At 65.7% G+C, this 53,566-nt stretch carries 46 protein-coding genes; 23 read left to right on the top strand and 23 right to left on the bottom strand.

Going from position 1 to position 53,566, the window contains the following annotated elements:
* Positions 1 to 96 precede the first annotated feature (96 nt).
* Complete coding sequence (ppk2, locus tag IAE34_RS22760) at positions 97 to 969, top strand: polyphosphate kinase 2 (RefSeq protein WP_200141214.1); 873 nt, start codon at positions 97 to 99, stop codon at positions 967 to 969.
* Positions 970 to 1,403: 434 nt separating this feature from the next.
* Here the strand turns inward: ppk2 and aguA are convergent, their stop codons facing one another.
* A complete protein-coding gene (gene aguA, locus IAE34_RS22755) occupies positions 1,404 to 2,510 on the bottom strand; it encodes an agmatine deiminase (RefSeq protein WP_200141212.1) in 1,107 nt (368 codons plus the stop codon).
* Positions 2,511 to 2,629: 119 nt separating this feature from the next.
* A complete protein-coding gene (locus IAE34_RS22750; RefSeq protein WP_200141211.1) occupies positions 2,630 to 5,554 on the bottom strand; it encodes an aminotransferase in 2,925 nt (974 codons plus the stop codon).
* Positions 5,555 to 5,743: 189 nt separating this feature from the next.
* Here IAE34_RS22750 and rfbB point away from each other — a divergent pair, with 189 nt between their 5' ends.
* From rfbB to IAE34_RS22715, 7 genes are read left to right on the top strand one after another with little or no spacing between them, the layout of a single operon-like run.
* Entirely contained in the window at positions 5,744 to 6,826 is a 1,083-nt protein-coding gene (gene rfbB / locus IAE34_RS22745; protein WP_200141210.1) for a dTDP-glucose 4,6-dehydratase, read from the top strand.
* Positions 6,823 to 7,698, top strand: a complete 876-nt coding sequence (gene rfbA, locus IAE34_RS22740; RefSeq protein WP_200141209.1) for a glucose-1-phosphate thymidylyltransferase RfbA — start codon at positions 6,823 to 6,825, stop codon at positions 7,696 to 7,698. Before rfbB ends, rfbA begins: the two co-directional genes overlap by 4 nt.
* Positions 7,695 to 8,240 carry a dTDP-4-dehydrorhamnose 3,5-epimerase gene (gene rfbC / locus IAE34_RS22735; RefSeq protein WP_200141208.1) on the top strand — a complete coding sequence of 182 codons (546 nt, stop codon included), beginning with the start codon at positions 7,695 to 7,697 and terminating at the stop codon, positions 8,238 to 8,240. The genes rfbA and rfbC overlap by 4 nt, the downstream gene beginning before the upstream one ends.
* Positions 8,237 to 9,097: a dTDP-4-dehydrorhamnose reductase gene (gene rfbD, locus IAE34_RS22730; RefSeq protein ID WP_200141207.1), complete on the top strand. Its 861-nt coding sequence runs from the start codon at positions 8,237 to 8,239 to the stop codon at positions 9,095 to 9,097. Before rfbC ends, rfbD begins: the two co-directional genes overlap by 4 nt.
* 37 nt (positions 9,098 to 9,134) lie before the next feature.
* Positions 9,135 to 10,949: a sensor histidine kinase gene (locus IAE34_RS22725; protein ID WP_200141206.1), complete on the top strand. Its 1,815-nt coding sequence runs from the start codon at positions 9,135 to 9,137 to the stop codon at positions 10,947 to 10,949.
* Positions 10,946 to 12,352, top strand: a complete 1,407-nt coding sequence (locus tag IAE34_RS22720) for a sigma-54-dependent transcriptional regulator (protein WP_200141205.1) — start codon at positions 10,946 to 10,948, stop codon at positions 12,350 to 12,352. Before IAE34_RS22725 ends, IAE34_RS22720 begins: the two co-directional genes overlap by 4 nt.
* The gene (locus tag IAE34_RS22715; RefSeq protein WP_200141204.1) at positions 12,349 to 12,804 is read left to right on the top strand and encodes a YiiD C-terminal domain-containing protein; all 456 of its coding nucleotides are present in this window, start codon (positions 12,349 to 12,351) and stop codon (positions 12,802 to 12,804) included. Before IAE34_RS22720 ends, IAE34_RS22715 begins: the two co-directional genes overlap by 4 nt.
* Positions 12,805 to 12,870: 66 nt before the next feature.
* On the opposite strand, the gene cysQ is transcribed toward IAE34_RS22715, so the two are convergent.
* Both cysQ and nudE read right to left on the bottom strand, forming a co-directional pair.
* Positions 12,871 to 13,713, bottom strand: coding sequence for a 3'(2'),5'-bisphosphate nucleotidase CysQ (gene cysQ, locus IAE34_RS22710; RefSeq protein WP_200141203.1), 843 nt, complete (start codon positions 13,711 to 13,713; stop codon positions 12,871 to 12,873).
* A complete protein-coding gene (nudE, locus tag IAE34_RS22705) occupies positions 13,710 to 14,276 on the bottom strand; it encodes an ADP compounds hydrolase NudE (protein ID WP_200141202.1) in 567 nt (188 codons plus the stop codon). Before nudE ends, cysQ begins: the two co-directional genes overlap by 4 nt.
* Positions 14,277 to 14,341: 65 nt before the next feature.
* Between nudE and yrfG the strand changes: the two genes are divergently transcribed.
* Positions 14,342 to 15,016, top strand: a complete 675-nt coding sequence (gene yrfG / locus IAE34_RS22700) for a GMP/IMP nucleotidase (RefSeq protein ID WP_200141201.1) — start codon at positions 14,342 to 14,344, stop codon at positions 15,014 to 15,016.
* A gap of 42 nt (positions 15,017 to 15,058) precedes the next feature.
* On the opposite strand, the gene lysM is transcribed toward yrfG, so the two are convergent.
* Entirely contained in the window at positions 15,059 to 15,499 is a 441-nt protein-coding gene (gene lysM / locus IAE34_RS22695; RefSeq protein ID WP_200141200.1) for a peptidoglycan-binding protein LysM, read from the bottom strand.
* Positions 15,500 to 15,673: 174 nt separating this feature from the next.
* Here lysM and fdhD point away from each other — a divergent pair, with 174 nt between their 5' ends.
* Positions 15,674 to 16,504: a formate dehydrogenase accessory sulfurtransferase FdhD gene (gene fdhD, locus IAE34_RS22690; protein WP_200141199.1), complete on the top strand. Its 831-nt coding sequence runs from the start codon at positions 15,674 to 15,676 to the stop codon at positions 16,502 to 16,504.
* Between the two features lie 4 nt (positions 16,505 to 16,508).
* Entirely contained in the window at positions 16,509 to 18,863 is a 2,355-nt protein-coding gene (locus IAE34_RS22685) for an FdhF/YdeP family oxidoreductase (protein WP_200141198.1), read from the top strand.
* Positions 18,864 to 18,926: 63 nt separating this feature from the next.
* Here IAE34_RS22685 and IAE34_RS22680 read toward each other — a convergent pair whose 3' ends face one another.
* Genes IAE34_RS22680 through IAE34_RS22660 form a run of 5 tightly spaced genes read right to left on the bottom strand, consistent with a single transcriptional unit; the run spans position 18,927 to position 25,373 of the window.
* A complete protein-coding gene (locus IAE34_RS22680) occupies positions 18,927 to 20,174 on the bottom strand; it encodes an NAD(P)/FAD-dependent oxidoreductase (RefSeq protein WP_200141197.1) in 1,248 nt (415 codons plus the stop codon).
* Position 20,175: 1 nt separating this feature from the next.
* The gene (locus IAE34_RS22675; RefSeq protein WP_200141196.1) at positions 20,176 to 21,753 is read right to left on the bottom strand and encodes an aldehyde dehydrogenase (NADP(+)); all 1,578 of its coding nucleotides are present in this window, start codon (positions 21,751 to 21,753) and stop codon (positions 20,176 to 20,178) included.
* A gap of 60 nt (positions 21,754 to 21,813) precedes the next feature.
* Entirely contained in the window at positions 21,814 to 22,761 is a 948-nt protein-coding gene (locus tag IAE34_RS22670; protein WP_200141195.1) for a dihydrodipicolinate synthase family protein, read from the bottom strand.
* A gap of 41 nt (positions 22,762 to 22,802) precedes the next feature.
* Positions 22,803 to 23,729 carry a 4-hydroxyproline epimerase gene (locus IAE34_RS22665; protein WP_200141194.1) on the bottom strand — a complete coding sequence of 309 codons (927 nt, stop codon included), beginning with the start codon at positions 23,727 to 23,729 and terminating at the stop codon, positions 22,803 to 22,805.
* 24 nt (positions 23,730 to 23,753) lie between these two features.
* Entirely contained in the window at positions 23,754 to 25,373 is a 1,620-nt protein-coding gene (locus tag IAE34_RS22660) for an APC family permease (protein ID WP_200141193.1), read from the bottom strand.
* 272 nt (positions 25,374 to 25,645) lie between these two features.
* Here IAE34_RS22660 and IAE34_RS22655 point away from each other — a divergent pair, with 272 nt between their 5' ends.
* From IAE34_RS22655 to IAE34_RS22640, 4 genes are all read left to right on the top strand, one after another.
* On the top strand, positions 25,646 to 26,440 hold the full coding sequence (locus IAE34_RS22655) for an AraC family transcriptional regulator (RefSeq protein ID WP_200141192.1): 795 nt from the start codon (positions 25,646 to 25,648) through the stop codon (positions 26,438 to 26,440).
* 176 nt (positions 26,441 to 26,616) lie between these two features.
* On the top strand, positions 26,617 to 27,102 hold the full coding sequence (locus IAE34_RS22650; RefSeq protein WP_200141191.1) for a YMGG-like glycine zipper-containing protein: 486 nt from the start codon (positions 26,617 to 26,619) through the stop codon (positions 27,100 to 27,102).
* A gap of 224 nt (positions 27,103 to 27,326) precedes the next feature.
* Positions 27,327 to 28,130, top strand: a complete 804-nt coding sequence (locus IAE34_RS22645) for a CheR family methyltransferase (RefSeq protein ID WP_200141190.1) — start codon at positions 27,327 to 27,329, stop codon at positions 28,128 to 28,130.
* 118 nt (positions 28,131 to 28,248) lie between these two features.
* On the top strand, positions 28,249 to 28,905 hold the full coding sequence (locus IAE34_RS22640; RefSeq protein ID WP_200141189.1) for a response regulator: 657 nt from the start codon (positions 28,249 to 28,251) through the stop codon (positions 28,903 to 28,905).
* On the opposite strand, the gene IAE34_RS22635 is transcribed toward IAE34_RS22640, so the two are convergent.
* The 3 genes from IAE34_RS22635 to hslO form a co-directional block, all read right to left on the bottom strand.
* On the bottom strand, positions 28,895 to 29,329 hold the full coding sequence (locus IAE34_RS22635; RefSeq protein WP_200141188.1) for an acyl-CoA thioesterase: 435 nt from the start codon (positions 29,327 to 29,329) through the stop codon (positions 28,895 to 28,897). The genes IAE34_RS22640 and IAE34_RS22635 overlap by 11 nt on opposite strands.
* 170 nt (positions 29,330 to 29,499) lie before the next feature.
* Positions 29,500 to 31,047, bottom strand: coding sequence for a phosphoenolpyruvate carboxykinase (locus IAE34_RS22630; RefSeq protein ID WP_200141187.1), 1,548 nt, complete (start codon positions 31,045 to 31,047; stop codon positions 29,500 to 29,502).
* 179 nt (positions 31,048 to 31,226) lie between these two features.
* Positions 31,227 to 32,126, bottom strand: a complete 900-nt coding sequence (gene hslO / locus IAE34_RS22625; RefSeq protein WP_200141186.1) for an Hsp33 family molecular chaperone HslO — start codon at positions 32,124 to 32,126, stop codon at positions 31,227 to 31,229.
* Between the two features lie 116 nt (positions 32,127 to 32,242).
* Here hslO and IAE34_RS22620 point away from each other — a divergent pair, with 116 nt between their 5' ends.
* Positions 32,243 to 33,043, top strand: a complete 801-nt coding sequence (locus tag IAE34_RS22620; protein ID WP_200141185.1) for a phosphatase PAP2 family protein — start codon at positions 32,243 to 32,245, stop codon at positions 33,041 to 33,043.
* A gap of 28 nt (positions 33,044 to 33,071) precedes the next feature.
* On the opposite strand, the gene IAE34_RS22615 is transcribed toward IAE34_RS22620, so the two are convergent.
* Positions 33,072 to 33,476: an RNA-binding S4 domain-containing protein gene (locus IAE34_RS22615; RefSeq protein WP_200141184.1), complete on the bottom strand. Its 405-nt coding sequence runs from the start codon at positions 33,474 to 33,476 to the stop codon at positions 33,072 to 33,074.
* Between the two features lie 109 nt (positions 33,477 to 33,585).
* Here IAE34_RS22615 and rimB point away from each other — a divergent pair, with 109 nt between their 5' ends.
* Positions 33,586 to 34,068, top strand: coding sequence for a retropepsin-like aspartic endopeptidase RimB (gene rimB, locus IAE34_RS22610; protein ID WP_442793243.1), 483 nt, complete (start codon positions 33,586 to 33,588; stop codon positions 34,066 to 34,068).
* The gene (gene rimK / locus IAE34_RS22605; protein ID WP_200141183.1) at positions 34,065 to 34,970 is read left to right on the top strand and encodes a 30S ribosomal protein S6--L-glutamate ligase; all 906 of its coding nucleotides are present in this window, start codon (positions 34,065 to 34,067) and stop codon (positions 34,968 to 34,970) included. Before rimB ends, rimK begins: the two co-directional genes overlap by 4 nt.
* A 16-nt stretch (positions 34,971 to 34,986) precedes the next feature.
* On the opposite strand, the gene IAE34_RS22600 is transcribed toward rimK, so the two are convergent.
* Positions 34,987 to 36,300, bottom strand: a complete 1,314-nt coding sequence (locus IAE34_RS22600; RefSeq protein ID WP_200141182.1) for an ATP-binding protein — start codon at positions 36,298 to 36,300, stop codon at positions 34,987 to 34,989.
* A 97-nt stretch (positions 36,301 to 36,397) separates the two neighbouring features.
* On the bottom strand, positions 36,398 to 37,138 hold the full coding sequence (gene ompR, locus IAE34_RS22595) for an osmolarity response regulator transcription factor OmpR (RefSeq protein WP_200141181.1): 741 nt from the start codon (positions 37,136 to 37,138) through the stop codon (positions 36,398 to 36,400).
* A 227-nt stretch (positions 37,139 to 37,365) separates the two neighbouring features.
* On the opposite strand from ompR, the gene IAE34_RS22590 reads away from it, so the two are divergent.
* The 5 genes from IAE34_RS22590 (at position 37,366) to IAE34_RS22570 (ending at position 47,761) form a co-directional block, all read left to right on the top strand.
* Positions 37,366 to 39,690 (top strand): Tex family protein, encoded by a 2,325-nt coding sequence (locus IAE34_RS22590; protein ID WP_200141180.1) that lies wholly within the window; start codon positions 37,366 to 37,368, stop codon positions 39,688 to 39,690.
* The gene (locus tag IAE34_RS22585; protein WP_200141179.1) at positions 39,690 to 40,073 is read left to right on the top strand and encodes a PaaI family thioesterase; all 384 of its coding nucleotides are present in this window, start codon (positions 39,690 to 39,692) and stop codon (positions 40,071 to 40,073) included. The genes IAE34_RS22590 and IAE34_RS22585 overlap by 1 nt, the downstream gene beginning before the upstream one ends.
* Before the next feature lie 247 nt (positions 40,074 to 40,320).
* The gene (gene gshA, locus IAE34_RS22580) at positions 40,321 to 41,898 is read left to right on the top strand and encodes a glutamate--cysteine ligase (protein WP_233631317.1); all 1,578 of its coding nucleotides are present in this window, start codon (positions 40,321 to 40,323) and stop codon (positions 41,896 to 41,898) included.
* The gene (locus IAE34_RS22575) at positions 41,898 to 42,548 is read left to right on the top strand and encodes a TetR/AcrR family transcriptional regulator (protein WP_200141177.1); all 651 of its coding nucleotides are present in this window, start codon (positions 41,898 to 41,900) and stop codon (positions 42,546 to 42,548) included. Before gshA ends, IAE34_RS22575 begins: the two co-directional genes overlap by 1 nt.
* A gap of 68 nt (positions 42,549 to 42,616) precedes the next feature.
* A complete protein-coding gene (locus tag IAE34_RS22570) occupies positions 42,617 to 47,761 on the top strand; it encodes a hypothetical protein (RefSeq protein WP_200141176.1) in 5,145 nt (1,714 codons plus the stop codon).
* A gap of 58 nt (positions 47,762 to 47,819) precedes the next feature.
* Here IAE34_RS22570 and IAE34_RS22565 read toward each other — a convergent pair whose 3' ends face one another.
* From IAE34_RS22565 to IAE34_RS22535, 7 genes are all read right to left on the bottom strand, one after another.
* A complete protein-coding gene (locus tag IAE34_RS22565) occupies positions 47,820 to 48,035 on the bottom strand; it encodes a TOBE domain-containing protein (RefSeq protein WP_008095172.1) in 216 nt (71 codons plus the stop codon).
* A 31-nt stretch (positions 48,036 to 48,066) separates the two neighbouring features.
* Positions 48,067 to 48,879 (bottom strand): aliphatic sulfonates ABC transporter ATP-binding protein, encoded by an 813-nt coding sequence (ssuB, locus tag IAE34_RS22560; RefSeq protein WP_200141175.1) that lies wholly within the window; start codon positions 48,877 to 48,879, stop codon positions 48,067 to 48,069.
* The gene (ssuC, locus tag IAE34_RS22555; RefSeq protein ID WP_200141174.1) at positions 48,876 to 49,676 is read right to left on the bottom strand and encodes an aliphatic sulfonate ABC transporter permease SsuC; all 801 of its coding nucleotides are present in this window, start codon (positions 49,674 to 49,676) and stop codon (positions 48,876 to 48,878) included. Before ssuC ends, ssuB begins: the two co-directional genes overlap by 4 nt.
* 10 nt (positions 49,677 to 49,686) lie before the next feature.
* Entirely contained in the window at positions 49,687 to 50,835 is a 1,149-nt protein-coding gene (ssuD, locus tag IAE34_RS22550; protein WP_200141173.1) for an FMNH2-dependent alkanesulfonate monooxygenase, read from the bottom strand.
* Between the two features lie 57 nt (positions 50,836 to 50,892).
* A complete protein-coding gene (locus IAE34_RS22545) occupies positions 50,893 to 51,858 on the bottom strand; it encodes a sulfonate ABC transporter substrate-binding protein (RefSeq protein ID WP_200141172.1) in 966 nt (321 codons plus the stop codon).
* 85 nt (positions 51,859 to 51,943) lie between these two features.
* Positions 51,944 to 52,537: an NADPH-dependent FMN reductase gene (ssuE, locus tag IAE34_RS22540; RefSeq protein ID WP_200141171.1), complete on the bottom strand. Its 594-nt coding sequence runs from the start codon at positions 52,535 to 52,537 to the stop codon at positions 51,944 to 51,946.
* A 202-nt stretch (positions 52,538 to 52,739) separates the two neighbouring features.
* Positions 52,740 to 53,378 (bottom strand): peroxiredoxin, encoded by a 639-nt coding sequence (locus IAE34_RS22535; protein WP_200141170.1) that lies wholly within the window; start codon positions 53,376 to 53,378, stop codon positions 52,740 to 52,742.
* Positions 53,379 to 53,566 lie beyond the last annotated feature (188 nt).

Genomic DNA, 53,566 nt, shown 5'->3' with positions numbered 1-53,566 from the left:
CCCCTCCCCCTTCCCGCACCCAGCACCACCGCCCGCACCGTCAAGCGCAGCGCTCGTCCGCGTAACCCGCGCAAGGCCGAAGCCTCCATCACCCGCATCAGCCAGCAGCCTGCCGCCCTGGAAGTGGCCAGCGCGCGCAAGGGCAGCAACGAGGACAGCACCAGCGCACGCCTGCCGGCCAGCTACCCCTACGCCACGCGCCTGCGGCGCCAGGAATACGAGAAAGCCAAGCACGCCCTGCAGATCGAACTGCTCAAGGTGCAGAGCTGGGCCAAGGACACAGGCCAGCGCATCGTGGTGCTGTTCGAAGGGCGTGACGCGGCCGGCAAGGGCGGCACCATCAAGCGTTTCATGGAGCATTTGAACCCGCGCGGCGCACGCATCGTCGCGCTGGAGAAGCCCTCGGAGCAGGAGCAGGGCCAGTGGTATTTCCAGCGTTACATCCAGCACCTGCCCACGGCCGGTGAGATGGTCTTCTTCGACCGCTCCTGGTACAACCGGGCCGGGGTGGAGCGGGTCATGGAGTTCTGCTCGCCGCTGCAGTACCTGGAATTCATGCGCCAGGCGCCGGACCTCGAGCGCATGCTGTGCAACAGCGGCATCCTGCTGTTCAAGTACTGGTTCTCGGTGAACCGCGAGGAGCAGCTGCGGCGCTTCATTTCACGGCGCGACGACCCGCTCAAGCACTGGAAGCTGTCGCCGATCGACATCAAGTCGCTGGACAAGTGGGACGACTACACAGCCGCCAAGGAAGCGATGTTCTTCCACACCGACACCGCCGACGCGCCATGGACGGTGATCAAGTCCGACGACAAGAAGCGCGCACGGCTCAACTGCATCCGGCATTTCCTGCATGCCCTGGACTACCCGGACAAGGACCTGTCCGTGGCCCATGCGCCCGACCCTCTGCTGGTGGGCCGGGCCGTGCGCGGTTTCGAAGAAGAGGAAGCCGGCGAACTGGCGCGCTGAAATGAAAACGCCACCGTCTCGGACGGTGGCGTTCTGCAGTGCGATCCTTGCTGCCGGTCAGTGCCAGACACCGGCCAGCGCGTCGAGCTCCGCGTCGCTGAGCAATCCCTGCGGGTACCGCGTATCCAGAAGGCGGCGTGGATCGGTCTTCCTGACCCGGAGGTTTCCATGGTCCTTCAACCACTGCGCCAACACCCTGAGCGATTCGTGATCGATCGCTACCGGGGATATTGCCGACTCACTCGCTGCATTCATTCGACACGTACTCCCTGGAAACGTGAGCGGCCAAATTACCGGGTGAATGTTACAGAACGGGGCGAGCCCTCGGGTCTGAAGCATCCGGCTGAATGCGATACAAGAGCTGTGCCAGCGGACCGATCGATCGTCACCCAGAGCGATCGGCCAGCCTGGCACGGGTCATTGCCCAGACAGGCTCAGCGCTTGACCGGCGCCGGCTGCTGCTGGGTCAGGCAGTGGATGTTGCCGCCACCGAGCAGCAGTTCGCGACCGGGGATCATCACCACTTCGTGGTCCGGGAACAGCTCGGCGAGCAGGGTCCTGGCGCGATCGTCGGCCGGATCGTCGAAGCTGGGGGCGATGATCCCGCCATTGACGATGAGGAAGTTCACGTAGGAGCCGGCCAGGCGCACCGAGGGGTCGCGGGGTTGGCTACCGGCCACCTGGTCGACGCCTGCGCATTCCTCTTCGGTAGCGTACAGCGGCCCGGGAATGGGCATCTTGTGCACCACGATGTGGCGTCCCTGGGCGTCGCGGGTGTTTTTCAACACCTCGTAGGCCGCGTGGCAACGGGCATGGTTGGGGTCGTTGGAATCATCGGTCCAGGCCAGTAACACTTCCCCGGGACGCACGTAACAGCAGAAGTTGTCGACGTGACCATCGGTTTCATCGTTGTACAAGCCCTCGGGCAGCCAGATGATGGTCTGCACCGACAAATGTTCGCGCAGCACCGCCTCGATCTGTTCGCGGGTCAGGTGCGGGTTGCGGTTGTGGTTGAGCAGGCATTCCTCGGTGGTGATCAGCGTACCCTCGCCGTCGACATGGATGGAGCCGCCTTCGAGCACGAACCCTTCGGTGCGGTAACGCTGGCAGCGCTCCATCTCCAGCACCTTGGCGCCCAGCTCCTCGTCGCGGTTCCACGGAGCGTACAGCCCGCCCTCGAAGCCGCCCCAGGCATTGAAGCCCCAGTTCACGCCACGGACCTCGCCGTGGTCGTCGATGACGAAGGTGGGGCCGGTATCGCGTACCCAGGCATCGTCACTGCTGATTTCCACCACGCGGATGTTGGGCAGGTCCAGCTGGCGGCGGGCGTTGCCGTACTGTGCAGCGGACACGCCGACGGTGACCGGCTCGAAGCGGGCGATGGCCTTGGCCAGGGTCACGTGGGCAGCCTGCGCCGGCTTGCCGCCCAGGCGCCAGTTGTCGGGCCGCTCCGGCCACACCATCCACACCTGGGTCTGCGGCGCCCACTCGGCGGGCATGTGGAAACCGTCGGCGCGGGGAGTCGAATCAAGGGTCTTCATGAAAAGCCTCTGCAGGTTGGGGGTGGCGGCGAGCCGAAGCACGCTGGGCAGGTAATTTAACCGATTTAAATCTGCATTTGAACCACACTAAAGCCAATTAACGACTATGATGAAGCTGTTTAGTCGATATTAATCGACATAATTTCAGCGATTTCTTCCAGCACTTGATCCACGCAGTCGACGAAATAATCCACGCTCGCGCGCGTGGTACACATTGGCGGCTTGATCTTGAGAATATTCAGATGATCGCCAGTGGGCTGCATGATCACGCCCAGCTCGAGCAGGCGCTCGCACAGCAGCAGGGTTTCCTCGGTGGCCGGCTCCAGCGTGTGGCGATCGCGGATCAACTCCAGGCCCAGGTAGAAGCCCGAGCCATGGGCCGCGCCAGCCAAGGGATGACGCTCCACCAATGCCTGCAGGCGGGCCTTGAAGTAGCGGCCCAGGTCACGGGCGTTGTCCCACAGCCCTTCATCGCGCAGCACATCGAGCACCGCGATGCCGATCCGGCAACTGACCGGGCTGCCGCCAGCCGAAGAGAAGAAGTAGCCCTGCGCTTCCAGCGCCTCGGCGATTTCGCGGCGGGTGATCACCGCGCCCAGCGGCTGGCCGTTGCCCATGCCCTTGGCCAGGGTGATGATGTCCGGCACCACGCCCTGCTCTTCGAAGCCCCAGAAATACTCGCCCAGCCGGCCATAGCCGACCTGCACCTCGTCGGCGATGCAGACACCGCCGCGAGCACGCACCTGCGCATAGGCCTCGCGCAGGTAACCCGGCGGCAGCGAGATGCCCCCAGCATTGCCGTACACCGGCTCGCAGATCATCCCTGCCAGCTGCCGGCCCTGGGCGTCCAGCTCGGCGAGCTTGGCCTGCACGTCGCGCAGGTAGGCCGCCGCGCTGTCAGGACCGCGGAAACGGCCACGGAAGGTGTTCGGCGCTTCCAGCGGATGGACCCAGTCGGGTCGGGTCTGCAGCGCCTGCGGGTTGTCGGCGATGGAGGTGGAGATGGCATCGGTGGCCACCGACCAGCCGTGGTAGGCCTCCAGTATGCTGAGCAGGTCACGCCCGCCGCTGTAGGCCCAGGCCAGGCGGATCGCCAGGTCGTTGGCCTCGGTGCCGCTGTTGACCAGGTAGACGCGATCGAAACCGGGGGGCGCCAGCTGCAGCAGCCGTTCGGAGAATTCGGCGATGGCGGCGTAGTGGAAACGCGAATTGGTGTTGAGCAGCGACCACTGGTGCGCCGATTCCTCGACCATGCGCGGATGTCCGTGGCCGAGCACCGCGACGTTGTTGAGCATGTCCAGGTAAGCGCGCCCCTGCATGTCGATCAGGTAGTTGCGCCAGCCGCGCTCGATATGCGGGGGCCGGGTGTAATAGTGCTTCTGCGCGCGGGCGAAGCTGGCCTCGCGGCGCGCCAGCAGGGCGTCGGCATCGACCAGCGGCGGGGCGTTGCAGTCGATGCCCAGCAGCGCAGCAGGTGACGGACACAGGGCCAGCCAGGTGTCGGCCTGGGACGGCCGGGCGAAGAATGGCGGCTGGATATCGGTACTCAGCGACAGTTGCACGCGCAGCAGGCCGCAGGTCGAGCCCAGTACACGGCCCTCGTCGATCGACTCACCGTCCTCTGGAGTATCCTTCAGGCCGTCCAGCCACACCCCCCAGTTCGACGTGACGAGGCAGCCACGATCCTCGCCGGTGCTCAGCCACACGCCCGCGCGAGGCGCGTGCATGGGGGTATCGGCCGGCAGGTTCAGCTCGACGCCCAAGGCGCAGGTAGCGGGCTCCTCGGGACGATCGACATGGGTCTGCGATAACCGATACTGCCCGTACCAGGTGCAAGTCGGTGCCGGCTGGGCCAGCAGCAGCCGCTGGTCGAAACCGGGCTGTTGCCAGTTGCCCGCCTGGCAGTGCGGGCTCAACACGCCCAGATCGAGCAGGCCGACCTTGGCCAGGTCGAGGCTCGGCAACAATGGCGCGCCGCCGCTGAGGTCCGGCAGTTCGGGCAGCAAGCCTGCCGCGTGGAGGATCGCCGCCTCCATCAGGGCAGCGGGCAAGGCCGTGGCGGTGTCGAAGATCTGCCACTCATGGGCGATGTTGTCGCGGATGTACTGGTTGTCCGGATCGACGGTCAGCTGCTGCTCGCTGCTCAGGACCAGCACCGCCGAGCGGTTGAGCAGCAGCGGCCACAGCGCGCGCAATTCGGCCTCGCCGAGCGGGTTGACCGCCTGATAGGCCGCCACCACGGGCAGAATACCCAGTGGGTCTGCGCCGGCATGGTGAAGCATCGCCGCACAGGTGACCGACAGGTCGGCGATGCGCCAGGTGCGCGACAGGTCGCCGAAGTCGATCACCCCGCGCAACTGCCACTGCCACTGCGCATCCAGCGCCCACACCACGTTGTCGTCGGTGATGTCCAGGTGCACGGCCTGCCGGGGCAGTTGCCCGACCAGCGGCGCCAGGCGCTGCTGCGCCTGGCTCGCCACCTCGGCCAGGCGCGCGCGACGCGCACGGTCCTTGATCACCGGCAGCAGGTGCTCGATCAGCACCTGGGCATGCCGTGGGTCCCACTGCAAGGTGCGTTCGAGCCCAGGATGAGCGAAATCGGCGAGCGCCTTGTCGACCTGCGCGCACAGCGCGCCCAGCTCGCTCATCAGCCGCTGGGGCAGGTGCCCCAGGCGGGTCAGCGGTTGCCCGTCGAGGTACTCCAGCAGCCGGGCGCGCAGGGCCTGCCCGCCGATCTCCAGCGCCAGCAGGCCCTCCCCGTCGAGCGCCGGGCGCACCTGCGGCACCGGCACGCCGCGTTCGCGCAGGTAGGCCAGGGCAGCATGCTGGGCCTGCAACTCGACCCGCGAGTAGCTACCGTGGCAGAGCTTGAAGACGAAACGCCCCTGGTCGCTGTCCAGCCGGAAGTTCACGTCCTGCTGGCTGCCGAGGGGCAGCAGCGTCCCCTGCAGGCCATAGCAGGCGTGCAGGGCCTGGCGAGCCTGCGCTTCGGTCACCTGCGGGCAGGGAAGACTGGAACGGTGGATCAGGGTATGCAGCGGCATGATGCGAACCTCGGGTTCGATTTGGCCTATGACGCCATTACTGCCCTGGCTAAGCAAGTACGACGACAAGCAGGCTGTCACTGTGCGGGCGAAGTAGGGTTATGATGAAGCATCGACCGGCCCGGCGAGACTGCCAGGCGGGGCTACGCCATACTCTTCCACCGACCATCAGGAAAGTGACACCTCACCATGCGTATTCTCGTCACAGGCGGTGCCGGCTTCATCGGGTCCGCGCTGATCCGCCACCTGATCGACCACACCGATCATCTGGTCGTCAACCTCGACAAACTGACCTATGCGGGCAACCTCGAATCGCTGCAGCCTATCGCCCATGACAGCCGTTACGAGTTCGTCCAGGCCGACATCCTTGACCAGGCGACCGTCAGTGCGGTGCTCGAGCGATTCCAGCCCCAGGCGATCATGCACCTGGCCGCCGAATCCCATGTCGATCGCTCCATCGACGGACCGGCGGCATTCATCCAGACCAACATCACCGGCACCTACACTTTGCTCGAAGCCACTCGCGCCTGGTGGAGCCGCCTGCCGGACAAGGAGAAGACGACATTTCGCTTCCATCACATCTCCACCGACGAGGTGTATGGCGATTTGCACGGCGCCAGCGATCTGTTCCACGAAACCACCCCCTATGCCCCCAGCTCCCCCTACTCGGCGAGCAAGGCGGCGTCCGATCACCTCGTACGCGCCTGGCATCGCACGTACGGGCTGCCCGTGCTGGTCAGCAATTGCTCCAACAACTATGGCCCGTACCACTTCCCGGAAAAGCTGATTCCGTTGATGATCCTCAACGCACTGGCGGGCAAGCCGCTGCCGGTCTACGGCAACGGCCAGCAGGTGCGTGACTGGTTGTTCGTAGAGGACCACGCCCGGGCGCTGCTGCGGGTAGTCACCGCCGGCGCGGTAGGCGAAACCTACAACATTGGCGGCCACAACGAGCAGAAGAACCTCGATGTGGTCCACGCCATCTGCGAGCTGCTCGAAGAGCTGGCACCCCTGCGCCCAGCCAACGTCGCACGCTTCGCCGACCTGATCACGTTCGTCCAGGATCGTCCGGGACACGACCTGCGCTACGCCATCGACGCTGGCAAGATCGAGCGGGAGCTGGGCTGGGTGCCGCAGGAAACCTTCGAGACCGGCCTGCGCAAGACGGTGCAGTGGTACCTGGACAACTTGCACTGGTGCCAGCATGTACAGGACGGCAGCTACCAGGGCGAGCGCCTGGGCCGCTCCGACTTCAAGGATCTGATCGCATGACCAAAGGTATCGTTCTGGCTGGAGGCTCCGGCACCCGGCTGCACCCCATCACCTTGGGGGTGTCCAAGCAACTGCTGCCGATCTACGACAAGCCGATGATCTACTATCCGATCTCGGTGCTGATGCTGGCCGGCATCCGCGACATCCTGCTGATTTCCACACCCCAGGACCTGCCGCAATATCGCGCGCTGTTTGGCGACGGCAGCCAGTTCGGCATTCGCCTCACCTACGCCGAGCAACCCTCCCCTGATGGTCTGGCCCAGGCCTTTCTGATCGGCGAGCAGTTCATCGGCAGCGATTCGGTGTGCCTGATCCTGGGTGACAACATTTTCCACGGTCAGGGCTTCAGCGAACAATTGCAACGTGCCGTCAATCGGCCCAGTGGTGCCACGGTCTTCGGTTATCTGGTCAGAGATCCCGAGCGCTTCGGCGTGGTCGAGTTCGATGCTCAGGGCAACGCGCTGTCGGTCGAGGAAAAACCCAGCGCCCCGCGCTCCAGCTATGCGGTGACCGGGCTGTATTTCTATGACAACGATGTCATCGAGATCGCCAAAGGCGTGCGACCTTCGGTGCGTGGCGAGCTGGAAATCACCGACATCACCAATGCCTATCTCCAACGCGGCGACCTCCATGTGGAGCGTTTCGGACGCGGCTTCGCCTGGCTCGACACCGGCACCCACGACAGCCTGCTCGATGCCTCGCAGTACGTGCAGACCATCGAACATCGCCAAGGCCTGAAAGTCGCCTGCCTGGAGGAAATCGCTTACCAGAAAGGCTGGATCTGCCGTGATCGCCTGCTGGCCAAGGCTGCCGAACTGAAAAAGACCGGCTATGGTCTTTACCTGAGCAAGCTGGCTGAAGAGGCGCAATGAACGTCATCACCACCGCCATACCCGACATCCTGATCCTCGAACCCAAGGTCTTCGGTGACGAACGCGGTTTCTTCCTCGAGAGCTACAATGCTCGCCGCTTCAGCGAAGCGACCGGCATGGACGTCGAGTTCGTTCAGGACAATCATTCACGTTCACAGCGCGGTGTGCTACGCGGCTTGCACTATCAGTTGCATAACCCCCAGGGCAAGTTGGTCCGCGTGACCCAGGGCGAAGTGCTGGATGTGGCGGTCGACATACGCCGAAGTTCGCCGACCTTCGGACGCTGGGTCAGCGCCAGGCTGTCTGCCGATAGCCAGCACCAGATGTGGATTCCGGTAGGGTTCGCCCACGGCTTCGTGGTCCTCAGCGAATCGGCTGACTTCCTTTACAAGACCACCGATTACTACGACCCGATGTCCGAACGCTGCATCCGCTGGGACGATCCGCAATTGGCGATCGACTGGCAATTGCAAGACGCACCGCAGCTTTCGGCCAAGGACCGGGTCGGCGCCTGGCTCGAAGACGCAGAGTTGTTCCCATGAAGATATTGGTCTGCGGTCACAATGGCCAGGTCGCGCAAGCCCTGGCGGTCGGCCTGGCCGGCCTGGGCGAGGTGCACGTACTGGGTCGCGACCGGTTAGACCTGGCCGCCCCCGAGGCGCTGCGCGCACCGTTGCGCCGCCTCGCGCCGGACCTGATCATCAACGCCGCAGCTTACACGGCGGTGGATCAGGCCGAGAGCGAACCGAGCCTGGCCCATGCCATCAACGCCCAGGCGCCTGGCGTGCTGGCCGAGGAGGCCGCCCGCCTGCGAGCACCGCTGATCCACTATTCCACCGACTATGTGTTCGATGGCAGCAAGAACAGCCCCTACACCGAGCAGGACTCGACGAATCCGCTGGGGGTGTACGGGCACAGCAAGCTGGCCGGCGAGCAGGCGATCACCGCCGTGGGCGGGCAACACCTGATCCTGCGCACCAGTTGGGTGTACTCCCTGTACGGCCGCAACTTCCTGCTGACCATGCAGCGCTTGCTGCAGGAGCGCACGCAGTTGAAGGTGGTCGACGACCAGATCGGTGCGCCCACCTGGGCCGGTACGCTCGCCGCCAGTACCCGCGTGCTGATCGAACGCTGGCGGGCCGGCCAAGCCGGCGCCTGGGGTACCTACCATTTGACCGCAGGCGGCGACACCTCGTGGTTCGGCTTCGCCGAAGCCATCGCCCAGCGACTGCGGGCACGCGGCCTGCCTTGCGCTGAACTGCTGCCGATTCCTACCCAGGACTACCCGACACCTGCCCAACGGCCTCTCAATTCGCGGCTGGACTGCTCGCGCCTGGCCCAGCAGTGGCAGGTCATCACGCCACACTGGCGCCAGGCGCTGGACGAGTGCCTGAAGTAGCGGATAATCGCGCCAGACCCTTCTGGCGCATTTGGCGATGATCTCGATCCAGTCCCCTCCCCGACGCCCCCGCTGGCGTAGCCTGGCCCTGCTGGCGCTGTGCCTGGCTCCGTTGCTGTGGCCGCTGCACCACTTGGCCGAGCGTTACTACCAGGACCAGCTCGCGTCGCAGAACCGCCAGACCCTCGACCTCTACGTCGCCAACCTGCTCGGCACCCTGCACCGCTACGAGACCCTGCCGCAGATCCTTGGCGACCTGCCGGCCCTGCGCGGCGCCCTGGCCGACCCGTTGCGCCTCGAAGCGGTAACCAACGCCAACCGCCTGTTGCGCGAAATCACCCAGCAGACCGGCGCCGAGGTGATGTACCTGATGGACGTCAGCGGCAATACCCTGGCGGCGTCCAACTGGGACAAGCGCGACTCCTTCCTGGGGCGCAATTTCGCCTTTCGTCCCTATTTCATCGAGGCCATGCAGGGCCGGCTGGGGCGCTTCTTCGGCCAGGGCACCACCTCCGCCAAGCGCGGCTACTTCTTCGCTGCTGCCATGCGCGACGGTGAGCGGGTGGTGGGAGTGCTGGTGGTCAAGGTCGACCTGGACCACACCGAAACCCTCTGGGGTCGCACCCCCGAGCAACTGCTGCTGACCGACCAGAACGGCGTGGTGGTGCTGACGTCGCGCCCCGAGTGGCGTTTCCGCGCCACCCGCCCGCTGACCGAGCAGGAGCGCACGGCGATGATCGCCATCCAGCCCTACCCGACCCAGGCGCCGCAGCCCCTGCACCTGGAGCCCGACGCCTGGCTGACCCAGACCCGCCAGATCGAGGAAACCGGCTGGCAGGTGAGCATTCTCGCGCCGCGCATGCTGGTGGACCGCTCGGTACAGACGGTCATGGCCATCGGCGCTGCCGCACTGCTGGTGACCGTGCTGCTGGCCGGCCTGGTGCTGCAGCGGCGCCGCCACTACATGGACCGCATCGAGCTGGAGGCGCGCGGTCGACAGGAGCTGGAAAAACGCGTGGTCGCCCGCACCGCCGACCTGGAATGGCTGAACAATCGCCTGAAGACCGAGGTGCTGGAGCGCGAACAGGCCCAGCAGGAGTTGGTGCGCGCCCAGGACGAACTGGTCCAGGCCGGCAAGCTGTCGGTGCTCGGCACCATGTCGGCGAGCATCAGCCACGAGCTCAACCAGCCGCTGGCGGCCATCCGCAGCTATGCCGAGAACGCCGAGATCCTGCTCGATCATCAACGCACCGACGACGCCCGAGGCAACCTCAAGCTGATCGGCGAGCTGACCGGACGCATGGCTTCGATCATCGCCCACCTGCGCGCCTTCGCCCGCCGCGACCGCCACGCACCGGAAAGCGTGGCCCTGCAACCCGCGCTGGACGACGCCCTGGCGCTGCTGGCCAAGCGGCGCCGGGCCATGGCGGTGGAGCTGATCCGCGACCTGCCCGACGCCACCCTGTGGGTGCAGGCCGGCGAAACCCGGCTGCGCCAGGTGCTGGGCAACCTGCTGGCCAATGCCCTGGACGCGCTCACCGAGAAAGCCAACCCTCGCCGCCTGTGGCTCAGTGCCGAACAGGGCGAGGGGCACGTCTACCTGTACATCCGTGACAATGGCCCGGGTTTCAGCCGCCAGGCACTGGAGCGCGCCAAGGAGCCGTTCTTCACCACCAAGACCCGCACGCAGGGCCTGGGGTTGGGCCTGGCGATCTGCGAAAGCCTGATGCGCGCCCTGGGCGGCGAGCTGCTGCTGGGCAACCACCCCGAAGGCGGTGCGCTGCTCACACTGCAACTGCGCGTGGCGACCCCTGGCGCCAACCTCAAACCTTCGGAGGATTTCTCGGCATGACCGAGCCACTGATCGAAAGTCATATCCAGGTCATTCTCGTGGATGACGACCCGCACCTGCGCCAGGCGCTGAACCAGACCCTGGACCTGGCCGGCCTGAAGGTCACCACCCTGGCCGATGCCCACGGCCTGGCCGAGCGCCTGCCGGCCGACTGGCCTGGCGTGGTGGTCAGCGATATCCGCATGCCGGGCATCGACGGCCTGCAACTGCTCGAACAACTGCATGCGCTGGATGCCGAACTGCCCGTGCTGCTGATCACCGGGCACGGCGATGTGCCCCTGGCGGTGCAGGCGATGCGCGCCGGCGCCTACGATTTTCTGGAAAAACCCTTCGCCAGCGATGCCCTGCTCGACAGCGTGCGCCGCGCCCTGGCACTGCGCCGTCTGGTGCTGGACAACCGCAGCCTACGCCTGGCCCTGAGCGACCGTCAGCAGCTGTCCACTCGCCTGGTCGGCCATTCGCCGCAGATGCAACGCCTGCGCGATCAGATCGGTGCCCTGGCCGCCACCCGCGCCGACGTCCTGATCCTCGGCGAAACGGGTGCCGGCAAGGAAGTGGTCGCGCGTGCCCTGCACGATCTGTCGAGCCGGCGGGACGGGCCGTTCGTGGCCATCAACGCCGGAGCGCTGGCCGAATCGGTGGTGGAGAGCGAGCTGTTCGGTCACGAACCGGGCGCCTTCACCGGCGCGCAGAAGCGTCGCATCGGCAAGTTCGAGTTCGCCAACGGCGGCACGCTGTTCCTCGACGAGATCGAAAGCATGAGCCTGGACGTGCAGGTCAAGCTGCTGCGCCTGTTGCAGGAGCGGGTGGTCGAGCGGGTGGGCGGCAATCAGCTGATCCCGCTGGACATCCGGGTGATCGCCGCGACCAAGGAAGACCTGCGCCAGTCCGCCGACCAGGGGCGCTTTCGCGCCGACCTGTATTACCGCCTGAACGTGGCACCGCTGCGTATCCCGGCACTGCGCGAGCGTGGCGACGACATCCTGGTGCTGTTCGAGCATTTCGCCGACACCGCCAGCCAGCGCCATGGCCTGGCCCCGCACAGCTTGCAGCCGGCGCAGCGTGCCATGCTGCTGCGCCATGGCTGGCCGGGCAACGTGCGTGAACTGCAGAATGCGGCCGAACGCTTCGCCCTGGGCCTGGAACTGGCCCTGGACGAGCAGGCGCCGTCCACCGAGCCAGCCACCGTGACCAGGTCCACCGGCAACCTCAGCGAGCAGGTCGAGCAGTTCGAGCGGGCGCTCATCGCCGCCGAACTGGGCCAGCCCCACAGCTCCATGCGCAGCCTGGCCGAGGCCCTGGGCATCCCGCGCAAGACCCTGCACGACAAGCTGCGCAAGCACGGCCTGAGCTTCGCCGATGGCAGCGGCGGCCATGACGAACACGAGGAGTCACGCCCATGAGCGACGCCAGCCGGTACCTGCAAGACATCCTGCATCGCGATATTCCGCTGACCGCGCACATGGGCCTCGAAGCGCTCGATTGGCAAGCCCAGCGCCTGCGCCTGCATGTGCCGCTGGCGCCGAACGTCAATCACAAGAACACCATGTTCGGCGGCAGCCTGTACTGCGCCGCCGTACTGGTGGGCTGGGGCTGGCTGCACCTGCGCCTGCGCGAACTGGGAATCGATGACGGGCATATCGTCATCCAGGAAGGCCAGGTCGGCTACCCGCTGCCCGTCACCGGCGCCGCCATCGCGTCATGCTCGGCGCCGCCCGAGGAGGACTGGGAGCGCTTCATCAAGCTCTATCACCGACGCGGCCGAGCGCGCCTGACGCTGCACACCACCGTGCATGACCACGGCAGCGAGCAGCCCGCCGTACTGTTCAGCGGCCAGTACGTGCTGCATCGCTGACCGCCTTTGCCGGAGCCGCTGCGCTTGGGTCGATCGACAGACCTGCGCCGCTGGAGCGGGCAGCGGCTACGCAACCGGACCTGCTGCCCAACCCACGATGTCCAGCAGCGTGCCCCGCCACGGCGCCGCCACCGGCAACGCCAGGAAGAAGGGATTGAGCAGCGACTCACGCGGCGGATAGCGCAGCGCTTGCCCGCTCAGTTCGATCACCTCGCCGCCAGCGCCTTCGAGCACACCCTGCGCCGCCGCGGTGTCCCACTGCGAAGTCGGCGCCAGGCGCGGATACAAATCCGCTGCGCCCTCGGCCAGCAGGCAGAATTTCAGCGAGCTGCCCACGGACGCCAACTCCAGCTCACCCAACTCGGCACCCAGCCCGCCCAGCAGCGCCTCCTGCTCCGGGCTGCTGTGACGGCGGCTGGCGACCACGGTGAAGCGTCCACCGGCCGATGGCGCGTCGCGCACATGAATGGCGCGGATGAGTCCGCCGGCGGTGAGTTGCCATGCGCCGAGTTCGCGCCCGCCGAAATAGCAGCGGCCATCGGTGGGCGTGGCGACCACGCCGAACACCACCTGGCCGGCATCGATCAACGCGATGTTGACGGTGAATTCCTCGCTACCGGCGATGAATTCCTTGGTGCCATCCAGCGGGTCCACCAGCCACCAGCGCGTCCAGCCCTCGCGAGTGGCCTGGTCGATGTCGCAATCTTCCTCGGACAGCACCGGAATCTGCGGCGCCAGCCCCTGCAGGCCATTGGCGATGACGCGGTGCGCGGCCAGGTCGGCGGCGGTGACCGGCGAGTCGTCGGCCTTGCTGGTGACGGCCAGGTCCGTGCGCCAGAACGGTAGGATCGCCTGGCCTGCGCGCTGCGCCAGCCTGACCACTTCATGCATCAATTGCAGGTCGTTCATGCGCTGATCACTCCACGCTGGATCAACAGGTCACGGGCCAGGTACAACGCCGCCAGGGCGCGCCCCTCACTGAACTGCGGATGCTGGGCCAGCGCCGACAGCTCGCGCAGGTTGACCTTGTCCACGCGCATCGGCTCCGGCTCGTCGCCTTCCAGGCGCTCTTCGTACAGATCGCTGGCCAGCACCACCTGGATCTTCTGGCTCATGTAACCCGGAGACAGCGACAGCTCGGTCAGGTGCTCCAACTGGCGGGCACCGAACCCGGCCTCTTCCTTGAGCTCACGGTTCGCAGCGGCCAGCACGTCCTCGCCCGGTTCGATCAACCCCTTGGGCAGGGAAATCTCGTACTCGTCGGTGCCGCCGCAGTACTCCTCCACCAGTAGCGCATGCTCGGCATCGACCATCGCCACGATCATCACCGCACCGTAGCCGTTGCCGCGGCCCACCAGGCGCTCGTAGGTTCGCTCGGTGCCGTTGGAGAAGCGCAGCTGCACGGCTTCGACCCGAAACAGGCGGCTGCTGGCGACGATCTCGCGGCTGAGAACGGTGGGTTTCTGGCGCATGGCTGGGGCTCCTTGGCGTGAACGGGTTACTATACCGTGGCTTGCCGATCGCACGAGAGTTTCCCATGCCTGTTCTTCCCTGGTCCGCCATCGACACCGTCCTGCTGGACATGGACGGCACCCTGCTCGACCTGCACTACGACAATCGCTTCTGGCTCGACCACCTGCCGCGGCGCTACGCCGAGCTGCACGGCGTGAGCCAGGCCATGGCCGAACTGGAGCTGCGGCCGCTGTTCGAGCGTCATGCCGGCACCTTGAACTGGTACTGCCTGGACTTCTGGAGCCGAGAACTGCGCCTGCCGATTCGCCAGCTCAAGCGCGAGATCGCCGACCTGATCGCCCTGCGCCCGGACGCCGACACCTTTCTGGCCGCCCTCGGCAAGGCAGGCAAGCGCGTGGTGATGATCACCAACGCACACAGGGACTCCTTGTCGCTCAAGCTCGAGCGCATCGAACTGGCGCCGTATTTCGAGCGCATGATCAGCTCCCACGACTATGGGTATCCCAAGGAAAGCCCGCAGTTCTGGGACGCCCTGCGCGCCGACATCGACTTCGACCCGGCGCGCAGCCTGTTCATCGACGACACTCTGTCGATCCTGCGCAGCGCACGACGCTTCGGCATCGCCCAGCTGTTGGCCGTGCGCCAGCCAGACAGCCAGGCCCAGGCGCGGGACACCCAGGAATTCGCGGCGGTGGAAGACTATCGCGCGCTGCTGCAGGGACTGCTGCCAGACGCGTGACACGTCTGCGCGAGCGTTCGCCCGCGCAGGCGAGCCAGCGGCTCAGTCCGGAATGCGCAGCTTCTGGCCCGGATAGATCTTGTTCGGGTCCGACAGCATCGGCTTGTTGGCTTCGAAGATCTTGTGGTACTGGTTGGCGTCACCGTACACCCGCTTGGAGATGGCACTGAGCGTATCGCCCTTCTCCACTTCGACGAAGCGCGAAGCCGTGCCGGCTGCGCCACTGACGGTGATCTGATCGTCCACCGAAGCGACTCCAGCGATGTTGCCGGCTGCCAGAACCAGCTTCTCCTTCTCTTCCTGGGTGGCCACCTCGCCCTTGAGCACGACCTTGTCGCCTTCGACCGTCGCGGTGATGTTCGGGTTGCCCAGGCCAACCTTCTCCACATGCTTCTTGAGTTCCTGCTCGGCGTTGGCATTGCCGGGGGTCAGCAGGTCGATCAACTTCTCACCGGCTTCCTTGACGAAACTGAACAGACTCATAAAGTGCTCCTTGTTGGAAATACTCGGAACTGCAAGTCTAGGCCAGCATTTTCCAGAGCGCTCGCTGCGACCAATCGACGCGGCCTATCACGGCATAGAACCTAACGATTGGACGGTTTGCCCACAGTGGCACTAGGCTTGTAGGCATATACCAGCCGCCGGTGATCCGTCCCGATGAACAGCAAGCCTCTGGTCTGCGCGGCCCCCTCCAGCCTGTCATTGCCCGCCGCCAGCAACCCCTACGACTACGTCCAGCTCACCGATCAGGTGGGCGAACGCACGCCGCTGGCCGAAGAAGTCGCCCTGGCGATCGTCTACAACGGTCTCAACCAGGCGGTGATGCTGGTCAGCCCAACCGACCTGGAGGATTTCGCCGTAGGCTTCAGCGTCGGCAGCGGCATCGTCGCCAGCACCGAGGACATCTACGACATCAGGCTATCGGGCAGTGGTTCGGCGCTGTACGCGGACGTGGAGATCTCCAGCCGTGCATTCTGGAACCTCAAGAACCAGCGTCGGCAGATGGCGGGCACCAGCGGCTGTGGCCTGTGTGGGGTCGAAGCCCTGGAGCAGGCGTTGCCCGAACTCCAGCGGCTTGCCGGCGCGCCTCTGCCACCAACGCACTGGCTGCAGGATCTGCGCCGACGCATCGACGCCTTCCAGCCGCTCGGTCAGCACTGCGGTGCGGTGCATGCCGCCTTGTTCATGGACCGCACCGGCGAGCTGCAACTGGGGCGCGAGGACATCGGCCGGCACAACGCCCTGGACAAGCTCATCGGCGCGCTGCTGCGCCAGCGCATCGACACCGACGGTGGCCTGGCGATCGTCACCAGCCGTTGCAGCCTTGAACTGATCCAGAAAGTCCTGCGCGCCGGCATCCAGACCTTGGTGAGCCTGTCGGCCCCCACCGGCCTCGCCCTGCAATGGGCACGCAAGCACAACCTGAACCTCATCCATTTGCCCAAGCACAGCGCACCGCGGGTATTCAGCCCCGCGGGGGAGTCGTAAAGCCGTGACCACATTAGAAAAACTACCCGACAACGCCCCAGCCTCCAGCCCGCGCTACAAGCCCTACCACGGCCCAGCCGGGGGCTGGGGCGCGCTGCGCAGCGTGGCCAAGGCCTGGGTGGGCAGCGACAACGCACTGAAGAACATCCGCGCCCTGCTCAAGACCAACCAGAACGGCGGTTTCGACTGCCCTGGCTGCGCGTGGGGCGACTCGCCCGAAAGCGGCATGGTCAAGTTCTGCGAGAACGGCGCCAAGGCCGTCAACTGGGAAGCGACCAAGCGCCGCGTGGACGCCGCCTTCTTCGCGCGCTACAGCGTCAGCGCCTTGCTCGAACAGAGCGACTACTGGCTCGAGTACCAGGGCCGGCTGACCGACCCGATGGTCTACGACGCCACCAGCGACCGCTATCGCCCGGTCAGCTGGGAAGCGGCCTTCGACCTGATCGCCAGCCACCTCAAGGCCCTGGAGTCGCCGGACCAGGCCGAGTTCTACACTTCCGGGCGCGCCAGCAACGAAGCGGCCTACCTGTACCAGCTGTTCGTGCGCGCCTACGGCACCAACAATTTCCCCGATTGCTCGAACATGTGCCACGAGGCCAGTGGCGTGGCCCTGGGCCAGAGCGTGGGGGTCGGCAAGGGCACCGTGACCTACGACGACTTCGAGCACGCCGATGCGATTTTCGTGCTGGGCCAGAACCCGGGCACCAACCACCCGCGCATGCTCGATCCGCTGCGTGACGCGGTCAAGCGCGGGGCGCAGGTGGTGTGCGTCAACCCACTCAAGGAACGCGGCCTGGAGCGTTTCCAGCATCCGCAGCACCCATTGGAAATGCTGCTCAACAGTGATCGCCCGACCAACACCGCATTCTTCCGCCCGGCACTGGGCGGCGACATGGCGTTGCTGCGCGGCATGGCCAAGTTCCTCCTGCAATGGGAGCGCGAAGCCCAGGCCAAAGGCGAGCCGGCAATCTTCGACCACGCCTTCATCGCCGAACATGGCCATGGCGTGGAAGATTACCTGGCCGTGGTCGATGCCACGTCCTGGGAACAGATCGTCCAACAGTCGGGCCTCAGCCGCGAGGACATCGAGCTGTCGGCACGCATGTACTGCCGAGGCAAGCGCGTGATCATGTGCTGGGCGATGGGCATCACCCAGCACCGTCACTCGGTGCCGACCATCCAGGAAATCGTCAACCTGATGCTGCTGCGCGGCAACCTCGGCAAGCCAGGTGCCGGCCTGTGCCCGGTGCGTGGCCACAGCAACGTGCAGGGCGACCGGACCATGGGCATCAACGAGCGGCCACCGGTGGCGCTGCTCGATGCCATCGAAAGCCGCTTCGCCTTCCCGGTGCCGCGTCGCAACGGGCACAACACGGTCGAGGCGATTCACGCCATGCTCGAAGGTCGAGCCAAGGTGTTCATCGGCCTGGGTGGCAACTTCGCCCAGGCGACACCCGACACCGAACGCACCGCCCGCGCGCTGCGCAACTGCGACCTGACCGTGCACATCAGCACCAAGCTCAACCGCAGCCATCTGGTCCACGGCAAAGAGGCGCTGATCCTGCCGTGCCTGGGCCGCACCGATATCGACCTGCAGGTCGAAGGCCCGCAGGCGGTCACGGTGGAGGACTCGTTCAGCATGGTGCACGCTTCCAACGGCCAGCTGCGCCCCTTGTCCAAGCAGATGCGCTCGGAGCCAGCGGTGGTCGCCGGCATCGCCGCGGCGACCCTGGGCAACCATCCGGTGGACTGGAACTGGGTGGTGGCCGACTACGACCGCATCCGCGACCTGATCGCCGACACCATCCCTGGCTTCACCGATTTCAATCGGCGCCTGAACGAGCCCGGTGGCTTCTATCTGGGCAACAGCGCCGGCGCGCTCCAGTGGAAGACCGCCAGCGGCAAGGCCAACTTCAAGGCCAACCTGCTGCCGGACACCTTGCTCGACGAGCGGGTACGCGCCAGCGGCCAGGTGCCGGACCTGATCCTGCAATCGATGCGCTCGCACGACCAGTACAACACCACCATCTATGGCCTGGACGATCGCTACCGCGGCGTGCGCGGCCAGCGCGAGGTGCTGTTCGCCAACGAAGCCGACATCATGCGCCTGGGCTTCAAGCCGGGGCAGAAGGTCGACATCGTGTCGCTGTGGGGCGACAATCACGTGCGCCGCGTGCACGGTTTCACCTTGCTGGCCTTCGACATTCCGGCCGGTCAGGCAGCCGCCTACTACCCCGAAGTGAACCCGCTGGTGCCGCTGGAAAGCGTCGGCGACGGCAGTCACACCCCGACCTCCAAGTTCATCGCCATCCGCCTGGAGGCTGCACGGGAAAACGGCCAGATCATTCGAGTGGCCTGAACCTCTGGTCCAGTGATACCTCGCTGCCGCGCGGCCTGATCCCAGGCGCGCGGCAGCGTCGTTTCAGAACCGCGCCAGGCGATAAGGCGCCAGCTCCGCCGGCGCCGGTCGCTCGGCCAGTCGCCCGATCCACTCGGCCGTCAGTGCGGCCTGGGTCAGCCCCAGGTGCTGGTGCCCGAACGCCAGCAGTACCCGCCCCTCGCCGACCCGGTCGATCACCGGCAGCGAGTCCGGCAGCGATGGCCGCATGCCCATCCAGGGCGTCGCACCCTCGCTGGACAGGTCGCGCTGGAACAGGCCCTGGCTGAGCCGATGCAATTGCCAGGCGCGCTGCATCGCCGGCGGCGCCTGCAACCCGGCGAATTCCACGGTGCCCGCCAACCGTAGACCGGCCTCCATGGGCGTCATGATGAAGCGGCGCTCCAGCGAGGTCACGGCGAACGGCAGGCGCGCGCCTTCGCTGGGCAACATCAGGTGATAGCCGCGCTCGGTATCCAGCGGAACGCGCTTGCCAGTCAGGGCGCGCGTGAGCGGGGCCGAGTGGGCGCCGCAACTGACCAGCACCTGACTCGCCCGGAATGTGCCTCGGTCGCTGACCAGGCGCACATGGTCCGCCTGCACCTGCCCGCCCTCCACCTGCGCCTGAACGAAGCGCACGCCATGAGCCTGAGCCGCCTCGAACAGCGCGCCCACCACCCGGTAGGGGTCGATGAAGTGTCCGGTGCGCGGAAAGAACAGGCCTCCCAGCAGGGCCGAACTCAGTTGCGGCGCCGCCTCGCGCACGGCGTCGGCCGACCACCTCTGTACAGGCACGGCCTGTGCCTGCATCCGCTCGCACAGCGCCGCCAATGCGCGCTGCGACTCGGGGCGCTCGTACACCAGCAAGGAGCCGCTGCCGTGAAACAGCTCGCTGCGCCCGATCGACGTCAACAGACGCTGCCAGGCCTCCAGGCTGCCCTCGTTGAGCTGGCGAAGGCCGGCCACGGTGCGCTGGTAGGGCGCCGGACGCAGGTTGAACAGCAGCCGGGTGAACCAGGGCAGCGCCTTGGGCAGGTACTTCCAGTCCAGGCGCAGCGGGCCCATCGGGTCGAGCAGCATTCGCGGCAGACGCTTGCAGATCGACCAGTCGGCGATCGGGAACACCTGCTCGGTGGCCAGGTGCCCGGCGTTGCCATAGGACGCCCCCATGCCCGGTGCCTGACGGTCGATCAAGGTCACCCGGCGGCCCTGGCGGGCCAGTTGCAAGGCACAGGCGACGCCGACGATGCCCGCGCCAACCACGGCGATATCGGTGTGCAGCGGCTCGTTCATGTCAGGCTTCCCGCCGGCCATCGATCAGGCGCCGCAGGTGCAGCGGGTTATCCTGTCGCAAGGCATGGGGCAACAAGGCGTCGGGGAAGTCCTGATAGCAGACCGGACGCAGGAAGCGCAGGATCGCCGCGGTGCCCACCGAACTGGTACGGGCATCGGAGGTGGCCGGGAATGGGCCGCCATGGACCATCGCATCGCACACCTCCACACCCGTTGGCCAGCCATTGACCAGAATGCGCCCGGCCTTGCGCTCCAGAACCGGCATCAGCGCACGGGCACTGTCGAGGTCGGCCTCGTCCAGGTGCAGCGTGGCGGTCAGTTGGCCCTCCAGGTGCTCGGCCAGTTGCCGCCGCTGCCGATCATCGGTGCAGGCCACCACCAGCGAGGCGGCGCCGAACACCTCGTCCTTGAGCTGCGGGTCGGCCAGGAACACCTCGGCATCGACCTCGAACAGCCGCGCCTGGCCCTGATTCGCACCCTCCCCGGCCAGCCCCGCGGCGATGAACCGCACCTCGGGATGCTTGGCCAGCCCGTCAACGCCGGCCTGGTAGGCGGTGAAGATACCCGGCGTCAGCATGGTCTGCGCGGCCACGGTCTCGAGCCGCGCCGCCGCCGCGTGCAGGAAGCGTTGCAGAGCCGGCCCACGTTGAGCGATGACCAGTCCCGGATTGGTGCAGAACTGCCCGGCCCCTTGCGTGAGGGAGGCGACATAGCCCTGCGCCAGGTCCTCTGCACGCGCGTGCAGGGCGTTTTCGAACAGGAACACCGGATTGATCGCGCTCATTTCGGCGTACACTGGAATCGGTTCCGGCCGCGCCTGGGCAGCCTGGCACAAGGCGATGCCCGCCGTGCGCGAACCGGTGAAACCCACCGCCTTGATGCGCGGGTCGCGGACCAGGTCCAGCCCGACCTGATGGCCTGCACCGTACAGCAGCGAAAACGTCCCCGCCGGCAAGCCGCATTCGGCGACGGCCTGAGCCAACGCATGCCCCACCAGCTCGGTGGTGCCGGGATGAGCGCTGTGCGCCTTGACCACCACCGGGCAGCCGGCCGCCAGTGCCGAGGCGGTGTCGCCACCGGCCACCGAGAATGCCAGCGGAAAGTTGCTGGCGCCGAACACCGCCACCGGCCCCAACGCCACCTGGCGCTGGCGCAGGTCGGGACGCGGCAGCGGCTGGCGCTCGGGCTGGGCCGGGTCGACCCGCACATCCAGCCATTCGCCCGCACGAATGACCCGCGCGAAGGTGCGCAACTGGCCACAGGTGCGGCCCCGTTCGCCCTGGATGCGAGCCCTGGGCAGCCCGGTTTCGGCCACGGCGCGGTCGATCAGTGCATCGCCCAGTGCCTCGATGTGGCGGGCGATGGCTTCGAGAAACCCGGCCCGTTGTTCGAGGCTGGTTTCCCGATAGCTGTCGAAGGCCTGCTGCGCCAGCACGCAGGCTTGAGCCACTTGTTCGGCAGTGGCACCTCCATAGGCTGGTTGCAGGACATGCCCCGTGGCCGGGTCGATGGCATGGATGGCCTTGCAGCCACCGGGCGTCGGCGTCTGGCCGAGCAGCAGGTTACCGGAGAGGATCATGGGACCTCCTGTGCGATCTACGGATTCGGGAAAGGGGGCTGCGTTGCAACCCCGGACACATCAGGCCAGGTTCTGCTCGGCCGACCAGCTCGCGTACCAGGTACGGAACAGCGCGTATTGCTGTTCGGCGTAGTTGCGCTGGGCAGTGCTGAGTTCGTCGCTCTCGTTGAAGTGCAGGCCGTACTCGTGATCGCCGTTGAGCACCATCAGGTGCTTGTAGTACAGCACCAGGTCGCAGCCCTCATCGAACGACGACAGCACCGCCAGGGCCGACTCCAGCTCGCGAGCCAGGCGACGGGCGCGGGCATCGCCCTTGGCGGCGGCCCGGCTCAGGGTGACCAGCTGCAGCACTTCTCGCGGCAGCGCATTGCCGATGCCGGTGATGGCACCGGTGGCGTTGCAGTTGACGAAGCCATGCACCACCTGGGTGTCGACACCGACCATCAGGGTCACCTGATCGTCCTTGGAGGTGATGTGCTCGGCGGCGTAGCGCAGATCGGCGCCACCGCCGAATTCCTTGAAGCCGATCAGGTTGGGGAATTCGCGGCGCAGCTCGAAGAACAGCTCGGCGCGGGTGGCGAAGCCGTAGTAAGGGCTGTTGTAGATCACCGCGGGCAACGTGGGCGCCGCCTCCAGGACGGCCGAGAAGTGGTGCTTCTGGGCGATCGGCGATGCGCCACGGCTGAGCACACGCGGAATGACCATCAGCCCGGCAGCGCCCACCTTGGCCGCGTGGGCCGCATGGGATACCGCTTCACGGGAGTTCACCGCGCCCGTACCGACGATGGTCGGGATGCCCGCGGCCACCAGCCGCGCGACGCCTTCCTGGCGCTGGGCTTCGCTGAGCAGCGGCCAGTCGCCCATCGAGCCGCAGTACACCACGGCGCTCATGCCGGCCTCGATCAGGGCCTGGCCCTTGCGCACCAAGGCGTCGAAGTCCGGGGTGCGGGCGGGGGTGCAGGGCGTCATCAGTGCGGGCATGGTGCCGCTGAAGATGTTGTTGGTCATTGTCATTGCTCCTGACGTCATTCAAGGGGAAAGGGGCGCACTCAGATGCCCCAGGCGAAAGGGTCCTGCTCGTCGATCAGCAGCGTGCTGTCGGCGGTGAGGTAGGCGCGGCCGGTGATGAACGGGCGGATACGTTCGCCTTCGCGTTCGTAGCGGCCCTGGAAACGACTGCCGGTGATGCTGGCCTGGGTCCAGACCTGTCCGGGTTGCAAGGTGCCGTCGGCCGACAGGCAGGCGAGCTTGGCGCTGGTGCCGGTGCCACATGGCGAGCGGTCGTAGGCCTTGCCGGGGCACATGACGAAGTTGCGGCTGTCGGCCTCGGGGTCGTCGGCGAACAGTTCGATGTGGTCGATGGGCGCGCCGTGCTCGCCGGTGATGCCCTGCGCCTCGAGCGCCTGCAACATGGCCCAGGTGTAGTCGGTCAGCACGTCACGGTTGTCCAGCGCCAGGCGCTGGCCGTGCTCGGACACCAGGAAGAACCAGTTGCCGCCCCAGGCGATGTCGCCGAGCACGACGCCATGACCCGGTACCGTCACCGCCACCTGTCGTCGGTAGCGATAAGAAGGCACGTTGCCGACGGTGACGGCGCCGTCCTCATGCAGGGTGGCGCTGACCTGGCCGACCGGCGTGTCGATCCGGTGCAGCCCCGGACCGATCAGCCCCAGGTGCGCGAGCGAGGCGATCAGGCCGATGGTGCCGTGACCGCACATGTTCAGGTAACCGGTGTTGTTGAAGAAGATCACCCCGCAGGTCGCATCGGCCGAAACCGGCGGGCAGTACAGCGCGCCGACCAGCACATCGTTGCCACGCGGCTCCAGCAGGCAGGCGCGACGCCAGTGGTCGTGCTCCTCGCGCAGTTCATCGCGCTGCTCGGCCAGGGTGCGCCCCAGCAGTGGCGGAAAGCCGTTCATGACCAGGCGCGTGGGCTCGCCGCCGGTGTGCGAGTCGATGACGTGAAGCTGTTTCATGGGCAAGGTCTCTAGCGCAGGCGTTCAGGAAATAGCCGTGGCGGCAACGGGGCGGGTATGGCTGTCGTCGATGCAGGTCTCGCTTTCGTCCTCGCCCTCCAGACGCACCAGAGGCGCCGGCACCCCGGTGGCAGCGCCCCAGTAGTAGACGCCCAGCGCACTGATCGCCACGACCAGCGTGTCCAGCGGGTGGCCGATCACGCCCAGCCCGCCGAAGCTGCCCAGCCAGGACCACAAAATGGTGAGGGCGTAGAAGCCGATCAGCCAGGCCGAGCAGCGCACCTGCTGGGCCAGCGACAGGTGCTGGGTCGGCACGAAGCGACTGCACAGCAGGTACAGCACGAACATCAGGATCTGCAGCGCCAGCAGCCAGGACACGGTGCTCCAGCCCGACCAGTAGACGATCAGCGCGGCGATGATGAACGACAGCGGGCCGAGCACGCCCATGCCCTTGACCCGGAACGGACGCGGCATGTCCGGGGCATTGCGGCGCAGGGCCGCGACCGATACCGGCGCGACGGCATAGCTGAGCACCAGGGCGGCGGAGACCACGTTGATCAGCGCCTCCCAGGACGGGAACGGCAAGGTCCAGAACACCGCCAGGCCGAACGTCAGCCACAGGGCCGGGCGCGGGATGCCCGAGGCTTCGTCGATGCGGGTGAAGTAGCGGAAGAAGGTGCCGGTCTGCGCCCAGCCGTAGATCACCCGAGGGGTGGCATTCATGTAGATGTTGCCGCAGCCACTGGGCGAGATCACCGCGTCGGCCACCACCAGGTAGGCCAGCCAGCCCACCCCCAGCGCCAGGGCGATGTCACGGTAGGGCAGCGCCAGATGCTGGGTGACGCTGGCCCAGCCGTCGCTCAGCATGTCGGTCGGTACGCTGCCCAGGAAGGCCAGCTGCAGCAGGGCGTAGATGGCGGTGGACAGTAGCACCGACAGGATCAGCGCGATGGGGATGGTGCGCTGGGGATTCTTCACCTCGCTGGCCACCGAAATGATCGGCGTCAGCCCCAGGTAGGCGAAGATGATGCCGCCCGCCGACACGGCCATCTCCACCCCGGTCAGGCCGAACGGCGCGAAGCCCTGGACCTCGAAGTTGGCAGGCTTGAAGAAGGTGAAGAGCACGCCGATGACCAGCAGCGGCACGATGAACTTGAACACGCTGATCAGGTTGTTGGCCTTGGCGAAAGTCTTCACGCTGCGGTAGTTGAGGAAGAAGAACAGCCCCAGCAGCGCGAACTGCACCAGCCAGCCGAGGACCGTCGGGTTGCTCGATCCGGTCTGGGTCAGGCTGGGAAACCAGGCGGCAGCGTACTGCCGGGAGGCGACCACCTCGATGGCGATCAGGCTGGAGAAGGCGATCAGGGTGATGAACCCCATCAGGTAGCCCAGCAGCGGACCGTGGGAATACACCGGATAGCGCACCACGCCGCCGGCACGCGGCAAGGCGGCGCCCAGTTCGCAATAGACGATGCCCAGCAGCAGCACGGCGAAGCCGCCCAGAAACCAGGAAAGGATGCCGGCCGGGCCGGCGATGGCCGAGACGTGGCTGGCGGCGAACAACCAGCCCGAGCCGAAGATCGCGCCGAGGCCGATGAATGTGAGATCCAGCAAGGACAACTGCTTCTTGAATTTGCCTGACATGGGTGCGCCTTTTTGTTGGTTATTGGATAGGCAGGTCTGATGTCACCAGAGGCGGCGTGGCGCCGCTTCGGTTCTGGGAGAGGGCGGCTTGCACGTCGATAGAGTGAACCGAACGCGGTCAGGCTTCTTGATGGTTTTCGGCGGCAGCGATGACGAAATCGGCACAGTCGTGCAAAGCACTGGCATTCGGGGGTGCGCCTTGGCTAGGCTCGGACATGACGGCAATGCACACCCGCCGCAGGTCGCCCGCCCCCACAGCGAAGAGCCCAACGATGGCCGAACGTCCCTTGGTCAAGCTGTACCGTTCACTGGAGCAGTCTCGCCCGGCTTCGCTGGACGCCTTGCTGGCTGGCGTATCGCTGCTGCTGCCGATCCTCGACGCCATCCCCAACGCGGCGATCTTCATCAAGGATTCGGCCGCGCGCTACGTACTGGCCAACAGCACGCTGGTGCAGCGCTGCGGCTTGCGTCACCTGCAACCGCTGCTGGGCAAGACCAGCGAAGAGGTGTTCCCGGCCCAGCTGGGGCCTGGGTACACCGAGCAGGACCGGCGAGTGCTGGAGGACGGGCGAGTGCTGGAAGACCAGCTGGAGCTGCACCTGTACGGCAGCCGCGAACCCGGCTGGTGCCTCACCCACAAGCGCCCGCTGTACGATCATGAGGGGACGATCATCGGCCTGGTGGGCATCTCGGTCGACCTGCAGGCGGCCGCCGACACGCACCCGGCCTACCAGCGCCTGGCCGCCGTGGACGAGCACATTCGCCAGCACTTCCATCTTCCGATCAGCCTGCGCGAGCTGACCCGTATCGCCGGCATTTCCGTGGCCCAGCTGGAACGCTACTGCAAGCGGGTGTTTCATCTCACGCCACGGCAGATGATTCACAAGGCGCGTCTGGAGCACGCTCACCGTCTGCTGATGACGGAGTTGCCGATCACCGAAGTGGCGATGGCCTGTGGCTATACCGATCACAGCGCGTTCAGCCGACAGTTCAAGCAACTGACAGGCTTCACCCCGCGCCAGTATCGCCAGGCGACCACCCGCGGTGGCGTGAAAACGCCGGGATGAGGGTCACCAATGGAGGGTGTCAAGTAACCTGAGACCTGCCATAAGACACAAAGTTTCACACTCAAATCAATAAGTTAGAAGATTGTGTACAACTCGTGCTACTCGTCGGATTTTCGTTGCCAGTGACTGCCGTGAACGGCAAATTCCGCCTCGTCTTCCCCTTGAGGTTCCGGTCGATGAAGAAGTACTCCTCGATTCTGTTGTTGTCTTTCGGTCTGCTCAGCGGCGCAGCCATGGCCGGCGGCACCACCGAAGCCGGCGTTGGCGGCGCACTGGGCGGGGTACTCGGCTCGGTCGTCGGCCAGTCCATCGGCGGCAGCACCGGTTCGGCCATCGGTGCCGGCCTGGGCGGCGCTGCGGGTAGCGCCGTAGGTGCCGACAAGCGCCAGCGTGGCGAGGCCGCCATCGGCGGCGCCCTGGGTGCAGCGGGTGGCAACGTCGTCGGGCGCCAGCTCGGCGGCAGCACCGGCAGCCTGATAGGCGCTGCCGCCGGCGGCGGTGCAGGTGGTGCGCTGGGCAACTACATGGGCAATCGCGCCGATCAGGAGGATCGCCGTGAACAGGATCGCCGCTACCGCCGCGACGATCGCCGCCACTGGGATCATGGGCGGCGCGACCGGCACTACGGCCACCGTGGGCACCGTCATCACGGCCGCCATTGATCGCGCCCTGCCGCCTGCGTCCCTACGCCTGACACCTAAGGCCTTGCCCTGACCCGGCAGGGCCTTCGCATTTTCCCACCTGACAGGACTTAAGGGCCTCCCCGATATGGAGGCCGAGAGTCACTGGATATCATTTCCCATCCGCCAGCAGAACACGGGACGCAGGGAATGCGCACGAGCATCGTCGATCCAACACGCCAGCCCGGCCCCGGGGAGGCCGAAGGATGACGGACGCCAGCAGTCCACCCCACCTGGACCAGGCCGGTTTCGAGCGCATACGCCAGCGAGTGCACCAGGCCACCGGACATCGACTGGCCGATACGCGTCTGGGGGTGGTCGCCGGGCGCCTGCACTCGCGCCTGCAGCACCATGGCTTGAGCAGCTTCGAAGCCTATCTGGAGCTGGTCGACGCACAACCCGGCGAACAGGCGCTGCTGCTCAGCCTGCTGATCGCCCGAGACACCTACTTCTTCCGCGAACACCGTCACTTCGAGCACCTGCTGCGCTGGCTGGCCGGTATCGGCCATCGGCCGCGCCTGTGGAGCGCGGCCTGCGCCACGGGCGAGGAAGCCTGGAGCCTGGCCATGGTGGCCGATCAGGGCGCGCCCGGCGGCTGGGAGGTGCTGGCCAGCGACTATGACGACTGCCTGCTGCAACAGGCGAGGACCGGCCTCTACGACGTCAACCAGGCGCGCTATTTCCCCCCAGGCTGGGTGAGCCGCTACTGCCTGTGTGGCGCCGAGCAAACGGCCGGTCGTCTACGGATCGCTGCGGGTCTGCGCGAAGGGGTACGCTTCGAGAACATCAACCTGATCCGGCCATTGCCGGAGCACCTGGGTGCGTTCGATGCGATCCTGCTGCGCAATCTGCTCGCGGGCTTCGACGAGCGATGCAAGGCCGATGTACTGCTGCGCCTGATGCCGCATCTGCGCCCTGGCGGGCTGCTGATGATCGGTCACAGCGAAAGCATTCACCGCCTGGACCTGCCACTGCGGCCGATACTGCCGTCGGTGTTCGAACGCTTATGATGAATAGCACTGCCGCATCGAACGGCAGACAAGGACTGGTCGCGCTTCCGCGCGGCAGTGCGCTTGTGGATCGAGCAGGCCTGCCGCCCCCCTTCCCTTGCGAAACAGGCCTTGACCCATGCCCTGCCGAATCCTGCTTGCCGACGACTCGCCGCTCTTCCGCGCAGGCCTGCGCGCCCTGCTCGAACAGAAGAAGGAGTACACCGTCGTAGCCGACACCAGCGATGGCATGAGCGCCGTGGCACTGGCGGAAAAGTTGCGACCGGAGATCGTCGTGCTGGACATGAACAGCGACACCCTGGACCGCCAGCAAGTGCTTCAGGAGCTGTTCATCCGGGTGCCCGGCAGTCGCGTGCTGATGCTCTCGGCGCGCTCGGAACTCGAGCACGTGATGAGCTGCCTGCAACTCGGTGCCCAGGGCTTTCTGCTCAAGAACGCCACGGTCTGCGAGTTCGAGCAGGCCTTGCAGACCTTGCGCAACGGCGGCCAGTACCTGTCCTCGACGGTGCTGCCGATGGTCATCGGTCAGGCGCTCAAGCACAATCGCCGGCGCTCGGTCAGCCCTGCCCAGGCGCCGCTGACGCCACGCCAGCTGGAGATCCTGCGATTGATCGCACGCGGCGAGACCACCCGTTCGATCGCCGACGGTCTGGGCCTGAGCGTCAAGACCGTCGAAGCCCACCGCTCGCAGATCATGCATCGCCTGCAGATCCACGACGTGCCCGGGCTGGTGCTGTTCGCCGTGCGCGAGGGCATCATCTGCCTCAACGATTGAGCGCAAGCCCCGCGAGGATCAACTGAAGGGTCTCCGGCAGCGTCGCAGGATGCCCCGTGGCACGCTCGACGAACACCTGCACCACCCGGCCCAGGGCGCAGGCCTCGACTTCACCGGGCCGGTACAGCGCCAGGTGGAACTCGACCGTGCTGCCGCCCAGGCGCGACACGCCCAGAGCCACTTCCAGCAGGTCGGGAAAACTCGGCAGGGTATAGAAATCGGCGGCCGAGCTGATGACCAGCGCCGCCAGTTCGCCTTCACGCAGGTCCAGTTCGGCCTGCTCGACCAGGAAGGCCTGGATGGCGGTTTCGAACAGGGCATGCACGGTGGAGCCGGCCAGGTGACCATTGTGGTCGTTGTCCTGCGGGCGAGTCAGTACGGGATGAAAATGGGAGAAGGCACTGCGCTGGAGAGACTCGGTCATTGGCATGTTCCAGGCAAGGAAGAAAGACCCAGCTTCCCACATTCGTGCAAGAACACTCCAGAGGCATGCTCGCCAGGACCGCCAGCCGCCTTCAGAACGAGAAAAGGAGCCGCATGCGGCCCCTCCTTCATCGACACCCGACGGCGGCCCGGAAGGCCGGGCCGCTGCGCTTACAACTGTGGACCGGCTGCCTTGATGGCGTCGGAAACGTCGAACTTCTTGAAGTTCTCGGTGAACAGTTTGGCCAGGCCTTTGGCGGCCTCGTCGTAGGCCGCCTGGTCAGCCCAGGTAGTGCGCGGGTTCAGCAGTTCGGTATCGACACCCGGTACGCGCTTGGGCACATCCAGGTTGATGATGTCCAGGTGCTCGGTCTCGGCACCGACCAGCGCCCCGCTCTGGATCGCCGCGATCACGCCACGGGTGGTCGGGATGCTGAAGCGCTTGCCGACGCCGTAGCCACCGCCGGTCCAGCCGGTGTTGACCAGGTAGACCTTGGAACCGAAGGCGTTGATGCGCTTGATCAGCAACTCGGCGTACTCGCCAGCCGGGCGCGGGAAGAACGGTGCGCCGAAGCAGGTGGAGAAGGTCGACTTGATGCCGCCGCCCGAACCCATTTCGGTGGAACCGACCAGCGCGGTGTAGCCGGACAGGAAGTGATAGGCCGCCTGCTCGTTGTTCAGGATCGAAACCGGAGGCAGTACGCCAGTCAGGTCGCAGGTCAGGAAGATCACGGCGTTGGGTTCGCCACCCAGGTTGGCCTCGGCGCGCTTGGCGACGTGCTCCAGCGGGTAGGCGGCGCGGCTGTTCTGGGTCAGGCTGACATTGGTGTAGTCGGCGTGCTTGGCGTCGTCGATCACCACGTTTTCCAGCACTGCACCATGCTTGATGGCCTTCCAGATGACCGGCTCGTTCTTCTCGGACAGGTCGATGCACTTGGCGTAGCAGCCACCCTCCATGTTGAACACCACGCCTTCGCCCCAACCGTGCTCGTCGTCACCGATCAGGTAACGGCTTTCGTCGGCCGACAGGGTGGTCTTGCCGGTGCCGGACAGACCGAAGAACAGAGTCACATCGCCGTCTTCGCCGATGTTGGCCGCGCAGTGCATGGGCAGCACGTCGGCCGACGGCAGCAGGAAATTCTGCACCGAGAACATGGCTTTCTTCATTTCGCCGGCATAACGCATGCCCGCGATCAGCACTTTCTTCTGGGCGAAGTTGAGGATCACGCAGCCGTCGGAGTTGGTACCGTCACGCTCGGGAACGCACTCGAAATTGGCGACGTTGAGGATCTGCCACTGGTCGCGGCCGGCCGGATTGAACGCACCCTGCTCGGGGGTGATGAACAGGCAACGGCCGAACAGGTTCTGCCAGGCGGTCTGGGTGGTCATCTTGACCGGCAGGTAGTGTTCTGCGGCAGCACCGACGTGCACGTAGGAGACGAAGTGGTCCTGGGCATCGTTGAACGCCTGGACGCGGTCCCACAGGGCATCGAACTTGTCGGCCGGGAACTTGCGGTTGATCGGGCCCCAGGCGATGGCGGCAGAGGTGCTCGGTTCGTCGACGATGAAGCGGTCAGCGGGCGAACGGCCAGTGCGATGACCCGTTTCCACGACCAGTGCGCCAGTATCGGCCAGCACGCCTTCACCGCGGGACAGCGCTTCTTTTACCAGCTCGTCGACGGTCAGGTCGGTGTACACGGTGTTGTTGGCTTGCGTCATGAGATACCCCATCCGGCCCGAGGCCGAGTGCTCCAAACGTTTTGTAGTGGCCTGTTGAAAACTACTACAGCGAAAAAAGTGGCCGGATTATGCCAGAAACGCCCAAAAAAAGTAGGCCCCTCCTGTCGTATCTGCACTTTTGCGCAGTTAGACAGGAGAATCTCCTGTAGTGAAGCGTTTCAGTGGAGAGTTTCCGATGCCTCGTCGGTGCCACCACCAGCGAACAATTGTGCGACATCGGTTGCATCGAAGAGATAGCGCTCGTTGCAGAACTGACAGTCGATCTCCACCGTCCCGCCACATTCCTCGACCAGCGCCCTGGCATCGGCCTCACCAAGGCTGACCAGCGCGTTACCGGAACGCTCGCGTGAACAGCTGCAGCGGAACTGCAGGGGTTCGACATCGAACAGGCGCACCGCATCCTCGTGATAGAGGCGGTGCAGCAAGGTCTCGTTGTCCAGCGCCCATTCTTCGGGCTTGAGGGTGCTGGCCAGCGCGACGACGTGTTGCCAGCTTTCGTCGCGTTCTTCGTCGTCGGTCTGGCGATCGCGAGGCAGCTGTTGCAGCAGCAGGCCGCGGGCCTTGCCCGACGAGGTGTCCAGCCAGAAACGCGTGTTCAACTGCTGGGACTGGATGAAGTAGTTGGTGAAGCATTCGGACAGAGTGGCGCCATCGAGGTCGACGGTGCCCTGGTAACGCTGGCCCTTCACCGGATCGATGGTCAGCGTCAGGTGACCCTCGGGCATCAGGTCGACCAGGGTGGCATCGTCAGCGATCTGCTCGGCCTCATAGCGCGCCATGCCGCGCAGGTCACGCTCACCCGAGCATTCGACCATCAGCAGCGGGATCGGCCCCTGGGAGCGGGCCTGGAGGATCAACAAACCGTCGAACTTGAGCGCGCCCACCAGCAGCGCGGTGGCCGCCATCAGCTCACCCAGCAACGCGGCGACCGGACGCGGATAGGCATGGCGCGCCAGGACCTCGGCGTAGCTGTGATCGAGCACGACCCACTCACCGCGCACATCACGGTCTTCGAAGAGGAAGCGTTGGGTGAAATCAGTGTCAGGTAAATCGCTCATGGTTCTCGGCTATCTGAAAAATCTGAAAAGGATGACAAAATGATTGCAAGCGCCTACAAAGGCGCGTCGAAAGCGCTCATGAGGCGCTGAAATCAAGCTGGCGATCGAGGTATTTTATGGATAATCGGCCACTGTTCCAACCAAAGTGGTCCTGGGGACCCCTGGCAGCCAGTACTCTGTTGCCTATCGCACTACTGTGTTTGTGGTTGTGGCCTTTTGGCCAGATCCTGTTCCTGTCTTTCGACGAATGGCTGTTTCGCACCCTCAACACACCCCTGGCCGACAACCTGGTCTGGCGCTCGATCTGGACGGTCGGCAGCCTGAGGCCCTTCGACATCGTCGTGGGGCTGATCCTGCTGATGCTGCTGATCAAGGGCGACTGGGTGTTCCGTGCGGTCCAGGTTCGCCAGGCGTTCTTCGGCTTTTTCGTCAGCCTGCTGCTCTTAGTGGTGGTGCGGGCGCTGTTTTCCAAGTGGGTCGACGCTTCCGGCTGGCAGCATGACAGCCCATCGATCGTCTTCGACGACGCCGTGCGCCTGAGCCAGTACTACCCGAACCTGGAGCACCACTGGGAGCTCAAGGATCGCTCGAGCAAGAGCTTCCCCGGCGATCATGCCTCGGTGCTGCTGCTGTGGGCATTGTTCATGAGCCTGTTCAGCCGGCGCCTGGTGCAGACCCTGGTGATCTGGGCGCTGGCCACGCTGTTCATGCTGCCACGGCTGGTCGCCGGTGCCCACTGGGGCCAGGACGACTATGTCGGCGGCCTGGGCATGGCCGTCCTGGCGCTGGGCTGGACGGTCCACACACCCTTGGCGGCCAAGGCCAGCAGTGCTCTGCTGCGCTGGACCGCACCGCTGTTCCGGACACTGGGCAAGCTGCCTCTGGTCGGTCGCATGAGCGTGGTCCGCGCCGCCTGATCTGCTGCGCCGCTCGTACTGGGCGGCGCTAATCCAAGCGGCCGTGCAACTGATGAATCTGCCGGCGCTGCTTCTTGTTGGGTCGCCCATCGGTGGTCATGCCCAACGCGCCGGCCTTGCGCTGTTCGGCCGCATGCTCCCGGCGGCGGATGCTCTCGGCGGTCTCCTCGTAGAGCGCCTGGGCTTGCGGCGCGCCTCGGCGCACGTTCGACAGCGCCTTGACCACCACCGTCTTGTCATCGAATCCGCTGCGCAGCACGAACTCGTCGCCGACCCGAGGTTCCTTGCCAGGCTTGCAGCGCTCGCCTCGGCAGTGCACCTTGCCGCTTTCGATCGCGGCCTTGGCCAGCGCACGGGTCTTGTAGAATCGTGCCGCCCACAGCCACTTGTCCAAGCGCACCTTGTCGTCGTCTTCTTCCGACTTCTGTGCCATCTCTTTACCTCGAATTCTGTCTTTAACCGAACTGTACTACCGTATCTGTCGGATGCAAAAAGTCCACGCGATGCTTACAGTTCACCCCCTCGTCCGCAGGTTCTGCCAATTGAAGACATTTGACCACCTGACAGTGATCGGCCTGCGCGAATGGATCGCCTTGCCCGACCTCGGCCTGGCCGGGCTGCGCGCCAAGATCGATACCGGCGCCAGCACCTCCAGCCTGCACGCCACGGATATCGAACCCTTCGAGCGCGACGGCCAGCCCTGGGTGCGCTTCACCGCCCACCTGGGCTCGGTGGTGCAACTGCGTCACCGACGCTGCGAAGCGCCGATGGTGACCATGAAGACCATCAGGAGCTCCAACGGTCACGCCCAGACCCGCTATGTGATCCGCACACCGCTGGCCCTGGGTGATCGGGTCTGGCAGGTCGAGTTCACCCTGGCCTGTCGCAAGAGCATGCGCTATCGACTTCTGTTGGGATCGAAGGCATTGGTGCATGGTCAACTGGTAGTGAACCCGGGCCTGAAGTACGTCCAGGAAAAACCGGCCTATCCGGCCACCCTCCCCCCTGTCACAGGTGCTGCATGAAGATCGCCGTGCTTTCGCGCAACCCGCGTCTGTATTCCACCCGTCGGCTGGTCGAAGCCGGCACCCAGCGCGGCCACGAGATGGTCGTGATCGACACGCTGCGCGCCTATATGAACATCGCCAGCCACAAACCGCAGATCCATTACCGTGGCAAACCCCTGGAAGGGTTCGACGCGGTGATTCCGCGCATCGGTGCGTCGGTCACTTTTTACGGCTGCGCCGTGCTGCGCCAGTTCGAGATGATGGGGGTATACCCGCTCAACGAGTCAGTGGCCATCGCTCGCTCGCGTGACAAGCTGCGCTCGCTGCAATTGCTGTCGCGTCGTGGCATCGGCTTGCCGGTCACCGGGTTCGCCCACTCGCCGGACGATATCCCCGACCTGATCCAGATGGTCAATGGCGCGCCATTGGTGATCAAGGTGCTGGAGGGCACCCAGGGTATCGGCGTGGTCCTGTGCGAAACCACCAAGGCCGCCGAATCGGTGATCGAGGCCTTCATGGGCCTGAAACAGAACATCATGGTCCAGGAATACATCAAGGAGGCCGGCGGTGCGGACATCCGCTGCTTCGTAGTCGGCGACAAGGTCATCGCCTCGATGAAGCGTCAGGCCAAGCCGGGCGAGTTCCGCTCGAACCTCCACCGGGGGGGCGTTGCCAGCCTGATCAAGATCACGCCCGAGGAACGCATGACGGCCATTCGCGCCGCCAAGGTCATGGGCCTGAGCGTGGCTGGCGTGGATATCCTGCGTTCCAATCATGGCCCGCTGGTGATGGAGGTGAACTCTTCGCCCGGCCTGGAAGGTATCGAGGTCACCACGGGCAAGAACGTGGCCGCGATGATCATCGAGCATCTGGAAAAGCATGGCGGGCCGAACCAGACCCGCACCAAGGGCAAAGGCTAGGCCGGCGCGCGACGGCTCACACGGCGTTGCGCGGCAGCATCAGCCCCAGTGGCAAGCGCACCCGCGCCTCGATACCGCCGCCGGAGCGGTTGCGCAGTTCGACATTGCCGCCGTGCTGCGCGGCGATGCGCTTGACGATCGCCAATCCCAATCCGGTCCCCTTGCCACCGCGGGCACGATCGCCTCGAATGAACGGGTTGAAGATGGTTTCCAGCTCGGACTCATCGATGCCCGCCCCGCGGTCCAGCACGCTGAGCACCACATAAGGGGCGCTCTGGTCCCCAGAAACGTAGGCCGCCACCTCCACGCCCTGCCCCGCATGGTGCAGGGCGTTGCCGATCAGGTTACCCAGCATGCGCTTGAGCGACACCCGTCGCAGCGGGAATGGCGGTATGGGCTCCAGGCACAGACGCACCCGTTCCTCGGGCTGGTTGTAGGGCGCGATCACCTCGCGGATCAGGTGGCCCAGGTCCACCTCCTCCACCGGCTCGTCACGCCCGTCGCGGATGAAGGCCAGGAACTGATCGAGAATGGCGTCCATGTCCTCGATGTCGCGCACCATGTCGTCGCTCAGCTCGCTGTCGTTGCCCATCAGCGACAACGACAGCCTGAGCCGCGTGAGCGGCGTACGCAGGTCATGGGACACGCCCGCCAGCATCAGCTCGCGCTCGCGCCCGGCCTGTTCAACATCCTCGGCCATCTGGTTGAAGGCGCGATACACCTCGGTCATCTCGCTGGGGGTGTCGCTCACCGGCAGGCGCACGCTGCGCCCCTGGCCAAGCTGGCGGGCGGCGAATACAAGGCGCTTGAGCGGCTGGTTGAGCTGGCGCACGAAGATCCAGGCCGACGCGGTGGACAGCAGCCCGATGGCCAGGAACCACCCCAGCACGTTCCAGATCTTCTGCCCGCGCAGCGGATGCGGGTACAACGGGACCTTCAGCCAGCCTGGCCCGAGGCTGGGGGCATTCACCCACAACGCCGGTGGCGCATGCACGCGCAGGCGCACCTCGGTATCGCCACCCAGCTCGGCTTGCATCTGACGCTGGTAGATCTCGCTGTAGGGCCAGTGCTGCTCGCCCTCCGGCACACCTGCGCCGGTCACCCGGATGAGCCCCGCCGCCTCGGCGATCTGGTCGCGGTTCTGCTCGTCCGCCGCCCAGTAGGCACGCAACGTGAGGGCCACGCCATGGCTGTACTGGCGATCTACCAGCACATCCTCGTTCATCAACAGGTACACCAGGGTCAGGGCCTTGGAGAACAGCACGACGATCAGCACCAGCCACAGGGTGCGGGCGAAGAAGCTTTGCGGGAACCACAGGGGCGTTTTCATCGGGAGGACTGCTGCGAGGCGATAACGACACTGCCAGGCGCCGCAGACGAAAACAGGGCGCCCGTTGCGGGGCGCCCTGCCACGTCAGGGCCGAGGCTCATTTACCGGCATTTCCGTCCGGCACGAACACGTAACCGACACCCCACACCGTCTGGATGTAGCGCGGCTTCGACGGATCGGGCTCGATCATGCGTCGCAGGCGCGAGATCTGCACGTCGATGGAGCGCTCCAGGGCGTCCCATTCACGGCCACGCGCCAGGTTCATCAGCTTGTCGCGCGTCAGCGGCTCGCGGGCATGCATCACCAGTGCCTTGAGCACGGCGAACTCGCCGGTGGTGAGCATGTGCACTTCGTCGCCACGCTTGAGCTCGCGAGTGGCCAACGACAACGCGTAGTCGCCGAAGGTGACGATTTCGTCCTCGCTGCCTGGGGCGCCCGGCACGCTGGGCGCCTGCCGGCGCAGCACGGCCTTGACCCGCGCCACCAGTTCATCCGGGTTGAAGGGCTTGGCCAGGTAGTCGTCGGCGCCCAGTTCGAGGCCCTTGATGCGATTGAGTTCGTCGCCCTTGGCCGTGAGCATGATGATCGGGATCTGGTTGTTGCTGGCGCGCAGACGGCGGCAGGCACTCAGGCCATCCTCGCCCGGCAGCATGAGGTCGAGCACCACCAGATTGAAGACCTCGCGCGCCAGCAGGCGGTCCATCTGCTCGGCGTCCGGCACTGCACGGGGTCTGAACCCCCTGCTGACGAAGAACCGCTCCAGCAGGCTTCTCAGCCCTGGGTCGTCGTCGACGATGAGGATCTTTTCGCCTTCAGCCTGGTTTGCGGTGCTGGTCATCAATAACTCCTCTGAGATCGCCGCGCATTATGGCCTAGCCACTGCGGCGCGTACCGGGTGCATTGTTAGCAGATTTTTCCTCCGGCGCCAGTTCCCCCTGCCCGGCATGGCCTGGAGCTATCACCGCAAGCAGGACTCGATCGGTATAATGCGCGCCTTTCATCCAGCGCCGCCGGGTCCAGATGCCGCCGCGGCCTCATTGCATTCACTCTTTTCAGGTGGTTCTCATGGACAGTATCAACAGCCGTATCGCCGAGGAACTGGGGGTACGCCCGCAACAGGTGGAGGCGGCCGTGGGCCTGCTGGACGAAGGCTCGACGGTGCCCTTCATCGCCCGCTACCGCAAGGAAGTGACCGGCAGCCTGGACGACACCCAACTACGTCACCTGGAAGAACGCCTGCGTTACCTGCGCGAACTCGACGAGCGCCGCGCCAGCATCCTTGCCAGCATCGAAGAGCAGGGCAAGCTGACCCCGGCGCTGGCCCGCGACATCCAGCTGGCCGACACCAAGACCCGCCTGGAAGACCTGTACCTGCCCTACAAGCAGAAGCGCCGCACCAAGGGCCAGATCGCCCTGGAAGCGGGCCTGGGCGAGCTCGCCGACCGCCTGTTCGCCGACCCGCAGCTGAGCCCCGAGACGGAGGCGGCGCGTTTCGTCGACGCCGACAAGGGCGTGGCCGACGTCAAGGCCGCACTCGAAGGCGCCAAGTACATCCTCATGGAGCGCTTCGCCGAGGACGCGGCCCTGCTCGACAAGCTGCGCGGCTTCCTCAAGCACGAGGCGGTGCTCACCGCCCGCGTGGTGCCGGGCAAGGAAGAAGAAGGCGCGAAGTTCCGCGACTACTTCGCCCATGACGAACTGCTGCGCACGGCGCCGTCGCACCGTGCCCTGGCGATCTTCCGCGGCCGTAACGAAGGGGTGCTGAGCGCATCGCTGAAGGTGGGCGAGGAGTTGCCGGGCAGCCTGCACCCCTGCGAGTCGATGATCGGCCAGCACGTGGGTATCGACAACCGTGGCCGTCCTGCCGACAAGTGGCTGGGCGAAGTGGTGCGCTGGACCTGGAAGGTCAAGCTGTACACCCACCTGGAAACCGACCTGTTCGGTGAACTGCGCGACGCTGCCGAAGGCGAGGCGATCAACGTCTTCGCCCACAACCTGCACGACCTGCTGCTGGCCGCGCCAGCCGGCCCGCGCGCGACCCTGGGCTTCGACCCGGGCCTGCGCACCGGCTGCAAGATCGCCGTGGTCGATGCCACCGGCAAGCTGCTGGACCACACCACCGTGTACCCGCATGCGCCGAAGAACGACTGGGACCGCACCCTGTCGATCATGGCTGCGCTGTGCGCCAAGCACTCGGTCGAGCTGATCGCCATCGGCAACGGCACCGCCAGCCGCGAAAGCGACAAGCTGGTGACCGAACTGGTGAAGCAGTACCCGGCGCTGAAGATCACCAAGGTCATGGTGTCCGAAGCGGGCGCCTCGGTGTATTCGGCCTCGGAACTGGCCGCCCGCGAATTCCCGGACCTGGACGTGTCGATCCGCGGCGCCGTGTCGATCGCCCGCCGCCTGCAGGATCCGCTGGCCGAACTGGTGAAGATCGATCCCAAGTCCATTGGCGTGGGCCAGTACCAGCACGATGTCTCCCAGGTGAAACTGGCCCGTGGTCTGGACGCGGTGGTCGAAGACTGCGTGAACGCCGTGGGCGTGGACGTCAACACCGCCTCGGTGGCGCTGCTCACGCGGATCTCGGGCCTGAACGCCACCCTGGCGCAGAACATCGTCGCCCACCGCGACGCCAACGGACCGTTCGCCACCCGCGCAGCGCTGAAAAAGGTCAGCCGCCTGGGCGAGAAGACCTTCGAGCAGGCCGCCGGCTTCCTGCGCGTGATGAACGGCGACAACCCGCTGGACGCCTCGGCGGTGCACCCGGAGGCCTACCCGCTGGTGCAGCGCATCGCCGCTGGCACCGACCGCGACATCCGTTCGCTGATCGGCGACAGCAGCTTCCTCAAGCGCCTGGACCCCAAGCGTTTCACCGACGAGACCTTCGGCCTGCCGACCGTCACCGACATTCTCCAGGAACTGGACAAGCCCGGTCGCGACCCCCGCCCCGAATTCAAGACCGCCACCTTCCAGGACGGGGTCGAGGACCTCAAGGACCTGGAGCCCGGAATGATCCTCGAGGGCGTGGTGACCAACGTCACCAATTTCGGTGCCTTCGTCGACATCGGGGTGCACCAGGACGGTCTGGTGCACATTTCCGCGCTGTCGGAAAAATTCGTCAAGGACCCGCGCGAAGCGGTCAAGGCCGGTGACGTGGTCAAGGTCAAGGTCATGGAAGTGGACATCCCGCGCAAGCGCGTCGGCCTGTCCATGCGCATGGGCGACACGCCCGGCGAGAAGGTCGAAGGCAACCGCGGCGGCGCGCGCGGCAACGGCGGTAACCGCTCGCAGCAGGCGCCGCGTGCGCGTGAGACGGCCACCGCCGCGCCGGCCAACAACGCCATGGCTGCCCTGTTCGCCAACGCCAAGCAGTTGAAGAAGAAATGATGGACGTGCCCAAGTCCTACGTCGAAAGCGCCTTCAGTCAGCTGCTGGGCTGCCGCCTGCAGCACCTGGAAGAGGGGGTGGCGCAGGTCGCGCTGACGCTGACCGCACAGCTGCGCAATCGCGGCCAGAAACTGCACGGTGGGGCGATCTTCAGCCTGGTGGACATCGCCATGGGCCTGGCCTGCTCGGCCAGCCATGGTTTCGACCAGCAGAGCGTGACCATCGAGTGCAAGATCAACTACTTGCGCGCGGTCGACGAGGGCGAGGTGCTGTGCATCGCCAAGGTGATCCATGCCGGCAGGCGCACCCTGGTGGTCGAGGCCGATGTGGTCCAGGGCGACAAGCGCGTGGCCAAGGCGCAGGGAACCTTCGCGGTTCTCTAGCTCACCAAGTGGTAACTGCGGTATTTTCGCGGATATCGAGTCATGGGGCCGCACGGCCCCTTTCGCCGGAGAATCCGTCCCCCGATGATAGTCGGGGCGGACTGTTCGTCGAAGGGGCCTGAAACGCTCCGGTTGCCACATCGGAACCGCGTAGACCAGACGACAACGTCAGTTCCTTTGAAACTACCCTTGTAGACCGTCATATCCACCCCCATATCGGGGCGACCGACGCGTGAAGGAATACACTTTGAGCGACCTCCTCAATCGCCGCCTGAGCTTGCTCGGCAACCATCTTCCCCTGCTTGGGCAGTGCCTGCACGGCATCGAGCGCGAGTGCCTGCGAGTGACCGCCGAGGGTCGGCTGGCCCAGACGCCCCATCCGCAGGCGCTGGGCTCGGCGCTGACCAACGAGCGGATCACCACCGATTACTCCGAGTCGCTGCTGGAGTTCATCACGCCGGCGCTGGCCGATCCGGCGCAGGTGATCGACAACCTCGAAGAGATCCACCGCTTCGTCTACACCCAGCTGGGCGACGAGTTCCTGTGGAGCCCGTCGATGCCGTGCACCCTGCCGGCCGAGGAGGACATCCCGATCGCCGAGTACGGCACCTCCAACATCGGCAAGCTCAAGCACGTGTACCGCAAGGGCCTGGCCCTGCGCTACGGCCGGACCATGCAGTGCATCGCCGGCATCCACTACAACTTCTCGCTGCCCGAGGCCCTCTGGCCGCTGCTGCGTGAGGCCGAGGCCAGCCAGGACAGCGACCGCGATTTCCAGTCGACGGCCTACATCGCTCTGATCCGCAATTTCCGCCGCTACAGCTGGTTGCTGATGTACCTGTTCGGTGCCTCGCCGGCCCTGGACAAAGGCTTCCTGCGTGGCCAGGCGCACCAGCTCGAAGAGCTCGATGGCCAGACCCTCTACCTGCCCTACGCCACCAGCCTGCGCATGAGCGACCTGGGCTACCAGAGCAATGCCCAGGCCGGGCTGACCCCTTGCTACAACAATCTGGAGAGCTACACCGACAGCCTGCGCAAGGCCGTCGGCACGCCTTATCCGCCTTACGTCGAAGTGGGCACCCACGTCGATGGCGACTGGGTGCAGTTGAACACCAACATCCTGCAGATCGAGAACGAGTACTACTCCAACATCCGCCCCAAGCGCGTGACCTACACCGGCGAGCGTCCGATCCAGGCCCTCGCCGCGCGTGGCGTGCAGTATGTGGAGGTGCGCTGCCTGGACATCAACCCGTTCCTGCCGGTGGGCATCGACCTCACCGAAGCGCGCTTTCTCGATGCCTTCCTGCTGTTCTGCGCCCTGGAGGACAGCCCTCAATTGGACAACAGCGAGTGCGGCCAGTGCTCGGGCAACTTCCTCAGCGTGGTCAAGGAAGGTCGGCGCCCAGGGCTGGAATTGCAGCGTGACGGTGAGCCGGTGCCGCTCAGGACCTGGGCCAGCGAGCTGCTCGCGCGCATCGGCCAGTTGGCTGAACTGCTCGATCGCGCCAATGGCGGCGACGATCACGCCCAGGCGCTGGCCGAACAGCAGGCCAAGGTCGACGATCCGGAACTCACGCCTTCTGCGCAGGTGCTGGCACGCATGACCGAGCACGACGAGTCGTTCGTCGACTTCTCCCTGCGCCAGAGCCGGCTGCATGCCGAACAGTTTCGCCAGCAACCGCTGTCGGCCGAACAACAGCAGGCCTTCGAATCCCTGGCCCGCGAATCCCTGGCCGAGCAATCGCGCCTGGAACAGCAGGAGGTCGGGGATTTCGATCTGTTCGTCGGTGCCTACCAGGCCAGTATCCTGGCCATCAGCAACTGATGAGCCGCGGCACCGCCGCGCGCAAGCCGCGGGCCAGCAGCCAGGCCAGGATCGCCACGATACTGGCCGCTGCGCGCGAGTTGCTGGCCGCAGAGGGTGTCGGCGCGCTGTCCATCTATGGCGTGGCCGAGCGGGCGCAGATTCCGCCGTCGTCGGTCTACCATTTCTTCGCCAGCGTACCGGCGCTGCTCGAAGCCCTCACCGCAGACGTGCACCGTGCCTTTCGTGAAGCCCTGCAGGCGCCCGTGGCACCTGAAGCGCTGGATTCGTGGAGGGCGCTTTCGCGGCTGATCGAGCAGCGCATGATCGCCCTGTACAACGAGGATGCCGCTGCCAGACAGCTGATTCTCGCCCAGCACGGCCTCAGCGACGTGGCCCAGGCGGATCGTCACCACGACCTGCAACTGGGCAAGCGCATGCAGGCGCTGTTCGATCGGTATTTCCATCTTCCGCAGCTGCCGACCGAGATCGATGTCTTCGCCCTGGCCATGGCCATCACCGACCGGGTCTATGCGCACTCCATCCAGCAGCACGGCACCATCACCGAGCGCCTGGCCGAAGAAGCCATGCGGGTCTGCGAGGCGTACCTGGGCGCCTATCTGCCGCCCTACCTGGCCAGGCGATCATGCCCTGTGAGTAACACTATGTAACGCAGCTGGCAGTCGAACCGGCGCTGTAATGAGGGCCTTGCGACCCTCAACCGACCGGGACACTGCCAATGCCAAGTGATCTTCCAGCGTCACCCAGCCTGCTCGGGCTCGACCTCGATGCCCCCGTACACACCGCCCCATCGCCTGCACAGGTCGGTCTTCCAGCCGGTCGAGGCAATGCGCTGATCCAGGCCGAGGCCGACCGGCGCCAGGCCGGGGAAAATCTCCAGGCGCTGTTCGACCAGGCATCCGTATCGGGCACCGGCTTCTGGCACGCGCGCATGCCGGGGCATGCCATCTCGCGCCTGGCCCATGCCAGGCAGCTGTTGCATGGACACTGGTCCAGCAGCGTCTCGCTGCATTACGGCCTCGGTGAAGTCGACGCCCGGACCTACGACAGCGTCGAGCTGGAGCCCACTGGCCGCTACGCCCGGCTGCGATGGCAAGCGCCCGAACAGCCTGGGGTGACCAGCCAGGCAGTGCTTCTGGTCGTGCCTGCCGAAGCAGGCGAAAGCTGGCTGCTGTACTGGCCGCAGGACGCCGTGGCCATCCGCGCATTCGGCGACCTGCCCACGCTGCAACACTGGGCCCTTGCACGGCGCAGGACGCTCTGGCCCTCGGTGCCGGGCATCGAGCTCGAGGCAGACAGCGCTCGGGTCCAGGTCCAGCCGCTGACCGGTGATGGAATCGAGACCTTGCTGCGCAGTCTGCTGCCGACCCCGGACACAGCCCAGCCCAGAGTGCAGTGGCAGCTACCGTCGGCCCTGAGCGAGCGGTTGGCTGCGCTGGTGGAGATGGATGAGCAACTGGCCGAGGAAGAGATTCACTTCGACGCGCTCGACTCACGCTTGCCTCTGGGCTGGTGCCGGCGACGCATCGACCGCCAGGAGCAGTTGTTGAACGCTTATCTGGGCGGCAACGGTGACCCGGCATCGGCAGCCATGGAACGTCTGCGGGCGCAACAGGCGAAGCTCGACGCCCAGGATGCGGCCTTGCAGGCCATGCTGGCGGCGATGCCGGAACCGTTCACGGCTCAGAGTTGGAGTGAACTGCAGGGGGAGTCGAGTCGCTTCGAGCACCTGAGCACGTATCTGGCCGATAACCTGCTGCAGGAAGCCGAGTTCCAGCACCTGCTCGGCGATCTGCCGGCGCCACATCTGCACTGGGTTCGCACGCTGGTGGACAGGCCCGAGCCCAGCCTGCAGCGCGGCGTGGTGGCCAGCGCCCTGGCCGTTGGCGTACCAGGCCGGACCTGGAAGCTGACCGGGCTGCTGATGGTGCAGGCGGCCTCGGCACAGGCCATCGAGCCTGGGGACGCCACCGTCCTGCTGTACAAGCCCGGCCATGACGGCGGCCTGCTCAGCTTCGAGAGCGAAGAACAGCTGTTCGAACGGTTACTGGCCACGCTGCAGGGTGCCTGGCCCGAGGCACTGATCGACTCCCTGTGGCCACAGGACGGCGCTGCCTTGATCGAACACCTGGCGCGTCCAGGCGACAGCCCGAAGCTACGCCGTGTGCCCATCCTGAACCACGCCTTCGACTACTTGGCGCAAACCCAACTGGCCCTGCTGGGCGAGGCGTCGCTCGCCATCGGCACGCAATGGCGCTGGAAAATCGCCATCTCGGGCAATGCGGCCAGGCTGCAGGCCTTCGAGCGCCTGGCCGAACGCAACCGCACGGACCGTTTGCAGACGTTACTGAGCCCATTGGCCATCCTCGACAATGCACAGCGCGAGAGACTCGCCAAGGCATTCGATGACTTGCGCAAGGCCATGCGAGCCAGCGACGCACTGATAGCCAGAGATCTCCCCGAGCGTGGACGATTCGCCCGTAGCCGCCTGCATGAGCATCTAGGCAAGACCTACGGATTGACACGCGTATCGGATATCCGCCTGGACATTGCCGATCGAACCGTCGTCACACAGGTCCCCCTGCCTGAGTCGGGTTTCGGACAGGCCTACAAGCAGACCATCACGTTCAGTGCCGAACGCAGCGAGATACCGTTGCAGACATTTCTGCTCTGGGCCCTGGACGACGACTTGAGCCAGCGCCTGAGCGATGCCAGGGTGATCTTCGACGACGCGACGCTCGCCGCCGATCTGCAAAGCCATCTCGACCCGCCAGCGATCGCGCAGTTGTCAGGCACGCTGGATCTTGCCGGTGCCTACGAACAGACGATCATCGATGCCTTCAAAGGTGCTGCCGAGCAGACCCAATGGCAAGCGCAGTGGCGCCAGGAGGTGCTGCGGGCCCCGTACGAATGCGCTTTGAAGATTCTGACGCTGAGCCATCCACGATCGCTGGACGCTCGGGGCCAGGCCGTGCTCGAACGGTTCTGCCAGGAGCAGTGCACTGGCTGCAACGCGCCCAGCGTGCGTCACCATGACCTGGACCTGAGGCCGGGCACCGCGCTCGATGGCACCAGCCATCGCGTGGCGCTGTCCGGGATCTTCCTGGTCGAACCCGACAACGGTCCAGTGCTGCTGCTGATGCCCGACGCACCGAACGGCAAGGTAGTGACCCAGCATGACGATCGCCAGGCGGCCTGCCGGAGCCTCGAGTTCATGGCGCTGGATGCGCCCATGCGCGACTACCTCGCCGCGCTACCGATCGACGGCGAGTACGACAAGCACCGGTCCTACATCGATCAGGCGCTGCTCGAACAGTTCTGCGGGTTCATCGAGGTCGGCATCGCCCGCTCGGAATCGGTCGCCGAAGTACAGGCCCGATTGCTCATGGGGCGGCTGGTCATGGAGCACCGTGCGTCTTCGCGCAGCAAGGCCGACCTGTACATGGAGCGCGAGGCCATCCGCCATGGCCGGGTGTACGACTACATCAAGCTGGCGTTGGGCTTTCTGCCTGGGGTCGGCGCGCTGGTGGCGTTGTACGACGGCTGGCATGCTGCCAATGCCAGCGTCGAGGCGTTTCTGCGCAACGACCCTGCCGAAGGCATCGCGCACCTGAACAGCGTATTCCTGTCGCTGGCCGACGCCGCTTTCGACCTGGGCACGGCGCTGTTGCCCGGCTCCGTCCACACGCCCGCCCATGCCCGCACCCTCGCCCGCCAGAGCCAGCTCGCCCCGCGCCCGCCTGTGTTGACGCGCCGCACCCGCCCCCAGCCCTTCGCCGGCTATGCGAGCCAAAGCCCCTCCGGTCGCTGGAAGGATCACCCCGAAGTGCATGGCCGAGGCGTCTACCGGCATGTCGAGAGCAACGCCGACTACATTCTGCATCAAGGCCAGCACTACTCGGTCGAGTGGGACCCCACCTACCGAACCTGGCGTCTTTCAGGCAATGCCCTGCGCACCTACAAACAACCCATCAGGCTCAACGCCCAGGGCGCCTGGGAGTCCCATGGCCGGGTCAGTGGCCACCTGGTGGACAATGGGCTTGGCGGGGGCGGTGCGTACCTGGGTCGTCTGTACCAGCGCGGTTGGGAAAATCTGCGCGCCTATCTGGGCCGGCCACCTGCACTGCTGTCTCCCGAAGACCTGCTGCTGGAGATCGATCAGGGACGGCTCAGCGCGCAAAGCCGCCTGATCGCCAGTCAGGAGGCCCTGCGAACGCTGGTCGCCAATCAGGTGCCCGGCTCACCGCTGTCGGACGCGGTCAGGCACGCGCGCAACGCCTACGGCGACCAGTTGCAGGACTTCGTGAACTTGCATGAGCAGGGTCTGGAGCGCCTGCGGGGTATCCGTGCGTTGGCGGGCAACCCGCAACGACGGCTGCGCGACGGACTGGCCTACAATATCGCCCACCAGCATCCAGCGCTGATTCGCCTGCGCCACATGCAGCTGTTCGCTCACTACGAGGATGTGCTGCGTGTGCAGGCGTCGATCGAAGCGGGTCCCGTCGATCTGCTGGCGCAGATGAAAGCGCTTCGCGCGCAACAGCGACTTCTGACCCAGGCCCTCGGCCAGATGGAGCGTGAGCTGCATCGCGCGGCAGCGCTGAAGAACCGGTTGCAAGGCGCCAACCTCACCACCTACACCCTGAACCTCGACGCCTTGGATCTGCCGCTGGATCCCAACAGCTACAGGGTCGTGCGCCTGTCCATCGAAGCGGCAAACGTGCTGCAACTGCCATCGGCACTCAGCGGCGATCTGTTGCTGGCACTGCGTCAGGTCAACCGCGAGCTCACCCCGTTGCGCAGCCAGCTGTTCAGTCATCAGGACCTGGCTTCGGCGGGCCTGAGCCGGGCACAGGAGCACCGCTTCCTGTTGCAGGTCAGAGCCCGTTATCAGCGATTCGACAGCTTCCTGCTCAGTTGGCAGGATGATTTTCCGGAATTCGTCACCGCTCAGAGCACTCGCCCTCTTCGCCAGGAGTTGGCCAGGTTGATCGAGGAAGTCGAACAGGCACTGGCTGCCTCCGCCCCCGTACGAAGACCGCCCGCGGTGCGCCATGGCCCCCAGCGCCCGCGGTTGTTCGAAACCGTCGACCAGCAGTTGCTGATCGGACGGGAGGTCAGCGTCGATGGTGAGCCGCGCATGGTGGTCAGCAGCGGCTTGCCACAGGAACCGGGGGCCATGTTCACCCGTTCCATGGACAACCGTTGGCAAGCGTCGACGAGCGCTCCAGCGGCGCCGTCGGGTACTTTGTCCTCCCTGCTGATCAGCGCCGGCAAGCGTCTGGACGAGGTACCGCGGCAACGGGCCAATCTCCAACGCTACCAACAGATGAACATGGCGCCAGCCAGCCTGCAGGACCTTGCCGATGGCTATGCCACCACCCTGGAGGACCTGGCTCGGAGCGTGCTGCGCGAGGGGGCCGACACACTGAGCCCGGTCCAGCGCGCGCTGGTGCAGCAGGTACAGCGGGCGGCCAGCGACCTGCGGCTTCTAGGCAAGCGGCTGAGAATCGACCAGATCAAGGCACTCTCGGAGCCGACGGCTGCTCATCTGGAATATCTGCATGGCGAAGATCAGGTGAGGATTCGCTGGTCGCGGGTGCTGGAGCCGGCGAAGAACAAGCACGGCCAGCCGAGCGAATACCTGGAGGAGTACCGGATAGACGATGCCGGCACTGGCCAAGCGCTGTGGTACGCGCACTTCCACTTCAGGAAACGGCCGGCGTCAGGCTTCACGCGCCTGGAGGCCGGTCATCTGAAGCTGGCCAGCCAGCGCAATCAGCGGGCTGACGCCTGGCGCGGGGTCATCGACGAAAGACAGGCCACGGCACTGTTCGGCGGATTGCGCCCGGCTGTGGATTGAAGATTCGCAGCAGCTGCCCCGCGCCGTTGCGGCGCGGGGTTCGCATGGATCGCCCGGCTCAGAGCTTGGCGATCGACACTTCGGTGGACTTCACGAAGGCGATGACTTCGCTGCCCACTTGCAGCTCCAGTTCCTTGACCGAGCGGGTGGTGATGACCGAGGTGACGATACCCGAGGCAGTCTGCACGTCGATTTCCGACAGTACCGGGCCTTCGAGGATCTCCTTGACGGTGCCTTTGAACTGGTTGCGTACGTTGATCGCTTTGATGGTCATGCTGTGATTCCTTCTGCTTGGCTTGGGAGGTTCAGTGAGCCCAACGCAATTGCGTGGGCAAAGGGGCTACGGGCTCCGGGTCGGGCGGTATGCCCGGTACGGAAAGAACGCGTTCGAGCACCTGGTTCTCCAGTGCGGCCAGGCGATGCGAGGTACGTGCCCGGGGGCGGGCGACATCGACGCTGAGGTCCAGCCCCACGGCGCCGTCTTCGATCAGGATCACCCGGTCGGCGACGGCGACGGCCTCGCTGACGTCATGGGTGACCAGCAACACGGTGAATCCATGCTGACGCCACAGGCGCTCGATCAGTTGCTGCATCTCGATGCGGGTCAGCGCATCCAGTGCACCCAAGGGTTCGTCCAGCAACAGCAGGCGCGGCTGGTGGATCAGCGCGCGCGCCAGGGCCACGCGCTGCTTCTGGCCACCGGACAGCGCGGCCGGCCACTCATGGGCGCGGTCGGCCAGGCCGACCGCCTCCAGCGCTTCCAGCGCCCGTGGACGCCAGTTGCCGGACAGGCCGAGGCCGACGTTGTCGATCACCTTTTTCCAGGGCAGCAGGCGCGCATCCTGGAACATCAGCCGGGTCTGCTCGCGAGCCTCGGCCAGGGGCGCACTGCCGGCCAGCAACTGCCCTGCACTGGGCTGGTCGAGACCTGCCAGCAGGCGCAGCAGGGTGCTCTTGCCGCAACCGCTGCGCCCGACCACGGCGACGAATTGCCCGGCGGGAATGTGCAGGTCGATGCCGCGCAGCACTTCACGCGAACCAAAGGACTTGCGCAGGCCGTCGGCGGCCAGCGGAATGCCACGCAGCAGTTGTGGCGGACGTTCGTTGAGCACGGTCATCGGCCACCTCCCTGCCGGGCCACTTGATAGGCCGGATGCCAGCGCAGCCACACGCGCTCCAGGCCGCGGGCGGCGAGGTCGGCCAGCTTGCCGAGCACGGCGTACAGCACGATCGCCAACACCACCACGTCGGTCTGCAGGAATTCGCGGGCGTTCATCGCCAGGTAGCCGATGCCGGCGTTGGCCGAGATGGTCTCGGCGACGATCAGGGTCAGCCACATGAAGCCCAGGGCGAAGCGCACCCCCACCAGGATCGAAGGCAGCGCACCGGGCAAAATCACCTGACTGAACAGGGCGAAGCCGGACAGCCCGTAGCTACGCGCCATCTCCACCAGGGCCGGGTCGACATTGCGAATGCCGTGGTAGGTGTTGAGGTAGATGGGGAACAAGGTGCCCAGCGCGACGAGAAAGATCTTCGCCGACTCGTCGATGCCGAACCACAGGATCACCAGCGGGATCAGCGCCAGGTGCGGTACGTTGCGGATCATCTGCATGGAGCTGTCGAGCAGCCGCTCGCCCCAGCTCGACAGACCGGTGATGAACCCCAGCAGCAGGCCAAGGCTGCCACCGATCACGAAGCCGACCGCTGCACGCCAGCCGCTGATCGCCAGGTGGGTCCAGAGTTCGCCGCTGCGCACCAGCTCGACCCCTGCGGCGACCACCGCGCTGGGGGCGGGCAGGATGCGTGTCGACAGCCAGCCGGCGTTGACCGACAGCTGCCACACGGCCAGCAACAGCACCGGCAGCGCCCAGGGCGCCAGGCGTCTGCCCAGGGAGGAAGAAATCTCACCACTCATGATCGACCCCTCAGCTCTGCGACACGGACTTGGGCAGGATGTCGTTGGCCACCATCTCGCCGAACGGGCTGACATAGCCGGCGCTGGCCGCCGCCTGTGGACGCTGCACGTCCAGGTGCGGGAACAGCAGCTCGGCCACTCGGTAGGATTCCTCCAGGTGTGGATAACCCGAGAAGATGAAGGTATCGATGCCCAGGTCGGCGTATTCCTGCACCCGCACCGCCACGGTCGGGCCGTCACCCACCAGCGCGGTGCCGGCGCCGCCGCGCACCAGGCCCACGCCCGCCCACAGATTCGGGCTCACCTCCAGCTGATCGCGGCGACCCTTGTGCAGCGCCGCCATGCGCTGCTGGCCGACCGAGTCGAAACGCGCCAGGGAAGCCTGGGCGCGGGCGATGGTGTCGTCGTCCAGGTGCGAGATCAGCCGTTCGGCCGCCGCCCAGGCCTCGGCGTTGGTCTCGCGCACGATCACGTGCAGGCGGATGCCGAAGCGTACTTCGCGGCCCTGGGCCCTGGCCTTCTCGCGCACGGCGGCGATCTTCTCGGCCACCGCCTCGGGCGGCTCGCCCCAGGTCAGGTACAGCTCGACCTGTTCGGCCGCCAGGTCCTGGGCAGCCTCGGAGGAGCCGCCGAAGTACAGGGGCGGACGCGGCTGCTGAATCGGCGGGTAGAGCAACTTGGCACCTTTGACCTGGATGTGCTTGCCGTCGTAGTCCACCACCTCGCCTTCGAGCACCTTGCGCCAGATGCGGGTGAACTCCACCGAGGCCTCGTAGCGCTCCTGGTGATTCAGGTGCAGGCCATCGCCGGCCAGCTCGTCCGGATCGCCACCGGTCACCAGGTTGAACAGCGCGCGTCCGTTGGACAGGCGATCGAGGGTCGCCGCCTGGCGGGCCGCCACGGTGGGCGAGATGATGCCCGGACGCAGGGCGACGAGGAACTTCAGGCGCTCGGTCACCGGGATCAGCGAGGCGGCCACCAGCCAGGAGTCCTCGCAGGACCGGCCGGTGGGAATCAGTACGCCGCCGAAACCGAGACGATCGGCGGCCTGGGCGACCTGTGTCAGGTAGCCATGATCGACGGCGCGCGCGCCTTCGCTGGTGCCCAGGTACTTGCCGTCGCCGTGGGTGGGCAGGAACCAGAAGATGTTCAGGCTCATTGGAGTGGTCTCCTCAAGGGGTTTGCGCCGCAGCCACGCCACGGCACGCGAAGGGGTTCAGGGTGCGCTGGCGACCTTTGCCGCGGGCGTCCAGATCGCCTCCTTGATGCTCAGCGGTTTGGGAATCAGCTTCAGGCTGTGGAAGGTGTCGGCGATCTTCTGCTGCGCCGCCACCACCTCGGGCGTCAGCGGTGCAGCACCATAGCCCTGGCGCTTGACCGAGGTCAGGGTGATGTCCGCCGGCAGGCCCAACAGCGGCGCGACCTGGTCGGTCACTTGCTGGGGATTGGCCTGGGACCACTGGCCGACCTCGCGCACCTGCTCGATCAGCGCACTGATCACGGCAGGGTGTTCGGTGGCGTAGCGACGCGTGGCCAGGTAGAACTGATGGTTGTCGACCAGGCCCTGGCCGTCACGCAGGGTGCGCGCCTGCAACTGCTGCTCGGCAGCCGCCTGGTACGGATCCCAGATCACCCAGGCATCGACGCTGCCGCGCTCGAAGGCGGCGCGGGCATCGGCCGGCGGCAGGTATACGGGTTGGATGTCGGAATATTGCAGGCCCGCGTCCTGCAGGGCGCGAACCAGCAGGTAATGCACGTTGGAGCCCTTGTTCAGGGCGACCTTCTTGCCCTTGAGGGCGGCCACCGACTGGATCGGCGAATCCTTGGGCACCAGGATCGCCTCGCTGTGGGGCGCAGGCGGTTCATAGGCGACGTAGAGCAGGTCGGCGCCGGCCGCCTGGGCGAACACCGGCGGAGTTTCGCCGGTGACGCCGAAGTCGATGGAGCCGACATTCAGCCCTTCGAGCAGCTGTGGCCCACCGGGGAACTCGGTCCACTGCACCTGTACGCCCTGCTCGGCCAGGCGCTTCTCGAGCGATCCCTTGGCCTTGAGCAGCACCAGGGTGCCGTATTTCTGATAGCCGATACGCAAGGTTTCGGCCTGGGCTTGCTGGGTCACGCCGAGGGCTACGGCCGCCGCGAACAGGGCGACCAGACCACGACGCAGAAGGACGGTGCGCATGGCGCTCTCCTGTGCGAATGAGGGTCGGGTTGCACCTGCTCGTCTCGTTGGCGGGCGAGTAAGGTGGAAAAGCGGTGAAAGCGGTTCAGATGCTCCAGCGCGCGCTGATCAGCCGCTCTTCGAGCACGCCGGGCGCGACCGGCCTGGGGCGTCGGGCCAGCGCCGCGTGGAAGGTCTCCAGCGAATCGAGCAGTCGCGCCTGCAGGGCATCGGCCAGCCGTGCGGGCTGGGTGGCGTCGGCATAGGTGATCTGGCTGTCGTCGGCGAAGATCCCGTGCAGGGTCTCCTGCGCCTTGAGTGCCGAGAGCACCGGCTTGAGCGCGTAGTCCACGGCCAACATGTGGGCGATGCTGCCTCCGGTGGCGATCGGCAGCACGACCTTGTGCTCCAGGGCGCGTTCGGGCAGCAGGTCGAGCAGGGTCTTCAGTGCGCCGGAGAACGAAGCCTTGTACACCGGGGTGGCGACCACCACCCCATCTGCCTGGGCCACCAGTTGCTGGAAGTGCTTGATCTGCGGGCTGTCGAAGCGTGCATGCAGCAGGTCCTCGGCGGGGAACTCACGCACCTGGAACGTCACCACTTCCACGCCCTGCGCCTGCAGCCAGTGGCGAGCCTGATCGAGCAGCACGCCGGAGCGTGAACGAGTACTGGGGCTGCCGCCGAGAGATACAACCAGCATGTGCGCGTGTCCTTGGAATGGCTTCGGGAGTAGTCCCCTTCAGATGCCTGCAACGGTAACAGGCCATTGTATATATCCATAAATCATATTTTCTTATTTGTTTATTCCATTTATACACATACCACTGAACCATCGCCCATAAAAAAGGGCCGTCGAAACGGCCCGAAATCCCTGCTTGGCTAAAGAGCAGTGCAACGAGGATTCAGCGATTGGGTTGCGGGGTCAGGCGTAGGTAGGGTTTCACCGCGCGGTAGCCCTTGGGGAAGCGCTGGCGCAGTTCCTCTTCGTCCTTGAGCGACGGCACGATCACCACATCGTCGCCATCCTGCCAGTTGCCCGGCGTGGCCACCTTGTAGTTGTCGGTGAGCTGCAAGGAGTCGATGACCCGCAGGATTTCATTGAAGTTGCGGCCGGTGCTGGCCGGGTAGGTGATGGTCAGGCGCACCTTCTTGTGCGGATCGATGACGAACAGCGAGCGCACGGTCAAGGTGTCGCTGGCGTTGGGGTGAATCAGGTCGTACAGGTCCGAGACCTTGCGGTCGGCGTCGGCGATGATGGGGAAATTCACCACGGTCTGCTGGGTCTCGTTGATGTCGTCGATCCACTGGTGGTGCGAGTCGACCGGGTCGACCGACAGTGCGATGGCCTTCACGCCGCGCTTGGCGAATTCGTCCTTGAGCTTGGCGGTGAGGCCCAGCTCGGTGGTGCAGACAGGGGTGAAGTCGGCGGGGTGCGAGAACAGCACGCCCCAACTGTCGCCCAGCCACTCGTGGAAACGGATCTTGCCGGCGCTGGAATCCTGTTCGAAATCGGGGGCGATATCACCAAGTTTGAGGCTCATGAAAGCGGCTCCTGTCGAGTGTCTAGCCTGTGCAGTGAATGTGCCTGCTTTGGCCTGAAAACAAAAAGAATAGATAACGATTTGCTTATAACCGTAAGCAGCAGCCTTTCTCAGGCCAAAAAAAACCTCGCGGGAGGCGTAATGCTGTTCACTTAAGCATTTGAGTCCGAGCCAGGGTTTCTAGAAAA

The organism is Pseudomonas sp. S30, assembly GCF_016518545.1.
Lineage (GTDB): Bacteria > Pseudomonadota > Gammaproteobacteria > Pseudomonadales > Pseudomonadaceae > Aquipseudomonas.
This window is presented reverse-complemented; position numbering and strand designations above follow the sequence as displayed.

What these genes read in the sequence shown, in the direction of transcription:
- aguA (WP_200141212.1), bottom strand. Translation starts at nt 2,510, where the DNA reads ATGAAGACCCTTGATTCGACTCCCCGCGCCGACGGTTTCCACATGCCC.
- IAE34_RS22750 (WP_200141211.1), bottom strand. Translation starts at nt 5,554, where the DNA reads ATGCCGCTGCATACCCTGATCCACCGTTCCAGTCTTCCCTGCCCGCAG.
- rfbB (WP_200141210.1), top strand. Translation starts at nt 5,744, where the DNA reads ATGCGTATTCTCGTCACAGGCGGTGCCGGCTTCATCGGGTCCGCGCTG.
- rfbA (WP_200141209.1), top strand. Translation starts at nt 6,823, where the DNA reads ATGACCAAAGGTATCGTTCTGGCTGGAGGCTCCGGCACCCGGCTGCAC.
- rfbC (WP_200141208.1), top strand. Translation starts at nt 7,695, where the DNA reads ATGAACGTCATCACCACCGCCATACCCGACATCCTGATCCTCGAACCC.
- rfbD (WP_200141207.1), top strand. Translation starts at nt 8,237, where the DNA reads ATGAAGATATTGGTCTGCGGTCACAATGGCCAGGTCGCGCAAGCCCTG.
- IAE34_RS22725 (WP_200141206.1), top strand. Translation starts at nt 9,135, where the DNA reads ATGATCTCGATCCAGTCCCCTCCCCGACGCCCCCGCTGGCGTAGCCTG.
- IAE34_RS22720 (WP_200141205.1), top strand. Translation starts at nt 10,946, where the DNA reads ATGACCGAGCCACTGATCGAAAGTCATATCCAGGTCATTCTCGTGGAT.
- IAE34_RS22715 (WP_200141204.1), top strand. Translation starts at nt 12,349, where the DNA reads ATGAGCGACGCCAGCCGGTACCTGCAAGACATCCTGCATCGCGATATT.
- cysQ (WP_200141203.1), bottom strand. Translation starts at nt 13,713, where the DNA reads ATGAACGACCTGCAATTGATGCATGAAGTGGTCAGGCTGGCGCAGCGC.
- nudE (WP_200141202.1), bottom strand. Translation starts at nt 14,276, where the DNA reads ATGCGCCAGAAACCCACCGTTCTCAGCCGCGAGATCGTCGCCAGCAGC.
- yrfG (WP_200141201.1), top strand. Translation starts at nt 14,342, where the DNA reads ATGCCTGTTCTTCCCTGGTCCGCCATCGACACCGTCCTGCTGGACATG.
- lysM (WP_200141200.1), bottom strand. Translation starts at nt 15,499, where the DNA reads ATGAGTCTGTTCAGTTTCGTCAAGGAAGCCGGTGAGAAGTTGATCGAC.
- fdhD (WP_200141199.1), top strand. Translation starts at nt 15,674, where the DNA reads ATGAACAGCAAGCCTCTGGTCTGCGCGGCCCCCTCCAGCCTGTCATTG.
- IAE34_RS22680 (WP_200141197.1), bottom strand. Translation starts at nt 20,174, where the DNA reads ATGAACGAGCCGCTGCACACCGATATCGCCGTGGTTGGCGCGGGCATC.
- IAE34_RS22675 (WP_200141196.1), bottom strand. Translation starts at nt 21,753, where the DNA reads ATGATCCTCTCCGGTAACCTGCTGCTCGGCCAGACGCCGACGCCCGGT.
- IAE34_RS22670 (WP_200141195.1), bottom strand. Translation starts at nt 22,761, where the DNA reads ATGACCAACAACATCTTCAGCGGCACCATGCCCGCACTGATGACGCCC.
- IAE34_RS22665 (WP_200141194.1), bottom strand. Translation starts at nt 23,729, where the DNA reads ATGAAACAGCTTCACGTCATCGACTCGCACACCGGCGGCGAGCCCACG.
- IAE34_RS22660 (WP_200141193.1), bottom strand. Translation starts at nt 25,373, where the DNA reads ATGTCAGGCAAATTCAAGAAGCAGTTGTCCTTGCTGGATCTCACATTC.
- IAE34_RS22655 (WP_200141192.1), top strand. Translation starts at nt 25,646, where the DNA reads ATGGCCGAACGTCCCTTGGTCAAGCTGTACCGTTCACTGGAGCAGTCT.
- IAE34_RS22650 (WP_200141191.1), top strand. Translation starts at nt 26,617, where the DNA reads ATGAAGAAGTACTCCTCGATTCTGTTGTTGTCTTTCGGTCTGCTCAGC.
- IAE34_RS22645 (WP_200141190.1), top strand. Translation starts at nt 27,327, where the DNA reads ATGACGGACGCCAGCAGTCCACCCCACCTGGACCAGGCCGGTTTCGAG.
- IAE34_RS22640 (WP_200141189.1), top strand. Translation starts at nt 28,249, where the DNA reads ATGCCCTGCCGAATCCTGCTTGCCGACGACTCGCCGCTCTTCCGCGCA.
- IAE34_RS22635 (WP_200141188.1), bottom strand. Translation starts at nt 29,329, where the DNA reads ATGACCGAGTCTCTCCAGCGCAGTGCCTTCTCCCATTTTCATCCCGTA.
- IAE34_RS22630 (WP_200141187.1), bottom strand. Translation starts at nt 31,047, where the DNA reads ATGACGCAAGCCAACAACACCGTGTACACCGACCTGACCGTCGACGAG.
- hslO (WP_200141186.1), bottom strand. Translation starts at nt 32,126, where the DNA reads ATGAGCGATTTACCTGACACTGATTTCACCCAACGCTTCCTCTTCGAA.
- IAE34_RS22620 (WP_200141185.1), top strand. Translation starts at nt 32,243, where the DNA reads ATGGATAATCGGCCACTGTTCCAACCAAAGTGGTCCTGGGGACCCCTG.
- IAE34_RS22615 (WP_200141184.1), bottom strand. Translation starts at nt 33,476, where the DNA reads ATGGCACAGAAGTCGGAAGAAGACGACGACAAGGTGCGCTTGGACAAG.
- rimK (WP_200141183.1), top strand. Translation starts at nt 34,065, where the DNA reads ATGAAGATCGCCGTGCTTTCGCGCAACCCGCGTCTGTATTCCACCCGT.
- IAE34_RS22600 (WP_200141182.1), bottom strand. Translation starts at nt 36,300, where the DNA reads ATGAAAACGCCCCTGTGGTTCCCGCAAAGCTTCTTCGCCCGCACCCTG.
- ompR (WP_200141181.1), bottom strand. Translation starts at nt 37,138, where the DNA reads ATGACCAGCACCGCAAACCAGGCTGAAGGCGAAAAGATCCTCATCGTC.
- IAE34_RS22590 (WP_200141180.1), top strand. Translation starts at nt 37,366, where the DNA reads ATGGACAGTATCAACAGCCGTATCGCCGAGGAACTGGGGGTACGCCCG.
- IAE34_RS22585 (WP_200141179.1), top strand. Translation starts at nt 39,690, where the DNA reads ATGGACGTGCCCAAGTCCTACGTCGAAAGCGCCTTCAGTCAGCTGCTG.
- IAE34_RS22575 (WP_200141177.1), top strand. Translation starts at nt 41,898, where the DNA reads ATGAGCCGCGGCACCGCCGCGCGCAAGCCGCGGGCCAGCAGCCAGGCC.
- IAE34_RS22570 (WP_200141176.1), top strand. Translation starts at nt 42,617, where the DNA reads ATGCCAAGTGATCTTCCAGCGTCACCCAGCCTGCTCGGGCTCGACCTC.
- IAE34_RS22565 (WP_008095172.1), bottom strand. Translation starts at nt 48,035, where the DNA reads ATGACCATCAAAGCGATCAACGTACGCAACCAGTTCAAAGGCACCGTC.
- ssuB (WP_200141175.1), bottom strand. Translation starts at nt 48,879, where the DNA reads ATGACCGTGCTCAACGAACGTCCGCCACAACTGCTGCGTGGCATTCCG.
- ssuC (WP_200141174.1), bottom strand. Translation starts at nt 49,676, where the DNA reads ATGAGTGGTGAGATTTCTTCCTCCCTGGGCAGACGCCTGGCGCCCTGG.
- ssuD (WP_200141173.1), bottom strand. Translation starts at nt 50,835, where the DNA reads ATGAGCCTGAACATCTTCTGGTTCCTGCCCACCCACGGCGACGGCAAG.
- IAE34_RS22545 (WP_200141172.1), bottom strand. Translation starts at nt 51,858, where the DNA reads ATGCGCACCGTCCTTCTGCGTCGTGGTCTGGTCGCCCTGTTCGCGGCG.
- ssuE (WP_200141171.1), bottom strand. Translation starts at nt 52,537, where the DNA reads ATGCTGGTTGTATCTCTCGGCGGCAGCCCCAGTACTCGTTCACGCTCC.
- IAE34_RS22535 (WP_200141170.1), bottom strand. Translation starts at nt 53,378, where the DNA reads ATGAGCCTCAAACTTGGTGATATCGCCCCCGATTTCGAACAGGATTCC.